The 56195-nt window shown below is 69.8% G+C and carries 55 protein-coding genes, 2 tRNA genes and 2 pseudogenes (1 of these 59 running past the window's edge); 34 read left to right on the top strand and 25 right to left on the bottom strand.

Annotated elements, in window-relative coordinates; all coding sequences use genetic code 11:
- Positions 1-478, bottom strand: partial view of a zinc-dependent alcohol dehydrogenase family protein gene (locus ABZ312_RS01675; RefSeq protein ID WP_500436158.1) — the 5' portion only. The gene continues 383 nt to the left of window position 1, outside the view; only the first 478 of its 861 coding nucleotides appear in the window; its start codon is at positions 476-478; the stop codon falls past the left edge of the window.
- Between the two features lie 237 nt (positions 479-715).
- Between ABZ312_RS01675 and ABZ312_RS01670 the strand changes: the two genes are divergently transcribed.
- From ABZ312_RS01670 to ABZ312_RS01660, 3 genes are all read left to right on the top strand, one after another.
- On the top strand, positions 716-1339 hold the full coding sequence (locus ABZ312_RS01670; protein ID WP_500436156.1) for a hypothetical protein: 624 nt from the start codon (positions 716-718) through the stop codon (positions 1337-1339).
- Positions 1340-1582: 243 nt separating this feature from the next.
- Complete coding sequence (locus ABZ312_RS01665; RefSeq protein ID WP_500360255.1) at positions 1583-2104, top strand: SigE family RNA polymerase sigma factor; 522 nt, start codon at positions 1583-1585, stop codon at positions 2102-2104.
- Positions 2104-3174, top strand: coding sequence for a hypothetical protein (locus ABZ312_RS01660; RefSeq protein ID WP_500436154.1), 1071 nt, complete (start codon positions 2104-2106; stop codon positions 3172-3174). Before ABZ312_RS01665 ends, ABZ312_RS01660 begins: the two co-directional genes overlap by 1 nt.
- Here the strand turns inward: ABZ312_RS01660 and ABZ312_RS01655 are convergent.
- A complete protein-coding gene (locus tag ABZ312_RS01655; RefSeq protein ID WP_500436152.1) occupies positions 3081-3695 on the bottom strand; it encodes a transposase in 615 nt (204 codons plus the stop codon). The genes ABZ312_RS01660 and ABZ312_RS01655 overlap by 94 nt on opposite strands.
- Before the next feature lie 502 nt (positions 3696-4197).
- Positions 4198-4443 (bottom strand): hypothetical protein, encoded by a 246-nt coding sequence (locus ABZ312_RS01650; protein ID WP_500332309.1) that lies wholly within the window; start codon positions 4441-4443, stop codon positions 4198-4200.
- A gap of 859 nt (positions 4444-5302) precedes the next feature.
- Here ABZ312_RS01650 and ABZ312_RS01645 point away from each other — a divergent pair.
- Positions 5303-5713 (top strand): tyrosine-type recombinase/integrase, encoded by a 411-nt coding sequence (locus ABZ312_RS01645; RefSeq protein WP_500436150.1) that lies wholly within the window; start codon positions 5303-5305, stop codon positions 5711-5713.
- A gap of 613 nt (positions 5714-6326) precedes the next feature.
- Positions 6327-6848 carry an SMI1/KNR4 family protein gene (locus ABZ312_RS01640; protein WP_500436148.1) on the top strand — a complete coding sequence of 174 codons (522 nt, stop codon included), beginning with the start codon at positions 6327-6329 and terminating at the stop codon, positions 6846-6848.
- A 111-nt stretch (positions 6849-6959) separates the two neighbouring features.
- On the opposite strand, the gene ABZ312_RS01635 is transcribed toward ABZ312_RS01640, so the two are convergent.
- Positions 6960-7280, bottom strand: a complete 321-nt coding sequence (locus tag ABZ312_RS01635) for a hypothetical protein (RefSeq protein ID WP_500436146.1) — start codon at positions 7278-7280, stop codon at positions 6960-6962.
- A 272-nt stretch (positions 7281-7552) separates the two neighbouring features.
- Between ABZ312_RS01635 and ABZ312_RS01630 the strand changes: the two genes are divergently transcribed.
- The 3 genes and pseudogenes from ABZ312_RS01630 to ABZ312_RS01620 form a co-directional block, all read left to right on the top strand.
- Complete coding sequence (locus tag ABZ312_RS01630; RefSeq protein WP_500436144.1) at positions 7553-7720, top strand: tyrosine-type recombinase/integrase; 168 nt, start codon at positions 7553-7555, stop codon at positions 7718-7720.
- Between the two features lie 540 nt (positions 7721-8260).
- Positions 8261-8974 carry a VWA domain-containing protein gene (locus ABZ312_RS01625; RefSeq protein ID WP_500332302.1) on the top strand — a complete coding sequence of 238 codons (714 nt, stop codon included), beginning with the start codon at positions 8261-8263 and terminating at the stop codon, positions 8972-8974.
- A gap of 1022 nt (positions 8975-9996) precedes the next feature.
- Positions 9997-11064, top strand: a pseudogene (locus ABZ312_RS01620) (tyrosine-type recombinase/integrase); the annotation flags it as partial.
- A 69-nt stretch (positions 11065-11133) separates the two neighbouring features.
- On the opposite strand, the gene ABZ312_RS01615 reads toward ABZ312_RS01620, so the two are convergent.
- Positions 11134-11206 (bottom strand) — tRNA-Arg (locus tag ABZ312_RS01615).
- Between the two features lie 90 nt (positions 11207-11296).
- The gene (locus ABZ312_RS01610; protein ID WP_500360117.1) at positions 11297-11779 is read right to left on the bottom strand and encodes a MarR family winged helix-turn-helix transcriptional regulator; all 483 of its coding nucleotides are present in this window, start codon (positions 11777-11779) and stop codon (positions 11297-11299) included.
- 103 nt (positions 11780-11882) lie between these two features.
- Here ABZ312_RS01610 and ABZ312_RS01605 point away from each other — a divergent pair, with 103 nt between their 5' ends.
- The 3 genes from ABZ312_RS01605 (at position 11883) to ABZ312_RS01595 (ending at position 14811) form a co-directional block, all read left to right on the top strand.
- Positions 11883-12293 (top strand): organic hydroperoxide resistance protein, encoded by a 411-nt coding sequence (locus ABZ312_RS01605; protein WP_499512347.1) that lies wholly within the window; start codon positions 11883-11885, stop codon positions 12291-12293.
- A gap of 255 nt (positions 12294-12548) precedes the next feature.
- Positions 12549-13178 (top strand): TetR/AcrR family transcriptional regulator, encoded by a 630-nt coding sequence (locus tag ABZ312_RS01600; RefSeq protein ID WP_499512346.1) that lies wholly within the window; start codon positions 12549-12551, stop codon positions 13176-13178.
- Between the two features lie 121 nt (positions 13179-13299).
- The gene (locus tag ABZ312_RS01595; RefSeq protein WP_500332300.1) at positions 13300-14811 is read left to right on the top strand and encodes an MFS transporter; all 1512 of its coding nucleotides are present in this window, start codon (positions 13300-13302) and stop codon (positions 14809-14811) included.
- A 94-nt stretch (positions 14812-14905) separates the two neighbouring features.
- Here ABZ312_RS01595 and ABZ312_RS01590 read toward each other — a convergent pair whose 3' ends face one another.
- Together ABZ312_RS01590 and ABZ312_RS01585 are read right to left on the bottom strand one after the other, a co-directional pair.
- Complete coding sequence (locus tag ABZ312_RS01590) at positions 14906-15673, bottom strand: dioxygenase family protein (RefSeq protein ID WP_500332299.1); 768 nt, start codon at positions 15671-15673, stop codon at positions 14906-14908.
- Positions 15674-15682: 9 nt separating this feature from the next.
- On the bottom strand, positions 15683-16330 hold the full coding sequence (locus tag ABZ312_RS01585; protein WP_500332298.1) for a GTP cyclohydrolase II: 648 nt from the start codon (positions 16328-16330) through the stop codon (positions 15683-15685).
- A gap of 102 nt (positions 16331-16432) precedes the next feature.
- On the opposite strand from ABZ312_RS01585, the gene ABZ312_RS01580 reads away from it, so the two are divergent.
- Positions 16433-16933, top strand: coding sequence for a MarR family winged helix-turn-helix transcriptional regulator (locus tag ABZ312_RS01580; protein ID WP_499512342.1), 501 nt, complete (start codon positions 16433-16435; stop codon positions 16931-16933).
- 12 nt (positions 16934-16945) lie between these two features.
- Here ABZ312_RS01580 and ABZ312_RS01575 read toward each other — a convergent pair whose 3' ends face one another.
- Positions 16946-17473: a GNAT family N-acetyltransferase gene (locus ABZ312_RS01575; RefSeq protein ID WP_500332297.1), complete on the bottom strand. Its 528-nt coding sequence runs from the start codon at positions 17471-17473 to the stop codon at positions 16946-16948.
- Positions 17474-17662: 189 nt separating this feature from the next.
- Here ABZ312_RS01575 and ABZ312_RS01570 point away from each other — a divergent pair, with 189 nt between their 5' ends.
- Positions 17663-18649 (top strand): sigma-70 family RNA polymerase sigma factor, encoded by a 987-nt coding sequence (locus tag ABZ312_RS01570; protein WP_499512340.1) that lies wholly within the window; start codon positions 17663-17665, stop codon positions 18647-18649.
- 176 nt (positions 18650-18825) lie between these two features.
- Positions 18826-19035: a hypothetical protein gene (locus tag ABZ312_RS01565; protein ID WP_500436142.1), complete on the top strand. Its 210-nt coding sequence runs from the start codon at positions 18826-18828 to the stop codon at positions 19033-19035.
- Between the two features lie 12 nt (positions 19036-19047).
- Here the strand turns inward: ABZ312_RS01565 and mscL are convergent, their stop codons facing one another.
- Positions 19048-19527, bottom strand: coding sequence for a large conductance mechanosensitive channel protein MscL (gene mscL, locus ABZ312_RS01560; protein ID WP_500332295.1), 480 nt, complete (start codon positions 19525-19527; stop codon positions 19048-19050).
- Between the two features lie 187 nt (positions 19528-19714).
- Complete coding sequence (locus ABZ312_RS01555; protein WP_500436140.1) at positions 19715-20326, bottom strand: hypothetical protein; 612 nt, start codon at positions 20324-20326, stop codon at positions 19715-19717.
- Between the two features lie 202 nt (positions 20327-20528).
- Between ABZ312_RS01555 and ABZ312_RS01550 the strand changes: the two genes are divergently transcribed.
- Positions 20529-21212 (top strand): helix-turn-helix domain-containing protein, encoded by a 684-nt coding sequence (locus tag ABZ312_RS01550; protein ID WP_500328915.1) that lies wholly within the window; start codon positions 20529-20531, stop codon positions 21210-21212.
- Between the two features lie 45 nt (positions 21213-21257).
- On the opposite strand, the gene ABZ312_RS01545 is transcribed toward ABZ312_RS01550, so the two are convergent.
- The 6 genes from ABZ312_RS01545 to ABZ312_RS01520 all read right to left on the bottom strand — a co-directional run bounded on the left by ABZ312_RS01545 (position 21258) and on the right by ABZ312_RS01520 (position 26808).
- Positions 21258-22118: a universal stress protein gene (locus tag ABZ312_RS01545; RefSeq protein WP_500436138.1), complete on the bottom strand. Its 861-nt coding sequence runs from the start codon at positions 22116-22118 to the stop codon at positions 21258-21260.
- Between the two features lie 125 nt (positions 22119-22243).
- On the bottom strand, positions 22244-23257 hold the full coding sequence (locus ABZ312_RS01540; protein WP_500436136.1) for a zinc-dependent alcohol dehydrogenase family protein: 1014 nt from the start codon (positions 23255-23257) through the stop codon (positions 22244-22246).
- A 121-nt stretch (positions 23258-23378) separates the two neighbouring features.
- On the bottom strand, positions 23379-23696 hold the full coding sequence (locus ABZ312_RS01535; protein ID WP_500328918.1) for an FmdB family zinc ribbon protein: 318 nt from the start codon (positions 23694-23696) through the stop codon (positions 23379-23381).
- Between the two features lie 66 nt (positions 23697-23762).
- Positions 23763-25016 carry an MFS transporter gene (locus ABZ312_RS01530; RefSeq protein ID WP_500436254.1) on the bottom strand — a complete coding sequence of 418 codons (1254 nt, stop codon included), beginning with the start codon at positions 25014-25016 and terminating at the stop codon, positions 23763-23765.
- A 25-nt stretch (positions 25017-25041) separates the two neighbouring features.
- Positions 25042-25218, bottom strand: coding sequence for a hypothetical protein (locus ABZ312_RS01525; RefSeq protein ID WP_500436258.1), 177 nt, complete (start codon positions 25216-25218; stop codon positions 25042-25044).
- 90 nt (positions 25219-25308) lie between these two features.
- A complete protein-coding gene (locus ABZ312_RS01520; protein ID WP_500329011.1) occupies positions 25309-26808 on the bottom strand; it encodes a potassium/proton antiporter in 1500 nt (499 codons plus the stop codon).
- 166 nt (positions 26809-26974) lie between these two features.
- On the opposite strand from ABZ312_RS01520, the gene ABZ312_RS01515 reads away from it, so the two are divergent.
- Positions 26975-29803 carry a penicillin acylase family protein gene (locus ABZ312_RS01515; RefSeq protein WP_500436134.1) on the top strand — a complete coding sequence of 943 codons (2829 nt, stop codon included), beginning with the start codon at positions 26975-26977 and terminating at the stop codon, positions 29801-29803.
- 94 nt (positions 29804-29897) lie between these two features.
- Here ABZ312_RS01515 and ABZ312_RS01510 read toward each other — a convergent pair whose 3' ends face one another.
- Positions 29898-30494, bottom strand: a complete 597-nt coding sequence (locus ABZ312_RS01510) for a 5-formyltetrahydrofolate cyclo-ligase (protein ID WP_500436133.1) — start codon at positions 30492-30494, stop codon at positions 29898-29900.
- Between the two features lie 80 nt (positions 30495-30574).
- Between ABZ312_RS01510 and ABZ312_RS01505 the strand changes: the two genes are divergently transcribed.
- From ABZ312_RS01505 to ABZ312_RS01475, 7 genes are all read left to right on the top strand, one after another.
- Positions 30575-31483 (top strand): UTP--glucose-1-phosphate uridylyltransferase, encoded by a 909-nt coding sequence (locus ABZ312_RS01505; protein WP_500436131.1) that lies wholly within the window; start codon positions 30575-30577, stop codon positions 31481-31483.
- Complete coding sequence (locus tag ABZ312_RS01500) at positions 31480-32823, top strand: molybdopterin molybdotransferase MoeA (protein ID WP_500328922.1); 1344 nt, start codon at positions 31480-31482, stop codon at positions 32821-32823. Before ABZ312_RS01505 ends, ABZ312_RS01500 begins: the two co-directional genes overlap by 4 nt.
- Before the next feature lie 56 nt (positions 32824-32879).
- On the top strand, positions 32880-33362 hold the full coding sequence (gene moaC / locus ABZ312_RS01495) for a cyclic pyranopterin monophosphate synthase MoaC (protein WP_500328923.1): 483 nt from the start codon (positions 32880-32882) through the stop codon (positions 33360-33362).
- Positions 33359-33847: a MogA/MoaB family molybdenum cofactor biosynthesis protein gene (locus tag ABZ312_RS01490; protein ID WP_499512326.1), complete on the top strand. Its 489-nt coding sequence runs from the start codon at positions 33359-33361 to the stop codon at positions 33845-33847. The genes moaC and ABZ312_RS01490 overlap by 4 nt, the downstream gene beginning before the upstream one ends.
- The gene (locus ABZ312_RS01485; protein ID WP_500329012.1) at positions 33844-34464 is read left to right on the top strand and encodes a GNAT family N-acetyltransferase; all 621 of its coding nucleotides are present in this window, start codon (positions 33844-33846) and stop codon (positions 34462-34464) included. The genes ABZ312_RS01490 and ABZ312_RS01485 overlap by 4 nt, the downstream gene beginning before the upstream one ends.
- Positions 34465-34604: 140 nt before the next feature.
- Positions 34605-35486: a divisome protein SepX/GlpR gene (gene sepX, locus ABZ312_RS01480; RefSeq protein ID WP_500328924.1), complete on the top strand. Its 882-nt coding sequence runs from the start codon at positions 34605-34607 to the stop codon at positions 35484-35486.
- 62 nt (positions 35487-35548) lie between these two features.
- Positions 35549-35622: transfer RNA gene (locus ABZ312_RS01475), tRNA-Ala, on the top strand.
- 73 nt (positions 35623-35695) lie between these two features.
- Here the strand turns inward: ABZ312_RS01475 and ABZ312_RS01470 are convergent.
- Positions 35696-35872 carry a tyrosine-type recombinase/integrase gene (locus tag ABZ312_RS01470; RefSeq protein WP_500328925.1) on the bottom strand — a complete coding sequence of 59 codons (177 nt, stop codon included), beginning with the start codon at positions 35870-35872 and terminating at the stop codon, positions 35696-35698.
- A 62-nt stretch (positions 35873-35934) separates the two neighbouring features.
- Here ABZ312_RS01470 and ABZ312_RS01465 point away from each other — a divergent pair, with 62 nt between their 5' ends.
- A complete protein-coding gene (locus tag ABZ312_RS01465) occupies positions 35935-36369 on the top strand; it encodes a DUF3592 domain-containing protein (RefSeq protein ID WP_500328926.1) in 435 nt (144 codons plus the stop codon).
- A 54-nt stretch (positions 36370-36423) separates the two neighbouring features.
- On the opposite strand, the gene ABZ312_RS01460 is transcribed toward ABZ312_RS01465, so the two are convergent.
- A complete protein-coding gene (locus tag ABZ312_RS01460) occupies positions 36424-39381 on the bottom strand; it encodes an FAD-binding and (Fe-S)-binding domain-containing protein (protein WP_500436129.1) in 2958 nt (985 codons plus the stop codon).
- 725 nt (positions 39382-40106) lie between these two features.
- Between ABZ312_RS01460 and ABZ312_RS01455 the strand changes: the two genes are divergently transcribed.
- The 3 genes from ABZ312_RS01455 to ABZ312_RS01445 all read left to right on the top strand — a co-directional run bounded on the left by ABZ312_RS01455 (position 40107) and on the right by ABZ312_RS01445 (position 42842).
- Positions 40107-41312: a cytochrome P450 gene (locus tag ABZ312_RS01455; RefSeq protein ID WP_500328928.1), complete on the top strand. Its 1206-nt coding sequence runs from the start codon at positions 40107-40109 to the stop codon at positions 41310-41312.
- Between the two features lie 260 nt (positions 41313-41572).
- The gene (locus ABZ312_RS01450) at positions 41573-42361 is read left to right on the top strand and encodes an acetoacetate decarboxylase family protein (protein WP_500328929.1); all 789 of its coding nucleotides are present in this window, start codon (positions 41573-41575) and stop codon (positions 42359-42361) included.
- A gap of 79 nt (positions 42362-42440) precedes the next feature.
- Positions 42441-42842: a tautomerase family protein gene (locus tag ABZ312_RS01445; protein WP_500328930.1), complete on the top strand. Its 402-nt coding sequence runs from the start codon at positions 42441-42443 to the stop codon at positions 42840-42842.
- A gap of 53 nt (positions 42843-42895) precedes the next feature.
- On the opposite strand, the gene ABZ312_RS01440 is transcribed toward ABZ312_RS01445, so the two are convergent.
- Entirely contained in the window at positions 42896-43678 is a 783-nt protein-coding gene (locus ABZ312_RS01440) for a DUF3152 domain-containing protein (protein WP_500436127.1), read from the bottom strand.
- Positions 43679-44065: 387 nt separating this feature from the next.
- On the opposite strand from ABZ312_RS01440, the gene ABZ312_RS01435 reads away from it, so the two are divergent.
- Both ABZ312_RS01435 and ABZ312_RS01430 read left to right on the top strand, forming a co-directional pair.
- Positions 44066-44722, top strand: a complete 657-nt coding sequence (locus ABZ312_RS01435; RefSeq protein WP_500328932.1) for a response regulator transcription factor — start codon at positions 44066-44068, stop codon at positions 44720-44722.
- Positions 44723-44982: 260 nt separating this feature from the next.
- Positions 44983-46986, top strand: coding sequence for a SpoIIE family protein phosphatase (locus ABZ312_RS01430; RefSeq protein ID WP_500360139.1), 2004 nt, complete (start codon positions 44983-44985; stop codon positions 46984-46986).
- A 34-nt stretch (positions 46987-47020) separates the two neighbouring features.
- Here the strand turns inward: ABZ312_RS01430 and ABZ312_RS01425 are convergent, their stop codons facing one another.
- On the bottom strand, positions 47021-48163 hold the full coding sequence (locus ABZ312_RS01425; protein ID WP_500328934.1) for a sensor histidine kinase: 1143 nt from the start codon (positions 48161-48163) through the stop codon (positions 47021-47023).
- 142 nt (positions 48164-48305) lie between these two features.
- Here ABZ312_RS01425 and ABZ312_RS01420 point away from each other — a divergent pair, with 142 nt between their 5' ends.
- The 4 genes from ABZ312_RS01420 to ABZ312_RS01405 are packed head-to-tail and all read left to right on the top strand — an operon-like array spanning position 48306 to position 52025.
- A complete protein-coding gene (locus ABZ312_RS01420; protein WP_500436125.1) occupies positions 48306-48926 on the top strand; it encodes a hypothetical protein in 621 nt (206 codons plus the stop codon).
- Positions 48923-49999, top strand: coding sequence for a peptidoglycan-binding protein (locus tag ABZ312_RS01415; protein ID WP_500328936.1), 1077 nt, complete (start codon positions 48923-48925; stop codon positions 49997-49999). Before ABZ312_RS01420 ends, ABZ312_RS01415 begins: the two co-directional genes overlap by 4 nt.
- Entirely contained in the window at positions 49996-50787 is a 792-nt protein-coding gene (locus ABZ312_RS01410; RefSeq protein WP_500328937.1) for an ABC transporter ATP-binding protein, read from the top strand. The genes ABZ312_RS01415 and ABZ312_RS01410 overlap by 4 nt, the downstream gene beginning before the upstream one ends.
- Positions 50787-52025 carry an ABC transporter permease gene (locus tag ABZ312_RS01405; RefSeq protein WP_500328938.1) on the top strand — a complete coding sequence of 413 codons (1239 nt, stop codon included), beginning with the start codon at positions 50787-50789 and terminating at the stop codon, positions 52023-52025. Before ABZ312_RS01410 ends, ABZ312_RS01405 begins: the two co-directional genes overlap by 1 nt.
- A gap of 198 nt (positions 52026-52223) precedes the next feature.
- On the opposite strand, the gene ABZ312_RS01400 is transcribed toward ABZ312_RS01405, so the two are convergent.
- On the bottom strand, positions 52224-53423 hold the full coding sequence (locus ABZ312_RS01400; RefSeq protein ID WP_500436123.1) for a sensor histidine kinase: 1200 nt from the start codon (positions 53421-53423) through the stop codon (positions 52224-52226).
- Positions 53424-53725: 302 nt separating this feature from the next.
- The gene (locus ABZ312_RS01395; protein WP_500328940.1) at positions 53726-54340 is read right to left on the bottom strand and encodes a TetR/AcrR family transcriptional regulator; all 615 of its coding nucleotides are present in this window, start codon (positions 54338-54340) and stop codon (positions 53726-53728) included.
- Between the two features lie 277 nt (positions 54341-54617).
- On the opposite strand from ABZ312_RS01395, the gene ABZ312_RS01390 reads away from it, so the two are divergent.
- The gene (locus tag ABZ312_RS01390) at positions 54618-55805 is read left to right on the top strand and encodes a PucR family transcriptional regulator (RefSeq protein ID WP_500328941.1); all 1188 of its coding nucleotides are present in this window, start codon (positions 54618-54620) and stop codon (positions 55803-55805) included.
- 282 nt (positions 55806-56087) lie between these two features.
- Here ABZ312_RS01390 and ABZ312_RS01385 read toward each other — a convergent pair.
- Positions 56088-56195, bottom strand: a pseudogene (locus ABZ312_RS01385) (ABC transporter ATP-binding protein); the annotation flags it as partial.

The raw sequence follows: 56195 nt of genomic DNA, 5'->3' as shown, positions 1-56195 counted from the left end.
CGACGCAGTCGATGGCCTTGCGCACGCCGTCCGGCCCCGCGATCTCGGCCACGCCGTGCACCAGGTCCTCGTCCTCCGTGCAGATGACCTCGTCGCCGCCGAGTGCCCTGATCTCCTCGACGGCATCGCGTCGCCGCACGACGTTGATCGTGCGCATACCCAGATGCCCGGCCAGCTGAATGACGAGCCGGCCGACGGTGGAGCCCGCGGCCGTCTGCAACAACCATTCACCCGGCTGTACGTCGAGTTCGCGAGTCACCAGGAGCAGCGGGGTCAACGGGTTGACGGCGAGCTGACAGGCGTCGGAGTCGCTCATCTGGTCGGGGACCGGCAGGAGCCTTCGTGCATCGGCGACGAGGTATTCCTGCCACGTGCCGGCCACGCGCGGCCCGGGTACCGCCGGGACCGCGACGGTCACCACGCGCTCGCCGATCGTCAGTCCCCCGGCATCCGGGCCCAGGGCCTCGATGCGGCCCACGCATTCCATGTGCCCCCCCGACGGTGGGAAACTCCGGGGAGAATCCGTAGCGGCCGCGCCCGCCTGCACGACCTCGCCGTCACCGGGCAACTCCCACCCCGTACGGGGACAACCTTTAGGCTGTGCGGATCTGTCATCCGTCTCGTGGGGGCTGATTTCGTGCGCGCCGTCCGATCCATCCGCCGGTCCGGCACCCGGAGGCCCCGCAGATCCAGATGCGCCGCGGGGGTCGTCGCGTTGGGTCTCCTCGGGGGGCCGGCGCTCTCCGGTTGTGCGAGCGAGGGCAACCCCGACAACGCCAACGGCGGGCACGGGCCGATCCTGAGGAAGCTCTGGGACGTGCCGACGGGGTACGCGGGGGACTACGACTACGTGCGTGCCGTCTGGGTGATGGACGACCGGATCGTCCGCGTCTCGAACATGTCGCTCGAGGCCATCCGGTTGTCGGACGGCCACAGCATGTACTACCGGCAGCTGGACTACCCGGCAAGTGCGTCAAGGGCACTGGACTCACAGGACCGGGGCCTCGTCGACGGGTCCACGTACGACGCGCGTACCGGCACGGATCTGAACCCCATGGGAGGCGGTGACGGTCAGAAGTTCGTGGCGAGAGAACCGGGCGTGACGCGGCAACCGATCCAGGAATGGCGGAAGAAGGGGCACAAGTACAACTCCTTCACCGTTCAGGATCCCGCGACGGGGAAGATCGTTGGCCGGTACTCCGTGCCGGAGCTGAACTTCATCGCGAAGGGCGAAGTGGACAAGTGCTTCGGGATACGGCTGAAGGACGGGCGGATCGTCTTGGTCGCCTCGGACAACGTCGGCGACTACCTGGCCGCCGCCTATCGCGCACCGGAGTAGGCCGTGCCTGGAGCAGCCGCTGTCCGACCTCTCCGGGAGCGAGGGTACCGGGGCACCTGGTGCTTCTGCCCGGCTGGTGACAGGCCCCTCTCCGGTGACCCCCGTGCACGGTGACGATCCTGCCGCACCACGACGGGAGAACTGATCGCCGCAGGCACGATGGGCCGTGCAACCTTTCGCCTCGCTTCTTGCATCAGGGTGTCGGGCTTCACCTGGAGTGCGGCCTGGAAAGGAGTGCCGTCCATGGCGGAGCGCGGGCGTGATGAGGAGTTCAGGGAGTTCGCCGAGTCCAGAGCGGACTGGCTGCGCAGAGTGGCCTTTTTGTTGTGTTCGGACTGGCATCGGGCTGATGACCTGGTGCAGGAGACCTTCACGAAGTTGTACGTCCACTGGCGGCGGATGCGGCGTGCGGAGAACCCGGACGGTTATGCCCGGGCGGTGCTGGTGAACACGTTTTTGGCGGAGCAGCGTTCGCCGCGGCTGCGGTGGGCGGCTCGGTGGCAGGGCCGGCCGGTGGAGGACCATCCGGCGCCGCCGGCCGATCCGGATGCCTCCCTTGATCTGCGGCGGGCGTTGGCGGCGATTCCGCCCCGGCAACGCGCGACTTTGGTGCTCCGCTATTACCACGATCTGAGTGTCGAGCAGACCGCCGATGCGCTGGGTTGTTCTCCGGGGAACGTCAAGAGCCAGACGGCGCGTGGTCTTCAGGCTCTGCGTGGGGTGCTCGCCGCCCGTTCCGCCACTACTGCTGGGAGGACTGTGTGATGCGTGACGGGACCGATGAGTTGACCCGGGAACTGGGTGAGTTGGCCGGCACGGCTGCGCCCGCGAGTGGTGTCGATGTCGGCAGGGCGGTGCGGGAGGGCAGGGTCCGGGTGCGGCGCAGGCGGTTCGCGGCGCTCGGTGCGGTGGCGGCTGCGGTGGCGGCGACCGCGGTGGTGTCGTTCCTGCCGCCCGGTGTCGACCGGGCCGAGCGGCCGACGCCGGCCGCGAGCCGGGTCTGGACCGCTCCCACCCCCGCCCCGGACACAGGCCACGCCCCCTTGACCCTGGAGGCGTCCTTCGGCTGGCTCCCGAAGAACATCGACGCCCTCGGCTACCTGCCGGAGAAGGGCAAAACCGTCGTGCGGGCCCAAGGCAAGGTCCCCGAAGGCGGTTCGGTCGCACCCATCCTCTGGCTCAAGGTCTACCCCGAGGGGACCACGCCCTCGACCGGGCGGCCCTTCTACCCGGGAGGCCCGCGGCAGCACCGGGTCGAGGCGCCGTCGGTCAACGGCCGCCCCGCGTACTGGGTGGGGAAGAGTGCGACGGCCGCCTGGGGGCCCGCCGGCGGGTGGACTCTGCGCTGGCAGACAGCGGACGGCCGCTGGGCCGAACTGAGCGCCGAGTACATGGCAGGTACCGGCGCACAGGAGATCCTGCACCGGATCGCGGAAGGGGTCGTCGTGGCTCACCGGGCGATTCCGTTGCCGTTCCGGATCAGCGATGTGCCCGCGGGACTCACGCTTTCCTCGGCCTACTTCCAGGAGGATCCGACCCCTTGGGCAAGGCATGTGCCCTGGACGACCACCATCAGCTTCCTGGTCGGGGGGAGGTACATCACGACCACGGTCCAGCCGGACCTGCCCGAGCCCGCAAAAAGCTCGCCCCCGGTAGGCTCCCAGCACGTCCCGCCCAAGCCGACCTGCGTCCGGGAGCGCGGCCTCAAACTCTGCACCGAGTCGATGTACGGCGTGGACGCCTACCGCACGGTGGGCGGCCCGAAGGCGTGGCTGAAGCGGTTCACCCTGCTCGGGACGGACCAGCACGACTGGACGACGAACGTGCTGGGCTGACCCGCACGGATCAGCCGTCGGGAGCACCTCTCGCTTCCCCGAGTGCCGCCAGGACGTGCTGTGTTCCGTCGAATCCACGCCTTCCGCGTGACCAGTACCGACCGGCCCCCTGACCACCCACAGCGGTCAGGGGGCCGACTGCCCACGGGGTGCAGCGACAGGGGGAAAGCCGTGGCCCGCTTGAGGACCTCCACGTCCTCCCGCAGCCGCCGGTTCTCCTGCCGCAGCGCGGCCAGCTCCTCACGTTCGCTGCTGGTCAGGCCGTCACGCTCGCCGGCGCCGACCTCGGCCTGCTTCACCCCGTCGCGCACCGCGGTCTCGGTGAGATCGAAGTCCTTGGCGACCTGGCCGACCGAGCGGTCCCCGCGTCGGCACAGCTCGACGATCTCGGCCCTGAACTCCGGCGTGAACGAGCGGCGAGGCGTGGCGTCTTCTTCCCCATGCTCTCCATGATGGACATCCTCCCGGGGCTGAACCCCAGATCTCGGATGTCCGCCACAGCGGATCAGGCCCAACAGCACCAACTCGGCTATGGGGCACGATCGGATCAGAAGGCTTCTCGCCACCAACAATGTGTCGGCTCGCCGTATGGCAGGCCATCGGGTCTTTCGAGGATTTTCAGGTCGAGAGTCTGCACGATGCTGCGCAACTCTCGGGCTGTCTTTTTTGGGAGAGCACAGATCGCCAGCTCCAGTAGATCTCGCTCGTCTGAGGGCTCAGGGCAGCAGTCTGGGACGCCGCACCGGTCACTGAACGGTGAGGGAAGCTGGTCCTTCGGCGCTTGTGCGATGGCTGCCCAACGGGAGAGAGCTTGCCCTACCAGGCCGGGCTGGAGCCGGGTTCGTTCCAACTCGATGACTCGTGCTTGAGCGGGGCCCGAGAGTCGGCTGATCTTTGAGTAACTGCCGTGATTGGCAGCAAAGCGTCTGTTGTTCGCCCGGAGGCGTGAGGGGCGCCTACGCGGCATGGCCCTTTCGGCTGTGCGTCATGGACGGCAGTCTGTCATGCGGCCAGCCCGATGCGTCAGCGTGCGTCTGGTCCTGATTCAGGCCCTATGTAGATCTCTATGCCTTCGGAGTCCCAGGCCCTGTTGTAGCCACCGCTCGGCGCGTGCACAACGAAGTCCTCAGCTTCAAAGGAGACCATGCCGTCATCGCCGTCTCCGAACCACTCCACGACGACGTCCTTGTCCGGCTCCATCACGTACTCGGCCGCGGCCGGCTCGAAGACCACCACCATGCGCCGGTCCGCATTGATCAGGAAACGCATCCGTACCCTGCCGAAGGTAGTCGGATCGGTTCTCCTGGAAGTGATTCTCCGGTCACCTGACCTGGGAGACGTTCTTGGTCGGTACTCTGACCTGCGGTTGGGCTGTCAGCGGTTGTCAGCTTGGTTGTCATTGAGCACCGCCGGACGGCCCGGAGACGGCCCGGAGACGGCCCGGTCGGACCGTGGCCTAGAGCCCCCCCAGGCCGAGGTTGGCGCCATCGCGAAGATCTGGGAAGCCTTGAGCGATGAGGGCCGCAGGCTCAAGGCAGGCGTGACGGGTCGATGCGCTGGTCGGGTTGTTGGCGCAGCCAAGCTGTTGGTACCTAGCGACAGCGGTCCGGAGCTTGTTGGCGACAGAACGCAGCGTCGCAAAGCCTTCGTGGTGCTCGATCTGCTCCAGAGCGAACGATGCATCGGCCCCTGTGGCTTCCGCTGCAGAGCGGCACTCGGCAGTGAACATCCGCGCTGACGAGGTTGAGCAGGGCGACCCTGTGCCTGAACCGAACCGCGACTCATTGGGAGTGAGGCGGTGCTCCAGGACCGTCTTGACGTGAACGGCAATTGCTGCCTTGGGCGACTGGGGAGCCTCCTCCTGGCCTGTGGACGCAGCCGGCGAGGCGGCTCGGTCAGGGTTCGGCTCAGCGTGGGAATTGCTGCAACCTGCCAGCAGCACCAGAGCCGCCGTTCCACCGCAAGCGATCGAAACTAGTTGCCGCTTCACCTAGGTCCCGCCCCCAACCTCGTACGTGTCGGGCGTGATCTTATCCAGGCCTTGATCACGTCCAGTCAAGGTTGCAGGTCGGTAAGTGCGGGCAGCTGAGGCGCGAGGTCGGCGGCGCGGCTGTGGGCGGGAGCTGGCATGAGTGGCCCTCCCGAGCGAACTGCTTCCGGACGTTCAGCGGCACCTCGACACCTACGCCGGGCACGGCCGGGACGGTCACGTCTCCCTCGGTCCCCGGGGGTGGGGCAGGTGCGGCGGAGCAACATCCGCGACGACTGGATCCGCGCGCGGTCCAGGTCGGGCACGGCGGACGTGCACTTTCACGATCTTCGACACACGGGGAACACCCTGGCCGCCTCCGGCGTGAGCCTGCGGGAGCTGATGACCAGGATGGGCCACAGCACTCCGCCTGCGCTGATCTATCAGCATGGTCAACGGCCGAGACCGAGAGATCACCGACCGACGCCGATCACTGCTGCGATGGGCTACTGGGCGCCGCACTCTGAGCTTGGGAATCGCAAGGTTGGACGAACACCAAACAGATCCTGACCCGCCAGGTCTGGTGGCTCAAGATGCCGTTGCGGGGGTTCGCGGTGGCCCCTGATCGACTGTCGGTTACCGCCCCGATCGGGCACGCATTGGGCACGGCAGAACGCGCTGAACGCGCGTCGGTAAGGACGGATTGGGCGCGCTGTTCGCGATCAACGCGCGGTCGTTCCGCCTCGGCCTCAAAGATGCAATCGAGTCGACTTGTGGATTACATCCCGAACCTCCCGCGGGATGGAGGCTCTGCTTCCCGCGACTCGGGCAGTCTCTGGACCTGCCCGCAATAGCCCGATGTGGGCCCCGATCCTCGAGCTCGCCCCATGGTGGCTGCCTAAAGCATCGGAGCGCCGGCCGACCCGGTCACCGCGGTTCTGACCTCATGCCCCCGGCCTACCTACCTCTGCGGGCGCGCGGCGGCGGACGGCGCGCCGAGTGGGACGGAGGCAGGAGCGTGGGCGGCGGCCGGACGCGGGCCGCGCGCCCGGCGGAGCGTGAGCGACGCTGGGTGCCTTGATGAGGTAGAGAAATCGGTAACAAGTACTGTGGTCTGACCCGCCTCCCGTCGCCCCACTGGCAAGATCGCGATCTACGGCTGGAGTGCCAGAAGGGTATGGCGATGGCAACGCTTGCAGAGATCGAAGCCCTGTTGGGTGAGTCCCGGTTCAACTGGTCGGATCCGGCTCCGTGGACGGACTTGGAGCAGGAACTTGGTATCGAGTTTCCTGCGGACTTCCGTGAGATCGTCGACGCCTACGGTTCAATCGAGATCAACGGGCAGTTGTATCTGAAGCATCCCGCCGCTCACCTTCTGCACAGTCTGGGCGAAAAGATCAGGGGGGATCTCGAGTTCTGGCGTGAGGAGGACATGGCGGAGTTCCTGCCCAGTCCGGTGGGGGCGAGCCCCGGTGAGTTGATGCCGGTGGCGACGGCCACGACGGGCGAGGCGGTTTTCCTTCGCGTTCCCGACGACCCCTCGTCGCCCTGGCGCGTCGTGGTCCAGGAGTTTGACGGCCCGGCCTGGACTCTCTACGTGATGACGTTCGGGGAGTGGCTGTTGGCTTACCTCAGGGGTGAGGACGTGACCGTGTGTTCTCGCAACCGTGCGCCTGGCCGCCCGTTCTACGAATTCCTGCCCTGACAATGGCACGGTCCCGCTGGCAGGTGTGGAGCTAACGGGCCCGCTCCGCGACCTCAAGGTCGTGAGACCGGGCAGCGCCGCAAGACCGAGCGTGTAGTAGACCGGCGACGCTCACTTGGCCATGGGAGACGGGCCCACACCGAGCAGCTCGACAACCCAGAAGTCGCCGTACGTGAGTGAGAGGCTACGGATGTTGGCGCTGCCGACCCTGCCGGTTGGCAGGCGTACCTCCAGCGGTCCCGGCTTCAGCGCCCACTCTGGGCTGATGCCAGGTACCTCGCTGCGGGCGGCCTCAACGGTCCCCTTCCAGCCCGTACGGGACTCGCGACTTTCGGTGCTGGCGTGCTCCCTGAGGTGGACCTCGGCGAAGTCGATGCCGCCAACCGTGGCAGGTCCGTCGTAGCGGCTCAGGCTGAGTGAAGTCTCGGACATATCTCCAGCTTGACGCAGGTTGCGCCGGCGGCCGTGGCTGACGCCGCGGTGCCTGCGGCACCGATCCGCTGACCCTGGTCGACGCGCTGCGGGTCGCCAACGGCCCCGGGTTCGAGCGCTTGCACGAACAGGTGCAGCGCACTGGGGGCTGCGCCGAACCGATCCACCTGGCTTCCCGAGCGAAGTGCTGCCGGACGCTAAGCGGCACCTCGACACCTACGCCGGGCCCGGCCGGGACGGTCACGTCTTTCTCGGCCCCCCGGGGTGGGCAGTTGCGGCGGAGCAACTTCCGGGACGACTGGATCCGCGCGCGCTCCAAGGCGGGCATCACGGCAGACGTGCACTTCCACGATCTTCGACACACGGGGAACACCGTGGCCGCCTCCGGCGCGAGCCTGCGGGACCTGATGACCAGGATGGGCCACAGCACTCCGCGCTGATCTATCAGCACGTGGCAACGGCCGAGATCGCCGATCGGCTCGGGTCGCTGATCCGCAAGGCGCGAGGTGACGTGGACTCGTAGTGGACGTCGTGGCACGGATGTGGCATCGCCATGGTCACGAGAAAGGGTCAGTTCCGGGGATCAAGCCCCTGAACTGGCTCTTCGTCATGTGCCCCAGGCAGGATTCGAACCTGCGACACCCGTTTCAGGAGTTCGTTCACAGCCACAGGCGCGCCCGTGTGGGCACTGCTCCAGCTCAGGGCAAGCCTCCCGAAACCGCCGGGGTCCGCGTTTGTACGGCTCTGTTGCCGTCATCTTCTGCCGTCAGGATCTACGGAGCCAGTGCCCCGACAACGGCTGGAACCTGAGCTTTGAAGATGCGGGCACAGTCCGCTGGCAGGGCCGGCTCGACGTGAATCACGGCCGTGGCAGGCTACGGGGTACTGCGACCGTCTGTCCCCGTTGCCGTCACTGCCGTCTGCGCCTTGCTCCAGCAGACGCTGTTCTTGCCGTCGGAGCGGTCGAATAGGGTGCGCGGGTGACCCGCAAAGGGATTTACTCAGCGTCCATAGCCGTCCGGATCAGCGGGACGAAGCGACATTCGACTCGCGTCGTGCTAGCCCTACCTGGGGCACACCGTTATCCGTTCGAGGCCGGAGTCATCGCCGACATGGCCCGCAGAGTCGCCACCTTGGGCGACTTCCTGGCTCCAGGGGCAGGCGTCGATGCCTGGATGTACACATCACGGCCGCATCGCCTTCCTGAGCTCCGGTTGCCTCAAGCCGCGGGGTGGATCGAGGACTGGGCGGTCCTCCCACGCGAACCTCTGCTCTCTCACGATGCTGCGCGGGGCAACCTGCTCACCCAGCGCACGGCCCGCTATGAGCTCTTCGGCCCCGAGGACGCAGCTGAGGCGATCAGGGGAATCGCGCGAAGCATCCGTGCGGAGGAGGTACCGACCCTCGTGTTGTTCTTCGTGTGGGGACTCCACTCGGAGGGTCCCGGGTTGGCCGATGAGCTCGAAGAGGCATCCGGCGAGCACGTCTTCTGGCAGTTCGTCGGCGACACGAGTATGGGGTCTTCCGTTCTCGATCACCTGGACAGCCTGCGGGCCGAAGCGCCGCACATCTCCAACGTAAACCTTTACCAAGGATGGGACTCGATTCAGGAGACGCCCGATTACCTGTTTTTCCGTGGCGTGCTCAAACCTTTCGTCCGCTGGCGGAAGGCGCTTCCTCAGATGAATAGCTAGGACTTGTCCGGTGGGTCATCTGACTGCTTCGTGTCCGAGTCTTAGATACGGGTATGGGGCGGGGTGATCTGAGTGATGCGGAGTGGGAGAGGCGACCTGGGCAGATGGCCCGCTGTTGCCCGTGTAAGAGGGTCATGCGATGCCCGGCGTTGGCCATGGTTCGCCGCTCGATCTGGCACGCATCCGGCAGGACAGCAGTCAGACGAGACGCCAAGACCAGCACCACGGAGTCCAGTGGCCGGCGGGCCTCTCTTCGCGCCCGCCGACGTGCTCGACGACTATGTGCTGGTGATCTTCGCACTCTTCGTGAGCTCGGAGATCTGTGGACTGTTGGTCATGTGCTCCCCACCTCGTGAGAGGGCAAGTATGGCGACACTTCATGCCGTTGGTCATCTTCCCGGGATTACTCGCGTTGACGGGGACGAGGAAGGCGGAGCGGTATGGCCGGTGGCCTCCCTGGGCTGGGGCTGCGCATGATCAGGGGGCCGTACGCTTGCGGGCAACTCGGGCGGGCTTGTCCCTGCCCAGACGGCCCGGGGCGAATGAGACGACGCCGGGCCGACAGCATCGCGCTGCCGGCCCGGATTGCGTTACACGAGGAAAACCTCTTGTAGCTACAGGTTCGGAGGTTCGTGCGGAGCTCGAACGCCGTGACCTCGGAGCGGTAGTCCTCCCATTCCCAATCTTGTTGCGCAGGAAGTGAATCGGGCTTCCGTTGACCTGGGATTGCCTGGGCGAGCACCCCCGTGGCCTGCGATCGCCCCGCCAATGCTTGTCAGCGTTGGCCACCCCTGGGCGCCCTCGTACGGCCCACAGACGGCCCCGCGACGATGTTCGCCTCGCGGGACGACGCCGCACAGCCCTCTGCGGCGTACGGTCACCGAAGTCTCCGGGCCGTGGTCCGGGGGGCGCTTGCGACGGTCGACGGGGAGATGAGGCCCAGCGCGGGGTTGTCCTTACCGTCCCGCATGTGGTTGAGCCAGCGTTCGTACCAGCTCAGGAAGTCCTGGGCCGAGGAGACGTTCGCGTGCCAGACGGACGGCACCCGTAAGCGCAAGACCGTCTACGGCAACACGTGGGAGGGGTGCGACACCAAGCGTCAGGAGCTGGTCCGGCGTGATCGCCAGGGCATCCCGACACCCACGCGCTCCGCGAAGCTCTCCGAGTGGCTGCCCTACTGGCTGGAGCAGTTCGTCCAGGCGCGCCGCAAGCTCAGCACGTACGACAAGTACGAGGCGCACGTGCGTCTGTACCTGATCCCTCTGCTGGGCACGAAGCGGCTGGACTCGCTGAGCGTCGCTGACGTCCGCCGCTTCATCACCCGAGTGCAGAACGCGCAGACCGCAGCCACCGCGAAAGAGGCACACCGGGTGCTGCGCATCGCGCTGACAGCAGCAGCGCGGGAGGAGCTGATCGTGCGGAACGTGGCGGCCCTGGTGGAGGCGCCCCGCATGAAGCAACGGGAGATCCGCCCGTGGTCGCTGCAGGAAACGCTGACGTTCCTGGAAGCCGCGCGCACGGACCCGCTGTACGCCGCATTCGTGCTGGCCATCTGCATGGGGCTGCGCCGCGGGGAGCTGGTGGGCCTGCGCTGGTCGGACGTGAACCTGGACAACCGCGTGCTCCACGTGCGCCAGCAGACCCAGCGCCGCCGGGGAACGCTGTACGACGACGACCCCAAGAGCCGCCGCAGCCGGGTCGTCCCGATGCCGGCCCTGTGCATCGCGCCGCTGCGCTGGCACCGTCTCCGGCAGCGCGAGGCGTTCACGCGCACGGGCGTCGCCTGGTCCGAGGCCAGGCACATCTTCGCGACGAGGAACGGCCGCCCGGTGGAGCCGCGTAACGTCTACCGGTCCTTCACCCGAGTTGCCGCCTAAGCAGGGCTGCGGGTGGTCCGGCTGCACGATGACCGGCACGGCTGCTGACGGCTGACGGCTGACGGCGTCGCGCCCCGGGTCATCATGGAGATCCTGGGGCACAGCCAGATCAGCATCACGATGGACGTCCATACCCACGTCGTGCACGACACCCAGCGCGAAGCCATCAGCCACATGGACCGCCTGCTCAAGCGCCGACTGCCGGGCGCCTGAGACCCGGTTGCGGTCTAGGCCTGCCGTCAAAAAGGCCCGCACCATGATCGGTGCGGGCCTTTTCCCTTGTGCCCCAGGCAGGATTCGAACCTGCGACACCCGCTTTAGGAGAGCGGTGCTCTATCCCCTGAGCTACTGAGGCGGAGGCGTGGGACAGCCTAGCGGATGAGGGTCAGGGGTGTGCCGGCGATTGCGCCGGGTGCCGGGGGTGTGTGGCGCTGCGCGAGGGGCGTCAGCCGCAGGGCGGGCCGTCGTCGAGGTCGGCGGCGGTGAGGGCGGCGGTGAGGCGGTCGACGCGGGCGCGGAGGTCGTTGATCTCCTCCAGGTCGAGGCCGGTGGCGGCGGAGATGCGGCGCGGGATCTGGAGGGCCTTGGCGTGCAGCGCGGTGCCGGCGTCGGTGAGGTGGACGGTGACGGAGCGCTCGTCGTCGGTGGAGCGCTCGCGGCGTACGAGGCCGGTGGCCTCGAGGCGCTTGAGGAGGGGGGAGAGGGTGCCGGAGTCGAGGCGCAGGTGCTCGCCGATCTTCTTGACCGGCAGGGCGCCGTGTTCCCAGAGCACGAGCATCACCAGGTACTGGGGGTAGGTGAGGCCGAGGTCCTTGAGTACGACGCGGTAGACGCCGCCGAAGGCGCGCGAGGCGGCGTGCAGGGAGAAGCAGATCTGGTTCTCGAGCCGGAGGTGGTCCCCGGCACGGGCGGGCGCGGTGGCGGTCATGGGTCCAGGGTAGCCCGACCGTCCACGTTTTAGTTGTGTGCAACTCAGTTGTGTGCTCTACTTGTCGTCAACGAGATCGCAACCGATCGAAAGAGGACGTTCCATGGACGCGCTGTACACCGCTGTCGCCACCGCCAACGGCCGTGACGGGCGCGCCGTCAGCTCCGACGGCCAGCTCGACCTGGCGCTGGCCATGCCGCCGGCGCTCGGCGGCAACGGACAGGGCACCAACCCCGAGCAGCTCTTCGCCGCCGGCTACGCCGCGTGCTTCGCCAGCGCCCTCGCCCTGGTCGGGCGGCAGGCGAAGGTGGACACCAGCGAGATCTCCGTGACCGCCGAGGTGACCATCGGCAAGGACGACACGAGCTTCGGTCTGGCGGTCGTGCTCCGCGCCGAGCTGCCGTCGGAGCTGGAGAACGAGACCGGCCGCACCCTGATCGAGCAGGCCCACCAGGTCTGCCCCTACTCCAAGGCGACCCGGGGCAACATCCCGGTCGAGCTCGTCGTGGAGTAAGCGGAGCAGGCATCGGCAGGAGCGGAAGGGCCCCGGACGCGCGGTAGCGTCCGGGGCCCTTCCCGTGCGTGCGGGGACCGGACGGCCCGGGAGGCCCCTCAAGGGCTGCCGGAGCCACCCGCATTGATTGTGACTCAGCTCACAAGCGGCCCTGAAATATCCGGGGAACGGCTCCCCGTTTACACCTACGTCGCACAAACGGGGACTCGCTCCCCGGAACCGAGCGCCACCGAGAGACAGAGAGGAGTACCCGTTATGGCAGTCGTCGCCACGAAGCTCCGCGCGGACGCCACGCGCAACCGCGAGCGGATCATCGTCGCCGCCCGCGAGGTGCTCCTCGAGCACGGTACCGACGCCCCGCTCGACGAGATAGCCAAGCGGGCAGGTGTGGGCAACGCCACCGTCTACCGGCACTTCGCGGACCGCCAGGAGCTCGCGCTCCAGGTGGCCCTGTCGGTGACGGACAGGATCACCCGGCGGGCCGAGGAGGCACTGGCGCAGGAGCCGGACGCCTTCGACGCGCTGCGCCGCTTCGTGCACGAGGCGGCCGACGAGCGCGTGGGCGCGCTGTGCCCGATGCTCTCCACCGGATTCGGCAAGGGGGACCCGCGGCTCGAGGAGAGCCGCATACGCTTGGAGCACGCGATCGAGGAGCTGATGGCCGCCGGGCGGCGGTCCGGACGGCTCCGCGCCGACATCGACGTCGGCGACGTGATGGTGGCCGTCAGCCAGCTGACGCGGCCGCTGCCCGGTAAGCACTGCGGCAGCATGGAGCGCTTCATCCGCCGTCATCTGCAGTTGTTCGTGGACGGCCTGGAGGCGCCGGCGCGCTCCGAACTCCCGGGTGACTCCGCCACTTTCGAGGACCTTCGGCAATGTCGCTGAGTTCCGCCTGCCGAACGGGCGCCCCCGCGTAATTCACTCGCCCACAACATTTCCGTTACGTACCGTATGTCCTCTTCGTCTTCAATGTCGTCATCTCTTCGTCCCGTTAGTGAGTTCATCCATGCCTGATCTGGCACACGCCCAGCGCTGGAAGGCGCTGGCCTTCATCGCGATAGCCCAGCTGATGGTCGTCCTCGACGGCACCATCGTGAACATCGCCCTGCCCTCCGCCCAGACCGACCTGGGCATCTCCGACGCCAACAAGCAGTGGGTCATCACGGCCTACGCGCTGGTCTTCGGCGGCCTGCTGCTCTTCGGCGGACGCATCGCCGACCTGTGGGGCCGCCGCCGCACCTTCGTCACCGGCCTGATCGGCTTCGCGGCCGCCTCCGCGATCGGCGGCGCCGCGGCCAACGAGGGGGTGCTCTTCGGTGCCCGCGCGCTGCAGGGTGCCTTCGGCGCGCTGCTCGCGCCGGCCGCGCTGTCGCTCCTCGCGGTGATGTTCACCGAGGCCAAGGAGCGCGCCAAGGCGTTCGGCATCTACGGCGCCATCGCCGGTGGTGGCGGTGCCGTCGGCCTGATCCTCGGTGGTGTGCTCACCGAGTACCTGGACTGGCGCTGGACGTTCTTCGTCAACATCCCCTTCGCCGCCGTCGCCGCGTTCGGTGCCATGCGCTTCGTCCACGAGCCCGTCGGCAGCCGCAACAGCAGCGGCCTGGACATCCCCGGCGTCGTGCTGGCCACCGCCGGTCTTGTCTCGCTCGTCTACGGCTTCACCCGCGCCGAGACCCACGGCTGGAGCGAGGGCACCACGATCGGCCTGTTCGTGGCCTCGGTCGTGCTGCTGGTCGCGTTCGTGGTCGTCGAGGCCCGCGTGAAGGCCCCGCTGCTGCCGCTGCGCGTGGTGACCGACCGCAACCGCGGTGGCGTCTACCTCTCGCTGGGTCTGGCCATCATCGCGATGTTCGGCCTGTTCCTCTTCCTCACCTACTACCTGCAGGTCGTCCAGGGCTACTCCGCGCTGAAGACCGGCTTCGCCTTCCTCCCGATGATCGCGGGCATGATCGCCGGTTCCACGCAGATCGGCGCGCGTCTGATGACCCGCGTGCGTCCGCGCCTGCTGATGACCCCGGGCTTCCTGGTGGCGGGTCTGGGCATGCTGCTGCTGACCCAGCTGTCGGTCGACAGCTCGTACGCGGGCCTGGTCCTGCCGGCCGAGATCCTGCTCGGCCTCGGCATGGGTACGGCCTTCATGCCGGCCATGAGCCTGGCCACGCACGGTGTCGAGCCGCGTGACGCGGGTGTCGCCTCCGCCATGGTCAACACCTCGCAGCAGGTCGGCGGTGCCATCGGCACGGCGCTGCTGAACACCATCGCGGCCAGCGCCACCACCACGTGGGTCGCCGCACACGCTGCCGAGGCCCGTACGCTCGGCAAGCAGGGCTTCGTCAACGCCGCGGCCGTGCACGGCTACTCCACCGCCATCTGGTGGGCGGTCGGCATCCTGGCCCTGTCCGCGATCATCGCCTTCACCTTCATCACCACCAGCGGTGGCGGCGGTGTGGTGGCGGCGTCCGGCAGCAAGGACGCCGAGGGCGCCGAGGAGGTCGCCGTCCCGGTGATCGCCCACTGACGGACGCGTCGACGACGACGGCACGCCGGAGACGGCGAGTACGGCGAAGGGCCCCGCTTCATGGGAGGAAGCGGGGCCCTTCGCGTTGCGGAGACTACCGGCCGAACTGCACGGACCGTTTGGCCAGGCCCATCCAGAAGCCGTCGATGACGCTGCGCTGGGTGCCGAGGTCGTCCTCGGCCGCGCCCATCGTGACGAAGAGCGGTGCGAAGTGCTCGGTCCTGGGGTGGGCGAGCCGCCCGGCGGGGGACTTGTGCTCGAAGTCCAGCAGGGCGTCCACGTCCTGCCCGTCCAGCGCGCGGTGCCCCCAGTCGTCGAACTCCGCCGACCAGCCCGGCACCCCGCCGGCGTGCCGCAGCGCGGCCAGGTTGTGGGTGAAGAAGCCGCTGCCGACGATCAGCACGCCCTCGTCGCGCAGCGGGGCGAGCCTGCGCCCGATGTCCATGAGCTCCCGCGGGTCGAGGGTGGGCATCGAGACCTGCAGCACGGGGACGTCGGCGTCCGGGTACATCTCCACGAGCGGGACGTACGCCCCGTGGTCCAGGCCGCGGTCGGGGATGTCCTGGACGGGAGTGCCCGCGCCGCGCAGCAGCTTGCGCACGGAGTCGGCCAGCGCGGGCGCGCCCGGGGCCGCGTACCGCACCTCGTAGTAGTGGCGGGGGAAGCCCCAGAAGTCGTACACGAGCGGGACCGTGGTGGTGGCGCCGAGGGCGAGCGGGGCCTCCTCCCAGTGCGCGGAGACCATGAGGACCGCCGTGGGGCGGGGGAGCCCGGCGGACCAGGCGGCCAGTTCGCCGGGCCACACCGGGTCGTCGGCGAGCGGCGGGGCGCCGTGCGAGAGGTACAGGGCGGGCATGCGCATAGGGCCTCCTCAGGCCGGGAGGTCGAGGGTGTGGTGGGTGTGCTCGGCCTTGGCGCGCAGGTAGCGCACGTTGTCTTCGGACAGGTGGACCCCGGTCGGAACCCGCTCGGTGATCGTGACGCCCAGCGCGGACAGCTGCGCCGCCTTGTCGGGGTTGTTGCTGAGCAGGCGGACGGCGTCGACGCCGAGGGCGCCGAGCATCTGGGCGGCGGCGGTGTAGTCGCGTTCGTCGTCGAGGCGGCCGAGGGCGCGGTTGGCGGCGTAGGTGTCCAGGCCCTCGTCCTGGAGGGCGTACGCATCGAGCTTGGCGTACAGGCCGATGCCGCGGCCTTCCTGGCGCAGGTAGAGCAGGTAGCCGCCGGTCTCGGCGATGCGCTGCACGGCCTCGCGCAGCTGGGGGCCGCAGTCGCAGCGCGCGGAGCCGAAGACGTCGCCCGTCAGGCACTCGGAGTGGGGGCGGACCAGTGGGGACGTCACGCCCTCGTGAGGGCCGAGGCCGAGCGCGAGGTGCTCCTTGCCGTCGGCGAGGCCGGTGAAGGTGAAGACGTCGGCCGGGGTCGTCCAGCCGTCGGGGAAGGTCAGGGGGATCCGCACCCGGGTGCGGATGGCCGCGCGCGATGGGGCGGGGGCTGCGTCCGGTGCGGTCGGGGTCGTCATACGGCTCCCTCGCCTGAAGAGTTCCTTGAAGTTTCAAGCTGGCAAGGGGGAACGTACCGGCGATTGCTTGAAAGTTCAAGGTCGAATTCGTAGGCTGGGAGGATGACGACGAGAGCCCCCGAACCCCGCTGGCTGAGCGAGGAGGAGCAGCGCGCCTGGCGCGCGTACATGGCGTCCACCCAGTTGATCTCGGACGCACTCGACCGGCAGCTCCAGCGCGACGCGCGGATGCCCCACGCGTACTACTCGCTGCTGGTGTGGCTCTCGGAGACCCCCGACCGCCGGATGCGCATGACGGAGCTGGCCGAACGCTCGAAGATTACGCGCAGCCGGCTCTCCCACGCCATCTCCCGCCTGGAGGAGAACGGCTGGGTCCGTCGCGAGAACTGCCCCTCCGACCGGCGCGGCCAGCTCGCGGTCCTCACCGACGAGGGCTTCGCCGCGCTCGCGGCGGCCGCTCCGGGCCATGTGGAGGCGGTGCGCGGGGCGATCTTCGACCGGCTCTCGGAGGAGCAGGTGCGCCAGCTCGGCGAGATCTGCCGGGTCATCGCCGAGGGGCTGCAGCCGCAGAATGGAGCGGTGGACCTTCCCTGGCTGCGCTGAGCGCGCGCCGGTTCAGGTCAGGTCCTTCTCGTACCAGGCGACGTCCCAGTAGCGGCCGAACTTCCGGCCGACCTCGCGGTAGACGCCCAGCGGACGGAAGCCGAAGCGGGTGTGCAGGCGGACGGACGCCTCGTTGGGCTGCGCGATCCCGGCGTACGCGCGGTGCAGGTCCTCGCCCAGCAGGGCCTCGAAGAGCGCCGTGTAGAGCAGGGTGCCGACGCCGCGGCCCCCGGCCTCCGGGGCGCAGTACACGGAGGTCTCCACGGAGGTGGAGTACGCGGCCTTCGGGCGGAACGGGCTGCTCGTGGCGTATCCGAGCAGTGCGTTCGTACCGTCCTGTTGCGTCCCGTGGGCAACCAAAAGGCGGTGCGGTCCGTCTTCCGGGTGGGAGAGCAGCCAAGGGCGGCGCTGTTCCGGGGAGAAAGGCTCCAGGTCGAATGTGACCGGTGTCTCACGGACGTAGTGGTTGTAGAGGTCGGTGAGGGCCTGCAGGTCCTCTTCCCCACCCGGCCTGACCTGCACTTCGACGGACTCGGGCAATGATCCACCTCCGGCTGTGGCCGGACAGGGTACTGCAAGATCGTAAAAAACGGGGCGGCGCTTGGGAATTGTGTCCGGATTCCAGTCGTTATCTCTTTTCGAGTGGGCAGCCGAAAGGCACGCGTGAAGCTGCTGGAGGGGCAGCTCACTCGATCCGACACCCGACCGAACCTTCGCAAGGGAGCACGCATGGCAACCCGTGCCGTCGCCCGCAGCACCACCGGCGGGAACAGCAGCGCTCGCGCAGGCCACGGCGAGATGGCCGACCGCGACCTCGTCGGCATGTACCTCGACGAGATCGCGCGCACGCCGCTGCTCGACGCCGCGCAGGAAGTCGAGCTTTCCAGGGCGATCGAGGCCGGCGTCTACGCCGAGCAGCTCCTCGCGGGCGAGGAGCTGGGTCAGGGAGCGGACGCCGACCGAGAGGAACTGGAGACGATAGCCGCCGCGGGTGCGCGGGCCAAGGACGTCTTCATCCGTTCCAACCTGCGCCTGGTCGTCGCCGTCGCGCGACGCTATCCGCGCAGCGGCCTGCCGCTGCTCGACCTCATCCAGGAAGGCAACGCAGGCCTGGTACGCGCCGTCGAGAAGTTCGACTACACCAAGGGCTTCAAGTTCTCCACGTACGCGACGTGGTGGATCCGTCAGGCGATCACCCGGTCCATCGCGGACCAGTCGCGCACCATCCGGCTCCCCGTCCACCTGGTGGAGGAGCTGGGGCGGGTGCGCCGGGTGCAGCGCGAGTTCAACCGCGAGCACGGGCGCGACCCGGAGCCCGCGGAGATCGCGGCCGAGCTCGGCTCCACCCCGGAACGGATCTCCGACGTCCTGGACTGGGCGCGCGACCCCGTGAGCCTGAACATGTCGGTGGATGACGAGGGCGAGACCCAGTTCGGCGATCTCGTCGAGGACACGTCGGCGGCTTCGCCAGAGGACTCCGTACTCGTCATGCTGCGGCGTGAGGAACTGGAGGATCTGATCGACCGGCTCGACGACCGGACGGCGTCCATCATCCGGGCGCGGTACGGGATCGTGGACGGCCGTGAGCGCACGCTGACCGAGGTCGGCAAGCAGCACGGGCTGACGCGTGAGCGGATCCGGCAGATCGAGAAGCACGCGCTGGCGGACCTCAAGCGCATGGCGCGCGCAACCGGGCTGTCCATCGAGGCGGCCTGACGTCAGGCGGGCGCCGCCGCAGGCGCCCGCTCCACCACAGACTCGAGCCCCGGCGCCACCCCCCTGTGCCGGGGCTCGACCCTTTCCCCGGCCGGCCCGGTCGTGCGTCGCCCGCGTGCGTACGGCCGGGCCTTCGTCGCGGCCGGGCGTGTGGACGGCCCCGTACCCTTGACGGCATGAGCAGCACCTCCGACCCCGCTACGGGGCCCGCCGCGGCCCCGGCCCCGCAAGCGCCGCGCGAGCACGTGCCGGCGCTGGTCTTCGACGACCCGCTGGACCGGCAGTCGTCCGATGACACCGACACCGGGTGGGGCGAGCGCCCCGGCCAGGGTGGTGCGGGAGATCTCGCGCGCTTCCTCGACGAGAAGCCCCCGCACCACATCTGAGGCGGACGGTCGCTACGGATGCGTCCGGTTGGTACCGCTGTGGCCGTAGGGGGAGGGGATGCCGGGGCCGCCGCCGTGGCCCTGCTGCTGGCGGGCCAGCAGGTCGCGTATCTCGGTCAGCAGCTCCAGCTCCGTCGGGCCGGCCACCGCTGCTTCCTTGCCCTCCTTGCGCCGCTCGTTGAGCTTGTTCATCGGCAGGATCAGCAGGAAGTACACGACCGCAGCCGTGATGAGGAACGTCAGTGCCGCGCCGGCGACCGCGCCCCAGAGGAGGCCCACACCCTTTGTGAGCTCGCCGTTGACGACGGTGCAGGGCGACTCGATGCAGAGGGTGTAGCCGTCGAGGTTCTTGGTGCCGATGGCACCGATCACCGGATTGATGAGGCCCTTCACGAACGCGTCGACGATCTTGCTGAACGCGGCGCCGACGACGACCGCCACAGCGAGCTCGACGACGTTGCCACGCAGCAGGAAGGCTTTGAAGCCCTTCAAGGGACGATTTCCTTTCGAAGAACGACCGTGCAGTTCGGCCCGGGGGACCCGTGGGGCCTGGTGGTGTCCGCCGGGCGCCGCCGGCGTGGGGGCCGGCGGTGACGGAGGTGGGTGAGCGGTTCGGCCTCCGAGAGTAAGGGGTGGCGCCACGGGCCTCCCCGCCGGTTGCCTTTCTCACGGAGTGCGGCTAGCGCAGTGCCACCGCCAGGGGCGAGGTGGCCGCGGCGCCGGACAACGCGGCCGCCGTCCGGCGCGGGACCGACAGCACGATGAGCGCACCGCCCCCGAACCCGCCCCCGTCCACGCTCGTCGCCCCGCCACCCGGGACGCCGTCGGCGGGGGAGGGCACGGCCACCACGGGCGCCCCGCGGGCCACCACGCGTGCCGCCGCGAGGATGTCCACCCGGTCACCGGGCCGCACCAGCCCGGCCGCCGCAACGTCCGCGATGCGTACCGGCGCCCGCACCATGTCCCGCGCCGCCGCGGCGGGCGCCGGAGGGGGGACCTCCCGCCCGGCCCGGCCGTGCTGCGGATCCGTGCGGGGCGCCGCGGCGGCCAGCGCGGCCGCGGTCATCGCCAGGCCCGCGGCCATCATCCGCCGCCGGCGGCGCAGCGCGCGCCGCAACCGGTGCCGCCCGCCACCCGCCCTGATCGGTGCGAACACCGGAACCGCGCACGTGGCGGGCGCGCCCGCCCCCGCCCCCGCCGGCGGCTCCGGCACCTCGCCGCCGTCTGTCCACAGCGCGCAGCCACCGCTGTCCACCATCTCGACCACCCCCGTCATAGGGCCCTCGTCCACCGGCGCATCCGGCCTGGCAGGACCACCATGACGCATCGCGGCGCGGCCCCTCGGCGGCCTGTGGAGTACCGACCGGTTGTGGATAACTCGGTCACCCGTTCGAGGGGATGGGCCGGGCGGGTCTGGCGGCGCGGCGCCCGCGGTGGTGTGCTTGCTGGTAACGAACCGAAGCGTCCGAGCCCGAGAGCGGGAGGTGGTCGACGTGCCCAGGCAGTCATTGCGCGACGGCCCGTCCGAGAGGTCGAGAGCCCATCCGGGGGACGTCAGCCGTCGCGTCGCGCAGCGGCGGGAACAACTGGGGCTCAGCCGCGAGGAAGTGGCCGCCAAGGCCGGTATGACGCCGAGCTACGTGCGGTACGTGGAGGAGCAGTGCCATCACACCATCGGGACCAACGCCCTGCTCCGGCTCGCGGGGGCGCTGCGGACCACCGCCAGCCACCTCCTGGGGGGCGACGCCGAGCACGTCCCCGGGGAGACGGAGGCCGCGGGCCCGCCGGTGATGGAGGAACTGCTGTCGCAGGAGTGCTGGACCCGGCTGTCCGGCCATGACGTCGGCAGGATCGCGCTCACCACCGGCGGCGGCCACCCCGCGGTCGTCCCGGTGAACTACGCGGTCGTCGACGGGGCGATCGTCTACCGCACGGCCGCGGGCGCACCCCCGTCCCTCGCCCAGGGCAGCGAGGTCGCCTTCGAGGTCGATCAGCTCGACGCCTGCCTCAGCGCGGGATGGAGCGTGCTCGTCCTCGGGGTCGCCGAGCACGTCGTCGATCCTGAGGATGCTCGCGTCCTGGAGGCCCACCCCGGCCCGTGGTCCGGGGGTGAGGACGATCTGTGGATACGCATCGTCCCCACCCACATCACGGGCAGCCTCATACGCACCGTGTAGCGCGCGGAGAGACCTTCGCGGCCCGCCTGCCCAGGGGAGCCGAGGTCAAGGGTGGTGGAAGACGGCCACGGGACAGTGTGCGTGGTGCAGCACGGCGTGGGTCACATGGGCCAGCCGGCCGCTGGAGCGCTGATGCCGTCGGGCACCAGCGACGAGCAGATCGGCATGGGCCGAGGCATCCACCAGGGCACCGCTCGCGGAGGAGGCCTTGACCAGGTCCACGGTCACGGTGATGTCCGGATACTCCTCGCGGATCGTGTCGGCGACATGCTGCTCCGCCGCTGCCTCCCGGTCACCGACCGACGTGGCGTCGTCCAGCCCCGGCACCATCTCGCCCACGGCCCCGAGCAGGCTCCATGCGGTCAGCAGGCGCAGGGTGGCCTTCCGTAGCCGGGCCTCGTCGGCGGCGAAGCGCACGGTGGCCAGATCGGTCTCGTCCCGGATCCCGACCAGGACGACACCGGTGGACGGCTGCTCGCTACCCCGCACGACGACCACGGGCCCGCGAGCCTGGGTCGCCACCCGCAGCCCGACCGAGCCCAGCAGCAGTGCGTGGAAGCCACCGCGTCCACGGCAGCCGACGACGGTCAGACCCTCCGCCAGGGATTGGGCCAGCAGGCTTTCGGCGGGCTTGCCCTTGCCGAGTGAGGTGGAGACCGCCAGGTCGGGATAGCGGCCGGTGGCCGAAGCCGCCGCTTCGTCCAGCAGGGCGCGGCCGCCGTCGAGGACCAGCTGTGCGGTCTCGGGGGACAGGTTCCTGCCGGAACGGGTCTCGATGCCGGCCGCGTGCAGGATGTGCAGCGGGCGATCGCGCAGCACGGCCTCACCGGCGGCCCACATCACCGCAGCGGTGGCACGGGGCGAGCCGTCCGTGCCGACCACGACCGGTCCGTGGGTGGTGTCCATGGCGGTGCCTCCTTCTCGCTGTCGCCCGGCTCCGTCCCCACCCGTCCCCACCCGTCCCGTTCGGCACCGCCCACGGCACCGCCCACGGCACCGCCCACGGCACCGTCCACGGCGCCGTCCACCTCTCAGCCCGGCACCAGGACCGCCGCACCGTTGACGCGGTCGGCGGCCAGGTCGGACAGCGCCCGGTCCGCGTGGTCCAGGGGATAGGGAGTGGCGGTCACCCGGATCCCGATCCTGGCGGCCAGGGCCAGGAATTCCTGTCCGTCGTGTCGTGTGTTGGAGGTGACGCTGCGCAGACTGCGTTCCTGGAACAGATGGCGCTGGTAGTTCAGTGCCGGGATGTCGCTGAGGTGGATGCCCGCGATCGCCAGCGTGCCGCCCCGGGCCAGGGCCTCCAGGGCGGGCGGCACCAGGTCGCCGACCGGGGCGAAGAGGATGGCGGCGTCCAACGGCTCCGGTGGCCGGTCCGCTGCCGCGCCCGCGGAGGCGGCACCGAGCTCCAGCGCGAGCTCCCGCGCCGGCTCCGAGCGGGTCAGTACGTGCACGGTCGCCCCTTCGGCCAGCGCGACCTGGGCGGCGATGTGCGCGGACGCGCCGAAGCCGTAGATGCCCAGCCGCCCGCCGGCCGGCAGGTCGCTGCGGCGCAGGGCGCGGTAGCCGATGATGCCCGCGCACAGCAGGGGCGCCAGGTGCACGGCGTCACGGCCGTCGGCGTCCTCGGGCAGCGCGTAGGCGTAGTCCTCGGGCACGGTGGTGAAGTCGGCGAAGCCGCCGTCGGCGTCCCAGCCGGTGTAGAGCGAGTACGGGCACAGGTTCTCGCGGCCGGTCAGGCAGTAGGCGCAGTTCCCGCACGTGCCGCGGAGCCAGGCGACGCCCACCCGGTCGCCCTCGGCGAAGCGGCCGGCCCGCTCGCCGGTGCCGATGACCCGCCCCACCACCTCGTGTCCGGGGACGGTCTCCCGGCGGTGCGGCGGCAGGTCCCCCTCGGCCAGGTGCAGGTCGGTGCGGCACACGCCGCACGCCTCCACGCGCAGCAGCAGCTCACGCGGTCCGGGCACCGGCTTGGGGCGTCCGACGCGCACCAGCGGCTCCGTGACCATGGGTCCGGGCCGGTCGACGACCCAACCACTCAGCATGTCTCCAGTCTGCGACCGAAGGCCTCGGCGCTGCAGCACGAAACCGGTCGGGCGGGCACGCAGAAGGCCCCCGTCGCCCGCGACGGGGGCCTTCACCAGACGAGGGTGCCGTGGGCTCCGCTCAGGCGGCCGAGGTGCTCGCCGAGCTGGTGGAGCCGCTGGAGGAGCCGGTTGAGCCGGCCGAGCCGCTGCTCTTGGAGTCCGAAGAGGACTTCGACTCCGAGCCGCTGCTCTTGGCGGCCGGCGTGCTGCTGGACGACGAGCCGCGGCTGTCGGTCCGGTAGAAGCCGGATCCCTTGAAGACGACGCCGACGGCGGAGAAGACCTTGCGCAGCCGGCCGTTGCAAGCCGGGCACTCGGTCAGCGGGTCGTCGGTGAACTTCTGCACCGCCTCGAGGCCCTCGCCGCAGGCGGTGCACTGGTACTGGTACGTCGGCACTTGCTCCTCCTGGCACTCTGACTCATTGAGTGCTAACGACGGTCAATAGTGCAGCATTCCGCGGCCTCAGTCCACCGTGACCGGCTCTCGGTGACCGATGCCACTGCCGTGGCCGGTTCCTGCGCCGCGTGCCGCGACCACTTCGGACCGCCTCGGCGCGAGCCGATCACGCAGCACGAGCAGCGTGACGAGTGCCAGGCCGGTGCCCACCAGCGGCACGGTGAACCCGGCGCTCGCCCCGAGCCCGTCGGCCAGCCGCCCGGCGGCGGTGGCGGCCGCCGCCTGGCCCAGCGCCACCGCGCCGGTCAGCCAGGTGAAGGCCTCCGTACGGATCCCCGTCGGCACGAGTGCGTCGACCAGGGTGTAGCCGGTGATCAGGGCCGGGGCGATGGTGAGTCCGACCAGCAGCCCGAGCCCGCCCAGCAGCGGCACGGCGTGCGCCGCCCACAGCATCGAGGTGGCCAGGGTCAGTGCCGTGTAGCCGACCACCATGCGCCGCTTGGGTCCGGACTTCCAGGCGACGGCGCCGCACGCGATGCCCGCGAGCATGTTGCCGGCCGCGAACGTCCCGTAGAGCAGGCCGTTGATCCCGGGCCGCCCGATCTCCTCGGTGAAGGCCGTCATGGAGACCTGCATGCCGCCGAAGACGGCGCCGATCCCGAGGAAGGCCACGGCCAGCACCCGCACGCCGGGCACGGTCAGCGCCGAGGCCTCCCGCTTCCGGGCCCCGGGGACGGACCGGGACGGTGCGGGCGCGGTCCGCCGCTGCGCGGCGAAGAGCAGTCCGCCGGCCAGCGTCAGCACGGCCTCGGACAGCAGCCCGGCCGCCGGGTGCACCCCGGTGGCCAGCGCCGTGGCCAGCACCGGCCCGATGACGAAGGTGAACTCGTCCGTGACCGACTCGAAGGCCGCCGCCGTCTGCAGCAGCGGCGACCCGGCCGGCAGCGTGGACGCCCAGCGGGCCCGCACCATGGGTCCGACCTGCGGCACCGAGGCGCCGGTGGGCACCGCCACCGCCAGCAGCGCCCACAGCGGCGCGTGCGCCAGCGCCAGCACGGCGAGCAGCGTCCCGGACGCCGCGTGGACGAGCACCCCGGGTAGCAGCACGGCGCCCTGGCCGAAGCGGTCGGAGAACTTGCCGCTCAGCGGGGCGAACAGCGCCATGGCGACGCCGGTGACGGCCGAGACGGCACCGGCGGTGCCGTAGGAGCCGGTGGTGTGCTGCACCAGCAGCACGATGCCGATGGTGAGCATCGCGAAGGGCTGGCGCGCGGCGAACCCGGGCAGTAGGAAGGCCCACGCACCCGGCGTGCGCAGCAGCTGCCCGTATCCCGGGCGCGCCGCGCTACGGGAAGGACGGGAGGAACCCGACGGACGGGAGGAACCCGACGGACGGGAGGATCGGGACGAACGGGACGTACGCGTGACCGTGGATGCCACGGCCGGGCCTTTCCGCCGCCTGGTAGCGCACCCTGGACGCCTGGTCGCGTTCCTGTGCGCCGAGAGCTGTCCTCTCGCGCATGACCGAGGTAGATACCGGGTCTCTCCGGCCGCCGGGCGGTCGCGCCAGCTCTGCGTCAGGCAGAGTTGGTGGTGACTGTCGACAGCCATGTTAACGGCCGGCCCCACCGCCCGATTCCAGCCATCCGGCCAGCTTGCCGCCGCGTCCCACCGCCCGCAGCCGGGCCTCCGCCTTGTCCCGCACCGGGTCGGTGGCGACGACGAGGAGTTCGTCACCATGCCGCAGCACCGTCGTGGGCAGCGGGACGAAGCTCCTGTCCTCGCGGACGACCAGGGTGACCGCCGCGCCCGGGGGCAGGCGCAGTTCGCCGACCTCCACGCCGTGCATGCGCGAGTGCTCCGGGATCCGTACCGACAGCAGGTGTCCGCGCAGCCGCTCCAGGGGCGCCGACTCGATCCCCAGGTCCTCCGCGGCCCCCGGGTCCCCGAGCCGGAGCCTGCGGGCGACCCACGGCAGGGTCGGGCCCTGCACGAGGGTGTAGACGATCACCAGGACGAAGACGATGTTGAAGATGCGCTCGCTCTGCCGGACGCCCGCCACCATCGGGATCGTCGCCAGGACGATGGGCACCGCCCCGCGCAGCCCGGCCCAGGACAGCAGCACCTGGTCGCGGAAGGGCGTGCGGAACGGCAGCAGGCTCGCCGTCACCGACACCGGCCGCGCCACCACCGTCAGGACCAGGCCGACCACCAGCGCAGGCACGATGTCGTCGCCGAGTTCGTGCGGGGTCACCAGCAGGCCCAGCAGCACGAACAGGCCGATCTGCGCCAGCCAGGCCAGCCCCTCCGCGAAGCCCCGGGTGGCCGGGCGGTGCGGGAGCTTGGCGTTGCCCAGCACGACGGAGGCCACGTACACGGCGAGGAAGCCCGAGCCGTGCGCGAGCGCCCCGCCCGCGTAGGCGAGGACGGCGATCGCCAGGACCGCGATCGGGTAGAGGCCGGAGGCGGGCAGCGCGACGTGGCGCATCGCGAACGCGCCGAGCATGCCGACGGCCAGGCCGACCGCGGCGCCGATCGCCAGTTCCAGGGCGATCTCGCCCAGCAGCAGGCCCCAGTTGTGCACGGGCCAGTGCTCGGAGAAGGCGACCACCAAGATGACCACCGGGGCGTCGTTGAAGCCGGACTCCGCCTCGAGCACACCGGTCACCCGGCTCGGCAGCGGCACCCTGCGCAGCACCGAGAAGACGGCCGCCGCGTCGGTGGACGAGACGACCGCGCCGATCAGGAGCGCATGCCGCCAGTCCAACCCGACGAGGTAGTGCCCCGCCGAGGCCGTGATGCCGACGCTGACCGCGATGCCCAAGGTCGCCAGGACCGCCGCCGCCGGGACCGCCGGTTTGATCTCCCGCCACTGGGTGCCGAGACCACCCTCGGCCAGAATCACCACAAGTGCGGCATATCCCAGCACTTGCGTCAATTCGGCGTTGTCGAAGGCGACTCCCAGTCCGTCCTGTCCTATTGCGACCCCAATGCCCAGATAGAGGAGCAGGCTGGGCAGGCCGCTGCGCGAGGAGAGGCGCACGGCAACCACCGCTATGAGCAGCACGAGGGCGCACACCAGCAGGAGTTCATTGAGGCGGTCGACAGTCAGGAGCCGGTCCTTCCAACGAAGTTCATTGCCTTACCTAATATTTTACCTGTGCTTGGCGTTGTGGCGATCTCCATCCACAGGTAAGGACACCGCCTGGGGACCTACGGGCCGGTACGCCTAAGGTGGCCCCTAGCAATCGGTCCACCCTGCCGTTCGAAGGACATCGATGCCCGCCAAGAAGAAGTCCCGCCGCACGCGCCTCATCGTGATCGGGGTCGTGCTCGTGCTCGTGGCGGGCATCGTCTACGGGTCGTACTGGAGCGTCGCGACCGTCCGCGCCTCCCTCCCGCAGACCACCGGAACCCTGCAGCTCAAGGGCCTGACCGGCGCCGTCCAAGTGAAGCGGGACGGCAACGGCATCCCGCAGATCTACGCCGACACCGCCGAGGACCTGTTCCGCGCCCAGGGCTACGTCCAGGCCCAGGACCGCTTCTACGAGATGGACGTGCGCCGGCACCTGACCGCCGGCCGGCTGTCCGAGATGTTCGGCAGCGGCCAGGTCGAGACCGACGCCTTCCTGCGCACGCTCGGCTGGCGCCGGGTGGCGCAGCAGGAGTACGACAAGAAGCTGTCGGCCACCACGAAGGCGTACCTCCAGGCTTACTCCGACGGGGTCAACGCCTACCTGGACGGCCACTCCGGCGCCGACCTGTCGGTCGAGTACGCGGCGCTGAAGTTCAGCAACGACTACGTGCCGCAGAAGTGGACCCCGGTCGACTCGGTCGCCTGGCTCAAGGCCATGGCCTGGGACCTGCGCGGCAACATGCAGGACGAGATCGACCGCTCGCTGCTGTCGAGCCGGCTGAGCCGCAAGCAGATCGAACAGCTCTACCCCGACTACCCGTACGACCGGAACCACCCGATCGTCGAGGGCGGGAAGGTCAACGACCTCACGGACGAGTACGAACCGCGGGGAACCACCACGGAATCGGGCACGAACTCCGGAACCGGTACGGAAACCGGCACGGGTACGGGTTCCGGCGACGGCGCTGGCGATGGCACGGGCACGGGGACCGGCACCGACGCCGCCTCCACCTCCGACGCGACGCAGAACGTCCAGTCCCAGCTGGCCTCGCTCTCCGACACCCTCGACCAGATCCCCGCGCTGCTGGGCCCCAACGGCAACGGCATCGGCTCCAACTCCTGGGTGGTCTCCGGCGAACACACCACCACCGGCAAGCCGCTGCTGGCCAACGATCCGCACCTCGCCCCGCAGATGCCCTCGCTCTGGTACCAGATGGGCCTGCACTGCAACAGCGTCGGCAAGGCCTGCCCCTTCGACGTGGCCGGCTACACGTTCTCCGGCATGCCCGGTGTGATCATCGGGCACAACCAGTCGATCGCCTGGGGCATGACCAACCTCGGTGCCGACGTGACCGACCTCTACCTGGAGAAGGTCACCGCCGACACCTACCTCTACGACGGCAAGCAGCAGCCCTTCAAGACCCGCAAGGAGACCATCAAGGTCGCCGGCGGTGACGACCGCACGATCACGGTGCGCAGCACCAGGAACGGCCCGGTCATCTCCGACCGCAGTGCCGAGCTGCGCACCGTCGGCGACCGCGCCCCGGTACCGAACTCCGCGCCCGACCGCGGCGAGGGTTACGCGGTCTCCCTGCGCTGGACGGCGCTGGACGCGTCCAACACCATGGACGCGGTCTTCGAGCTCGACACGGCGACCGACTGGGCCCAGTTCCGGGCCGCCGCCCGCGACTTCGCCGTCCCGTCCCAGAACCTGATCTACGCCGACAACAAGGGCGCCCACGGCCACATCGGCTACCAGGCCCCCGGCCGGATCCCGGTCCGCGCCAGCGGCTACGACGGCACCTACCCGGCCCCCGGCTGGGACCCGCGGTACCAGTGGAAGAAGTGGATCTCCTTCTCCGCGATGCCGTACGAGCGCGACCCGACGCGCGGCTACATCGTCACCGCCAACCAGGCCGTGGTCGACCAGGACGAGTACCCCTACCTGCTCACCCGGGACTGGGGCTACGGCACCCGCAGCCAGCGGATCAACGACCTGGTCCAGTCCAAGATCAAGGACGGCGGCCTGGTCTCCATGGACGACATGCAGGAGATGCAGGGCGACAACAGCAGTGAGATCGCCAAGCTCCTGGTGCCGTACCTGCTCAAGATCGACATCAAGGACGACAAGGACGACTACGTCCGCAACGCCCAGAAGCTGCTGGAGGGCTGGGACTACAACCAGGACTCCGACTCCGCCCCCGCGGCCTACTTCAACGCCGTCTGGCGCAACGTCCTCAAGCTGGCCTTCGGCAACAAGCTGCCCAAGGAGCTGCGCCCCGAGGGCCAGTGCCTGACCGTCCCGGCCGCCGACCGGTCCGGCCCGGTCGACGACCTCGACGGCACGTCCAAGCTGGTGCGCGAGTGCGGCCGGCGCGCCGCGGACCAGGCGCAGCCGGACGGCGGCGACCGCTGGTTCGAGGTCGTGCGCTCGATCCTGGACGACGAGGACAACCCGTGGTGGACGACCTCCCCCACGGCCTTCTACGACAAGGACAGCGGCCGGACCCGCACCACCCGTGACGAGCTGCTCGCCCAGGCCATGAAGGACGCCCGCTACGAGCTGACCGCGAAGCTCGGCAAGAACATCGACACCTGGAGCTGGGGCCGCCTCCACACGCTGGACCTGCGCAACCAGACCCTGGGCACCGGCGGTCCCGCGGTCGTCCGGTGGCTGCTCAACCGCGGCCCGTGGCAGCTCGGCGGCGGTGAGGCCGCGGTCAACGCGACCGGCTGGAACGCGGCCGGCGGCTACGAGGTCGTCTGGGTGCCGTCGATGCGGATGGTGGTCTCGCTCGACGACTTCGACAAGTCCCGGTGGATCAACCTGACCGGAGCCTCGGGCCACGCCTACAGCTCGCACTACACCGACCAGACCACCAAGTGGGCCAAGGGCGAGCTGCTGCCGTGGGTCTTCACCAAGCAGCGGGTCGACGGGGCCACGGAGGACACCCTCGCGCTGACCCCGTAGCCCGCACGGGCGGCGTGCGAGGACCAGCACGGGAGGGGGGCGGGCCGTCGGGCCCGCCCCCCTCGGCCGTCCGCCGCTCCCTCGTCCGCCTCCCTCAGCCGTCCCCGAAGCGCCGTACGCCCTCCGGGGTGACCACCGCGTCGACCGGCCGGTCGTGCGGCTCGTCGGGCACCCGGTCCAGCACCTCGTGCGCGTACAGCAGCACCACCAGAGCGGGCGTCACCCCCGCCGTGTCCAGCCGGGCCAGGACCCGGTCGTACGAGCCCCCGCCGCGGCCCAGCCGCAGCCCCCGGCCGTCGACGGCCAGCCCCGGGAGCAGGACCGCGTCCGCCCCGGTCACCGCGGCCGGGCCGAGCCGGGGGCCGGTGGGCTCGTACAGTCCGCGGGCGGTCCGCACCAGGCCGCCGGAGCCCTCGTACGGGGCCCAGTCCAGGTCGTTGTCCGGCAGCAGGACCGGCAGCAGCACCCGCTCCCCGCGCTCGCGCAGCACGTCGAGCAGCGTGCGGGTGCCGGGCTCGCCGCCCATCGACACATAGGCCGCCACCGTCCGGGCGCCTGACAATTCAGGCAGATCCAGGGCGTGTTGCGCGATCGCCCGCTCGGCCACTGTGCGTTCACGAGCCGTCAACCCGCGTCTCACCTGGAGGAGGTGCTCCCGCAACTCCCTCTTGCTAACGTTTTTGTCACTCATTTGACGCGCAACCGCCGCCTATCCCCATCAAGCAACCGCAACTTCATCTTCACCTCATATACAGCGGTTATCGTTGTCCCATGACGCACGCACGTACCCGGATTAGCAAGGCTGTGATCCCTGCCGCCGGTCTCGGCACCCGGTTCCTGCCCGCCACGAAGGCGACTCCCAAGGAAATGCTGCCGGTGGTGGACAAGCCCGCCATCCAGTACGTCGTGGAGGAGGCCGTCGCCGCGAACCTCTCCGACGTCCTCATGATCACAGGCCGGAACAAGCGTCCGCTCGAGGATCACTTCGACCGCAACTACGAGCTCGAGTCGGCGCTGACCGCCAAGGGCGACGAGGCCCGCCTGGCGAGGGTCCAGGAGTCCAGCGACCTCGCCACCATGCACTACGTCCGCCAGGGCGACCCGCGCGGCCTCGGCCACGCCGTGCTCTGCGCCGAGCCGCACGTCGGCGACCAGCCCTTCGCGGTGCTGCTCGGCGACGACCTGATCGACCCCCGGGACCCGCTGCTCGGCCGCATGATCGAGGTGCAGGAGCAGCACGGCGGCAGCGTCGTCGCGCTGATGGAGGTCGACGCGAGCCAGATCCACCTCTACGGCTCCGCCGCCGTGGCCCCCACCTCCGACGGCGATGTGGTCCGCGTGACCGACCTCGTCGAGAAGCCCGCGCCGGGCGAGGCCCCCTCCGCCTACGCCGTCATCGGGCGCTACGTGCTGGACCCGGCGGTCTTCGCGGTGCTCGGCAAGACCCAGCCGGGCCGCGGCGGTGAGATCCAGCTGACCGACGCGCTGCGCGAACTGGCCCAGCAGGACGGCCCGGACGGCCCCGTGCACGGTGTCATCTTCACCGGCCGGCGCTACGACACCGGAGACCGTGGCGACTACCTGCGTGCGATTGTCCGACTGGCATGCGAACGTGATGACCTGGGCCCGGACTTCCGGTCCTGGCTGCGCACGTATGTCAGCGAGGAGATGCAAGCTTGAGCAGTGGCACGGCCGACCGCGTCTGGTCCGTCTCGGAGCACCTCGACAACATCCTGCGGCAGCTGAAGCCGCTGGAACCCATCGAGCTGCAACTCCTCGACGCACAGGGGTGCGTCCTCGTCGAGGACGTGATGGTGCCGGTCGCGTTGCCGCCCTTCGCGAACAGCTCGATGGACGGCTACGCGGTCCGCACCACCGACACCCAGGGCGCCGACGCATCACATCCGGCCGTGCTCACCGTCATCGGTGACGTGGCGGCCGGCAGCGGCGAACTGCCCACCGTGGGGCCCGGGCAGACCGCCCGGATCATGACCGGCGCCCCGCTGCCCCCCGGTGCCGAGGCAGTCGTCCCCGTCGAGTGGACCGACGGCGGCACCGGCGGTGCTCCGGTCGTCGGCATGCCGGCCGCGAGCCGGAGCCCCGACGCCGTGGGCGGCGAGGTCAGGGTCTACCGGCCCGTGGGGCCGGGCGACCACGTCCGCGCCCGGGGCAGCGACGTCGCCGCGGGTGAGCTGGCGCTCAGCGCCGGCACGGTGCTGGGCCCGCCGCAGATCGCCCTGCTCGCCGCAGTCGGCCGGGCCACCGTACGGGTGCGGCCCCGGCCGCGGGTGGTCGTGGTCTCCACCGGCAGTGAGCTGGTCCCGCCCGGCGAGGAGCTGGGCCCGGGCCGTATCCACGACTCCAACAGCTTCATGCTCACGGCCGCCGCCCGCGAGGCCGGCGCCCAGTCCTACCGGGTGGGCGCGGTCGCGGACGACGCCGAGACCTTCCGGGCCACCGTCGAGGACCAGCTGATCCGGGCGGACCTCGTGGTCACCAGCGGAGGCGTCAGCGTCGGCGCGTACGACGTGGTGAAGGAGGCCCTCGGCGAGGAGATCGAGTTCCGCAAGCTGGCGATGCAGCCCGGCAAGCCGCAGGGCTTCGGCTTCATCGACGTCGGCGCGCGCAGCGAGGCGGAGGGCGGCGGTGAGGACGCGGACGCCGCGCCGCCGGAGCCCGAGCGCACCCCGCTGCTCGCCCTGCCCGGCAACCCGGTCAGCGCCTACGTCTCCTTCGAGCTGTTCGTCCGGCCCGCGATCCGCACCCTCATGGGCGTGGAGCCGGTCTTCCGGACGACCGTGCAGGCCGTCTGCGAGGGCGGACTGACCTCCTCGCCCAAGGGCAGGCGGCAGTTCCTGCGCGGCCGCTACCACCCCTCCACCGGCCGGGTCACCCCCGTGGGCGGGGCCGGATCGCACCTGGTCAAGGCGCTCGCCCACGCGAACGCGCTGATCGTGGTGCCCGAGGACACGACGGAGGTCGCGGCGGGCTCGGAGGTCGAGGTCGTGCTGCTCGACTGAGCGGGTACCGTTACTGCCCACGCGAGCACGCGGCGAGCAGTGGGAGTGCCGTACCGATGACAGAACAGCAGCATCTGACGCACATCGACGAGGCGGGGGCGGCCCGCATGGTCGACGTCTCGGAGAAGGACGTCACCGCCCGTACCGCCCGCGCCACCGGCCGGGTCCTGGTGTCGCCCCGCGTCATCGAGCTGCTGCGCGGCGAGGGGGTGCCCAAGGGCGACGCCCTCGCCACCGCGCGCATCGCCGGGATCATGGGCGCCAAGCGCACCCCCGACCTCATCCCGCTCTGCCACCCGCTGGCGGTCTCCGGGGTGAAGGTCGACCTGGTCGTGGGCGACTCCTCCGTGGACATCACGGCCACCGTGAGGACGACCGACCGCACCGGCGTCGAGATGGAGGCCCTCACGGCGGTGAGCGTCGCCGCGCTCACGGTCGTCGACATGGTCAAGGCCGTCGACAAGGCCGCGGTCATCACGGACGTACGGGTCGAGGAGAAGACCGGCGGCAAGTCCGGGGACTGGAGCCGCAGCCGATGAGGGCGCTCGCGATCACCGCGTCCAACCGCGCGGCCGCCGGGGTCTACGAGGACCGGGGCGGCCCGCTGATCGTCGCCGGGCTGCGGGACATGGGCTTCACGGTCGACGGCCCGCGCGTCGTCCCGGACGGCGAGCCGGTCGGCAGCGCGCTGCGGGAAGCCGTGGCCGGGGGGTACGACGTCGTCGTCACCACCGGCGGCACCGGGATCTCGCCCACCGACCGCACCCCGGAGGTCACCCGCGCCGTCCTGGACTACGAGGTCCCCGGTGTCGCCGAGGCCATCCGGGCCGCGGGCCGCGAGAAGGTGCCCACCGCCGCCCTGTCCCGTGGCGTCTGCGGTGTCGCCGGGCGCACCCTGGTGGTGAACCTCCCGGGGTCGACCGGGGGCGTCAAGGACGGCCTGGCCGTCCTGGCCCCGATCCTCGTCCATGCCGTCGAGCAGATCCACGGCGGCGACCACCCTACGTCTGGGAGACCGAGCTGAACGGGTCCTGGCCGACCGAGCTGGCGGACGGGGACGTCCTCCTCCGCCCGATAAGGATGCGCGACCAGCGGGCCTGGCGCGAGGTGAACCGGCGCAACCGCGAATGGCTACGCCCATGGGAGGCCACCGTCCCCCCGGCGCCCCCCGGTCACCTCACCCAGCGGCCCACCTACCGGCAGATGGTCCGCCATCTGCGCCACGAGGCCGCCGCGGGCCGGATGATGCCGTTCGTCATCGACTACCAGGGACGGCTCGCCGGACAACTCACCGTCGCCGGCATCACCTGGGGCTCCATGTGCAGCGCCCACGTCGGCTACTGGGTCGACGAGGCCGTGGCCGGCCGCGGGGTCATGCCCACCGCGGTCGCGCTCGCCGCCGACCACTGCTTCCGCGCGGTGGGACTGCACCGCATCGAGGTCTGCATCCGGCCGGAGAACATGCCGAGCCGGCGGGTGGTGGAGAAACTCGGCTTCCGCGAGGAAGGCCTGCGCCCCCGCTATCTCCATATCGACGGAGCCTGGCGTGACCATCTGGTCTTCGCGTTGACGGCGGAGGAGGTGCCGGAGGGAATGCTCCACCGCTGGCACCAGGCCCGACCTGGCACGGCTCACAAATAAAATATCTGTTCGAAAATAGCCGCGGATCCGACTCCGACTTGAACGCAATCAGAAAAAAATTTCGGAGTATCAGCCAGATCGTGCGACACACCGCGCCAAATTGCGTATGCCCTGTCGCGAACCCCCCTACCGTGTGATGCGTGAGCAGCAGCGGCCTCATCTACGCAGTCATCGTCGGGGCCTGGGCTGCCTACTTGGTGCCGATGTGGCTCCGTAGGCAGGACGAGCTCAACGAAGCGCGCCCGACGGAACGCTTCAGCACCGCCATCCGGCTGTTGTCCGGACGTGCGGCACTGGAGCGCAGGTACGCCAAGACGGAGGACCCGGAATCGGAGGCCGAGGCGGAGCCCGCGGTCGACGTCCGGGCCCTTGCCGTGCCCGCGACGGAAGTGAAGCCGACGTCCCGGCAGAGCGGGCAGGCGGGCGCGTCGGGGAAGAAGGCGAAGCAGGCGAAGCAGGGCGGTCAGGCGAAGTCCGGGACGTCGAAGAAGCCCAATCCGCGGGCCAAGGTGCTCGCCGCCCGTCGCCGCACCATCACGCTGCTCTTCCTGGGCTTCACCGCGGGCATGATCGTCGCCGCCGTCGGCGGCGTCGCCTTCCTCTGGGCCCCGGCCGCGCCCGCCGTGCTGCTCACGTTCTACATCGCCTACCTGCGCGCCCAGGAACGCCGCCGGTTCGTGGTCAAGCTCGACCAGCGCCGCGCCGCCGACGCCGCCAAGCGGCTGCGTGAGGCCCGTACGACCCGCGAGCCCGCCCCTCTCGACGCGCACGACGTGGTGGAGCCCGCACCGCCCGCCGAGGAGCCCGCGACGGCCGACCGGCGCGCCCTCGTGGAGCAGACCGACCACGCCGAGTGGGTCGACCAGCAGCGCGTCCCCACCGAGGACACCTGGGAAGTCCCGGCCCCGCGGCCGACCTTCTCCACCGCCCCGGTCACCCCGCGCCGCTCCCGCGACCGCTCCCGCACCCCCCTGTTCGACCAGCACGCCGACCGCGACCGCCCCCGCGCCGCCAACGAGTGACCTCCCCGCGCCGGGGGGCGCGGAGCACCCCCGCCGGGATGCTAGAGTTTTCCTCGTTGCAAGGGCCTGTGGCGCAGTCCGGTAGCGCACCTCGTTCGCATCGAGGGGGTCAGGGGTTCGAATCCCCTCAGGTCCACAGCAGCTCAAAGCCCCTGACGGAGAGATCCGGCAGGGGCTTTGTCGTGCCGCACAGCAGCGAAGTACAGCAACTACGGTTGATCTTGCGTGTCGAGGTGCTTGCCGAGCCTGCGCAGCGCCTTGCGTGTCGCCTCGGACGGGACATGCGTGTAGATCTCCATCGTTACCGCGATCTTGCTGTGCCGGAGGATCTGCATCGCGATCCGGGGGTGCACATCCCGCAGCGCACCGTCGTCCGGTTGATCCACACGTTCCTTGCCTGGCGAATCATCGGCACTGTGGTCTGAGGTTTCAAGGAGGGGGGTGCGCGGTGGGGGAGCCCGGTGGCCTGATCGATCTCATGGGCGTATTTTTCGTGTTTCTGGGCACATGCGGTGTGCTCATTCAGTTGCACAGCTTTTGGGTCTACCGACGCCTGTGGAAACTGGAGCGGCATGGGGTCGAGGGTGCGGCGACCATCGTCCGTACGGAGCCCGCGCGGGGCCTGCTCCGGTTCTTCTTCGAAATCAAGCTGCCTGAGGGTGAGTCCGGTGGCGAGTTCTCCGAAGTGCTCTTGGAGCCGATCGGTTCGCCGGGCGACGTGGTTCCGGCCATCTACGATCCCAGCAAGCCACAGCGTGCAAAGACCGGAACGCGCGGGGACATCGAGTACAAGGGCGAACGCCTTGCCGTATACCTCCTGGGCGGCGGCGGGACGCTCTTCATCGCCGGGTCCGTGATGATCCTTCTAGTGCGCGGCTGGTGAGACCCAGGTGGTCGGCTGTACGGCCCGAGGACGGCGCCGAGCCGGGCTGAGTGTCTAAATGGGAACCCGTTGCCCTACGCGCCAGTTGGGGGGGCGGGTCAGTTCTTCCAGGAGGAAGACGAAGGACTCGTACGGGCGGCCGGTGGAGTGGCGCAGTCCCATCTCGCAGGTGCGGTTGGCCGACAGGTAGGCATCCGCGGGGGTCTTGTCCAGGACGGCTTTCTCGTCCCGCGTCGCGGACAGGACCAGCTCCGGGTGGAGGAGCCCTCGGTCGCCGGCCGTGCCGCAACAGGTGGTGCCGACCGGTACGAGGACCTCGGCAGCGAGTTGTCCTGCGATGGCTTGCAGGGTCTTGCTCAGCCCCAGATGTGCCGTTGAGCAGGTGGGGTGCACCGCCACGCGGTCCACCCGCCTGGTGATGGTCAAGTGCGGGAGCAGGCCGGCGCACCAGGCGATCGAGTCGAGGAGCGTGATGTGTTCCAGCCGGGCGCGGTGTTCGTCGTCGAGGTGGTTCTTGACGTCGTCGAGCAGGCCGTTGGTGCATGACGCGGCGTCGATGACCACGGGCAGGGTGCCCTGCCCACTCCAGGACCACAGGGCGTCGCACGTGGTCGCGGCCATCCATTCGTGCCCGCTCGTGTAGCCCTTGCTGCTCCATGGCGTGGAGCAGCACTTGCCCGCCACGTCGTCGGGGATCCACAGTGGCTTGGCGGCTCGCGCCGAAACCTCGACCAATGCCTGCTGCAGGGAAGGATGCCGTGGCATCCCCGGGTCGCGGCCGAAGATGCGGTTGACACAGGCGGGGAAGTAGACGGCCGCCGCACCGTCGCGGGAGGTCCGTGGCGGCTTGCTCACCGCGCTGCGGGGCATCGGTCCCGGTACCGCCGGCATGAGGTCGTTGCTGATGGCGAGCCGTGCGCCGGCCGTCAGTCCGGTGAGTGCCTTCGGGCCGACGGTTCGTTGGACGATGTCGGTGGCGCCCATGGCGGTGCGGGCGAGTTTCTCCACGGTCGCCCATCGCCTGGCGATCTCCAGCGCGACCTTCTCGCGCTGGTCCGTTGCCTCGGCCCGCCGGAATCCCTTGATCAGCGCACCGGTGTTGATGTGGACCGGGCACGGGATGGCGCAGGTGCCGTCGACGGCGCAGGTCTCGATGCCGTCGTACTCGTATTCCGCCTGCAACTGGGCCAGCAGCGGCGATCCTTCCGGCTGCCGTGCCATCTCCCGGCGCAGCACGATGCGCTGCCGGGGGGTCGTCGTGACGTTGCGGCTCGGACAGACGGCCTCGCAGTACCCGCACTCGATGCAATGGGTCGCGACGTCCTCGATGTCAGGCGTCGACTTGAAGGATTTCAGGTGGATGTCGTCGTCGCGGGTGAGGATGACGTCGGGGGCGAGAACGCCGTGCGGGTCGGCGAGCTCCTTGATCCGCCACATGATCTCGGTGGCCTTGTCGCCCCACTCGTGGCGGACGAAAGGCGCCATGTTGATCCCGGTGCCGTGCTCGGCCTTGAGCGACCCGTCGTACTTGTCGACGACGAGTGCCACGAGGTCGGACATGAACGCGGCGTACCTGTCGCGGTCGGCGGAATCGGCCAGTTTGGGCGTCAGGGTGAAGTGCAGATTGCCGTACGCGGCGTGACCGGCGACGCCCGGCAGGAAGCCGTGCTCGGCCAGGAGGGCATGCAGGTCACCGGCACCTTCGGCGATCCGGGCGGGCGGGAAGCAGACGTCCTCGTTGACCACGGCGGTGCCCGGCGGGCGTAGTTCGCCGACGATGCCGAGCAGGCCCTCGCGTATGCGCCAGTCCAGTTCGATGAGCTCCTGGTCCCGGGTGAAGTCCAGCGGGTGCAGCAGGTTCGCGTCCCCGACCAGCTCCGCGACACGGGCTTCGACCTCGTCGAGGCCGGCCGGGTCCTCGGCGGCGAACTCGACGAGAAGTGCCGCTGCGCCCGGATCGAGGGTCTTCCAGTAGTCGGGTGTGTTGGGGAACGCCTGGGCGGCGGCGGTGAGGGCGGGTGCGACCATCAGCTCGACGGCTTCGGCGCCGAGACCGACCAAGCCGGGGACGAGGGCGACCGCTTCGTCGACCGACGGGAGCACGATCCAGGTGACCGTGGTCGCCGTGGGGGCCGGAAGGGTGTCGATCACCGCCTCGGCGATGAAGGCGAGTGTGCCTTCGGAACCGATGAGCAGGCGCCGGAACATCTCGAGCGGGGTGTCGGTATCGAGCAGTGCCGCAAGGGTGTATCCGGTGGTGTTGCGGATGGTGAACTTGTGGCGCACGCGCGCGGTGAGCTCGCTGTCGGCGAGCAGGTGCTCCCGCAACTCGGCAAGGCCGGCTGCCAGCTCCGGTTCCGCGGTGGCGAATCGTTCCTCGGCGTCGGCTGCGGCGGTGTCGATGACGGTTCCCGATGGCAGTACGAAGGTCATTGACGCCACGGTGTGGTACGCGTTGCGCTCCAGGGTGCAACGCATCCCGCCCGCGTTGTTGGCGAGGACTCCGCCGATGGTGGCGACGTCGGAGGAGGCCGGATCCGGTCCCAGGCGTCGACCGTGCCGGCGGAGCACCGCCGCGGCGTGGCCGAGGATCGTGCCGGGCCGCACTCGCAAGCGCGCGCCGTCGTTCTCGACGGCCATCCCGTTCCAGTGCCGGCGCACGTCGATGAGGATGTCGTCGGACTGGGCTTGGCCGTTGAGGCTGGTCCCGCCGGCACGGAACGTTGCGTGCCGCCCGCTCCGGCGGCAGTAGGCCAGCAACTTCTGGACGTCGCGAACGTCGCGTGGCAGGACGACGACCTGGGGCAGGTAGCGATAGGGGCTGGCGTCGGAGGCGTACCGGACGAGGTCCGAGATGCGGTGCAGCACCTGGTCCCCGCCCAGCAGGGCGATGAGGTCGCTCTTGAGTTCGTGAGGTGTCCCGCCTGCGTGTGCGGTGTCGATGGCATCCGCCTCCGGCAGACGGGAGGGGCGACCGATGGCGGGGACGCTGGGGCTGAGCAGCTTCTTCACGTTGCCGGCCTCTCCGCCAACGCACCGGTCGTCGGTGCACACGGCTTCCCGCGGAACGGTGATGGTCGGCCATGTCCATGGTCTCTGGAACGTGCCCTGCGAACCCGAAAGACCATGAGCGGGTCGACCGAACTCGGTGCCCGCACGTCTCACCCTGGGCGCCCGGAGGAAACCCCAGACCCTGGTGATCGCGCCCCTGGTCACACAGTGAAAAGGCGTAGCCAACTGCTGAGGATTCTACCGGGGACATGCGGCGCGTGCCCGGTGACCGTTGCGTGGCTCGCGCTCGCGGTTCCTCCGTGAGGGGCGGCGGTTCGGCGGCCGCGTTGGCGTGCATGGGCCCGGCTTTCGGACGCCGATGCATCGAGCGCCCTTTCGCCTGAGGCCTGGTCTTCCGGCTCGTCCTCGCCTTGCGGGACCCGGGCGGTGGATTGAAGCTGAAATTGAGGTGTGGCTACGGACCGCATGGCGCAGCGCTGACGGCTGCTGGGGCTCGGCCACAGCGGCCCGTACAGGGAGCGGATTCGCGTGAGGCTGTCGCCGACAGCAGATCGCGGCAAATCTGCCGCCGGTCGACCCGGCCTTTCCGGAGCCCCGTCTGCCCACCCATGGGGCCACGGTCAAGCTGACGGGCCACATCACCGAGCGAACGGCGTGTCCAGTTCTTCGTTCCGTCACACGCCCTGCCACCCGCCATGCGCGGCCCGGAGTTTTCAGGAGACGTCATGACGCCCGGCCCCATCTCCGCGCAGATCACCGACTACGCCAATCGGGCCGATCCGTACCCGCTCTACGCGGAACTGCGCAAGCAACCGGTCAGGCGGGAGGACGACGGCACCTATCTGGTCAGCACCTATGACGAGGTGCGGGGCCTGGCCAACGATCCGCGGCTGAGCAATGACACGAGCAACCGTTCACCTGGCTTCGCCCGCATCGGGCAACCGGTGGAGTCCGGCCTGCCGCCCAGCTTCATCTTCACCGACCCGCCCTTGCACGACCGGCTGCGCAGCACGATCAACCGGCCGTTCGGCCCGCCGCACAGCCCCAGATTCCTCGACGGCCTGCGCGGAGAACTGGCCAAGGTCGTCACGGAGCTGCTCGATGCCTTCGCCGGCAAGGGTCAGGTCGACATTGTCGAGGACTTCGCCTACCCCCTTCCCGTCACCGCCATCTGCAAGGTCCTCGGCGTGCCGCGCGAGGACGAACCACGCTTCCACGTCTGGGCGGACGCCCTGGCGTCGTCACTCGATCCCCGCTCCGGCGACGACGGCGGCGCGGACAGGGCACAGCGGGCACGCCAGGACATCGGCGCCTATCTGACCGATCTGATCGAGAGCAAACGCCGCCACCCCGGCCCCGGAATGCTCAGCGCGCTCGCCCCCGAGATGACACCGGCAGACCTGGAGGCCACCGCGGTGCTGCTCTTGGTCGCCGGCCACGAGACCACCGTCAACGCGATCACCAACACAACCCTCACCCTGCTGCGCCACCCCGACGTCCTCGATCGGCTCCAGAGGGAGCCGAACCTGGCCGTCCCGCTCGTCGAGGAGGTGCTGCGGTACGAGCCTCCGGTCCAGTTCGTCCCGTGGACCACCGCCCTGGCCGACATCGACGTCGCCGGCACCACGATCCCCAAGGGCTCGCCGGTCTGGCTCATGCTGGCTGCGGCCAATCGCGATCCCCGGCGCTTCGAGGACCCCGATCGGTTCGACCCCGACCGCAAGGACAACGAGCACTTGGGCTTCTACACCGGCATCCACTACTGCTTCGGCGCCCCTCTCGCCCGCATGGAACTCCATGCGGCCGTGCCCGAACTCTTCCGCCGGGTCCAGTTCTCCCGGCTGATCGAGGACCCGCCGCCGTACCGCGCCAACGCGGTGCTGCGCGGCCCGCGCCGTCTTCCCGTGGCCATTGAGGGCTTGACAGCTTGAGCACCGCCGACGCAGGGCCGACACCCGCGGTTCGATGGGCAGTGGCTGGTGAACCTGTGCCGACAGGACGTCCCGTGCCGCGTCGAGGGTCTTCGGTGCAGAACCGGCCCACCGCACTGGCCACCGAACCGGAAGTGACGACCAACTCACGAGTGCAACGATACGTATCGTTTCGCTATTCGGTAGGCGCCTGCTAAGGTCGTCATCGGCGAAACGATACGTATCGTTTCAACTGGTTCTCTCGTGAAGGAGTGCGCGTCATGAAGGGCTACACCGTCCCCCTCTCGCCCCGCGGCATCGCGAACCTGGCGCCGGCCCCGCCGTGGCACTACGCCGGCACCGTCGTCGCCGTCGAGTTCTTCACCGACCCCGACACGGCCGCGACGACCCTGCCCGAGGGGCTGACCCCCGACCCGGACTCCGCCGGCCGCGGCGTCGCGATGTTCATCGACTGGCAGTACTCCTCCACCCACCTGGAGTACCTCGACCCCGCGCGCTCCCAGTACCGCGAGTTCTTCATCACCCTGGACGCCCACCACGACGGCACCCCCGTCTCCTGGTGCCCCTACATCTACGTCGACAACGACTCCGCCATGGCCCGCGGCTGGGTCCAGGGCTTCCCCAAGAAGCTCGGCGCCGTCCACCAGACCCGCGCCTACTCCGTCGGCGGCCCCGGCACCCCCGTCCTCGGCCCCGGCGGACAATTCGCCGCCACCGCCTCCTCCGCCGGACAGCGCATCGCCGAAGCCACCATCACCCTCCGGCAGCCCGTCCCCGACCCCACCGCGCTCATGGGCCGCCCCCTGATCAACCTCCGCCACTTCCCCAACCTGACCGCCGGACAACACGACAAGCCCGCCGTCCACGAACTCGTCATGGCCGTCCTGGACAATCCCGCCGTGAGTGACGCCTGGGCCGGCACCGCCGACCTCACCTTCCTCCCCGCCCACGGCGAGGAACTCGCCGATCTCCCCATCCACCGCGTCGGCAAAGGCTTCCACTTCGACCTCGCCTACACCGTCACCGACCTCATCACCCTCACCAACTAGCCCCCACCCGAACCCGACGACCCCGGCGCGCCCCTCGCGTCGAGGGGCACGCCCGCAGCCTCAGATGTCAGGAGCTGACGTGCCCATCTACACCTGCACCACTGCTCAGGGGACGCTGGAAGTCGCAACCAAGGGGGAACTGGCCGGAGAGATCACCCGGATTCACTCGGAGATCAACCACGTGCCGCCCGCCTACGTCAACGTGACCTTCACCGAACTGCCCCCGGACAGCGTCTACGTCGGCGGAGAACCCGGAGCGCCGTTGCTGATCACCGGGTGGGCCCGGCGAGGCCACCCGCAAGAGGAGACCACCCGCCTGGCGCTTGAACTGTCGGCGGCCGCCTCCCGCGTCACCGGGATCGCCGAGGGCCGCGTTCTGGTGGTGATCCAGGACAGCCCCGCGCGGTCCGCGGTCGAAGGCGGCCATGTCCTGCCGGACCCCGGCCGTGAGCAGGAATGGTCGGGTCGGCACGAGGGGTAGCGGCACACGCTGCGCGAGTCGGGAGGTCCACCGTGCGGTTCGACGGGCGCATGTCAGGGGGACACGGGCGGCCCGGTGATCAGGTTGCCCTGGCCGTCGTAAGGCCAAGGGTTCGCGACGCACCCGTGCAGCCCCTTGATCTGCTGCATCATCACGGGGGCCGGCATGCCCGGTCCAGGACATCCCCGGTGTCCACGCCCGAGGAAGTGACCCACCTCATGGTTGATGATCATCGCGTGATAGTCGGCGGGCCGGCCCTCGTACTGGGGGCTGAGCAGGATCCAGCGCTTGATGTTCACCACGACGGTCTGGGCGACGTTGCAGTTCAGCTCACCCTGGGTGTCCAAGCCGTAGCTGGCGCACAGGGCATCCGCGGTGTCCGGGGTCGCCGCACGGACCCGGAAGTCGTACGGCGGCCCCTCCACACGCCGGAATGCCACACCGCTCGTCGTCCAGCCCCGGCCGTCGGCCAGTATGCGTTCGACCTCGGCGGCCACGGATGCCGCGGTCAGTTCACTGCCGTCCTCGGTCTGCACGACGTACCGCAGGGTCCTGCCGTGCCCGACGGCCTCCGATGAGCCGGCGGCCGCGGTGAACGTGCCGGCCCCGTGCTGCGGTATGCGCGGAGGCGGTGGCGGCGACGGACTGCGCCGGGGACTCGGCGGCGCCGTTGAAGGGCGTGAGTCATGCGGAGGCGCCGAGGCGGGCGTGGTCGGCGAGGGACGGCTCTTGTGCGCCGCGGGCGCGGCCCGCCCAGGTGTGACCCGCCCGGCGATGGCGAAGACCCCCGCGAGGCACACTCCCAGGATCGCGAGGCAGGGAATGACGAGAACCATGCGCCGCCTCCTTGCCCGGCGGTGTCTGCTGCGACGGTGCTTCATGCTTCGAACTACACAACGCCTCCGGTGAAACGGAGGTGAGCACCAGGACTCACGCTGTCCTCACGTGGCGCGATGCATAGTGGCAAGAGAGCGTCGGAACCGCTGCCGGCCCCCACGCCACCTTCCCGGTCCGGGACAAGGGGCGGAGCGGCGGCGAACCTGAATGCATCGCAGAGGCCCGAGAACGCCCTGGCGGCACGGTCGTCCGGTCGCGATCCAGCGGAGGACGGGCCCGCCTCGTGCCGTCGCCGGTGAGGCCGGACAGGCGCCGTCGGGGCAGAGACCAAGAGATGACCGCTGCCTTGCAGACGGCGCAGAAACGGCTGAAGGGAGAGACGCAAGGTGCGGGTGCTGGTCGTGGAGGACGAAGAACTGCTCGCGGGTGCCATAGCCGAAGGTCTGCGGCAGGAGGCGTTCGCGGTGGACGTCGTCCATGACGGTGAGGCGGCTCTGGAGCGGCTGGCGATCAACGACTACGACGTGATGGTGCTCGACCGGGACCTTCCGAAGCTGCACGGCGATGAGGTGTGCCGACGCACCGCCTCCCAAGGGGCCGAGATCAAGATTCTCATGCTGACCGTCTCGACGACGGTCGCCGAACGCGTCGCCGGGCTACGCCTGGGGGCGGACGACTACCTGGTCAAGCCCTTCGCGTTCGCCGAACTGGTGGCCCGGATCAGGACGCTGGGCCGCAGGGTGCGGCCACCGGCCCCGCTGGTTCTGGAGCGCGCGGGAATCCGCCTCGACCCGCACCTGCGCGAGACCTCCCGTGACGGCCGCTTCGTACCGCTGTCGAGGAAGGAGTTCGCGGTCCTGGAGGAACTGCTCCGGGCGCAGGGCGGGCCGGTCTCGGCCGAGCAGCTGCTGGAACGGGTGTGGGACGAGAACATCGACCCCTTCACCACGATCGTGCGGGTCACCATCCGCAGCCTGCGGCGCAAGCTCGGCGAGCCGGGCGTCGTGGAGACCATCACCGGGGTGGGGTACCGGATCCGCTGAGTCGGGGGGCACTGGTGCACCGCCATGCCTCCGCACCCGTCGAGAACCGGGAACGAGCGCACCCTCCGGGCACCTTCGCCCCCACGGGACGCCATGCGCCACCGCGCCCGGTTGGCCCATCGGTCCGGAGCCAGGTTTACTGGCGATGTCGAGGAAAGATGAGGTCGGCCATGCCTCGTGGACACCGACACGCCGAACCGGGTTCCCCGGAGGTGCCTCCGGAGGAGGAAGCGGAGACCTTCGAGAAGGAACTTTTCAGGATGGCCCAAGCAGGCCTCGAGGTGTACGGTCCGGATCTGCGCGTCCTGCGCTCCAATGCCGCCATCCTCGCCTTGCGGGGCATGCCTGAGGCGCAAGTGGTCGGAGCCAGCCTGGGTGACCTGGACACCCGGATCGCACTGTCGCCGATCATGCGTGAGGTTCTGGACACCCATGAAGTGGTCCGGGAACGCACGATCGCCGCGGTCCCGGCCGACGACCCGCAGAATCAGCACCTGTACTCCGTCACCGGTTACCCACTGCGATGCGACGGCCGGGTGCCGGGTGCCGTTGCGGCGATGGTTCGCGATGTCACCGAGCAGGTCCGCAAGCAGAAGGCGACGGACCTGATGGCCGTGGCCCGGTCCAGGATCGGCACCACGCTCGACGCACCTCGTACCGCCCAGGAACTCGCCGACATGGCGGTGCCGGCCTTCGCCGACGCCGTCGCCGTCGACCTGGTGGAGTCCGTGTTCGACGGCGACGCCCCCATAGGGCCCGTCACGGCACACCTCCCGATGCGGCGTGCCGCCTTCGCATCTGATGAGGAGCAGTACGGGGCCTATCCGGTGGGCGGCAGCAGCCAGTTCGCGTCCCACACCCCGTATACGCGGGCCTTGGCAGACCTACGGCCGCGGCTCGTCGACTTGGCGACGAAGTCGGGCGCCTGGCTGGTACATGACCGCATGCGGGCCGAGTTCATCGTCCGGTCCGGGGCGCACTCGATGATCGTGACACCGCTCACCGTGCACGGCCTGGTCCTGGGCCTGGCCAGCTTCTACCGGACCCGCTCCCACCCCGAGCCTTTCGGCGACGACGATCTGTCGCTGGCGGCGCAACTGGCGTCCTGCACCGCGGTATGCATCGACAACGCACGTCGCTTCACCCGCGAGCACGTGATCGCCACGGCTCTGCAGCGCACCCTGCTGCCCCGCGAGACGCCACAGCTCTCCGCGGTCGAAGCCTCCCATTGCTACCGGGTCGGCCGTTACGGCGCTCACTGGTTCGAGGTGCTCCCGCTGTCGAGCTGCCGTGTGGGCCTGATCATCGGGTACGTGCCGGGAGAGGACCTGCAGGCGTCCGTCGCCATGGCGAGGCTGCGGACGGCCGCCTCCACCCTGGCCGCGATGGACCTGCCGGCGAACGAGTTGCTGGCTCATCTTGACGATGTCGCCCAGCGACTTGCAGGTGAGCAGGAAGCGGACCCGGCCACCCTCCACCGTGCACGGCCGCCGTTCACCGCGTCCTGCCTGTACATGACGTACGACCCGGTCACCCTCCGTTGCACGGCTGCGTCCGCCGGTCACGACAGCCCACTCGTCACCAGTCCCGAGGGCGCGGTAGGCACGCTCGGCGTACCCCGTGGTGCGGCCCTCGGCAAGGGGGAGCCGCACGAGGTCGTCAGCGTGGAGCTGGCACCGGGCAGCCTCCTGTCGCTCTATTCGGACGGCAGCGCCGATCGCCACCCGTCGGAGGCCAGGGACCGCGTCGACCGGCTACGCGCCGCGGTGGCCCACCCCCTCGAGACCCCTGACGACATCTGCGACCAGGTGTCGTACCAGGTCCTCCGTGGCAGCACTCCCCAGGACGGTGCGGCGCTGCTGGTGGCCAGAACCCGATCCGTCGGCGCCGACAGCGTCGCTTCCTGGACCCTCCCCGCCCGGGCGATCTCCGTGCGCGAGGCGCGTCGGGCCGCGCGGGACCGGTTGGCGCAGTGGGGACTGGAGGAGTGCTCCCCTGTCACGGAACTGATCGTCAGCGAACTCGCCACCAATGTGATCGAGCACGCCGAAGGGCCCATCAGGCTCCGCCTCATACGCGACCGTGTGCTGACCGTGGAGGTCGCGGACGACGCCGAGACGACCCCGCGCCTGCGTCATGCCCGCCTGCAGGACGAGGACGGGCGCGGTGTGTTCCTCGTCGCCTCCCTCGCCGACCGCTGGGGCATGCGCTACGAGGACGTGGGCAAGACGATCTGGGCCGAGCAGACGCTGACGGCTGCGTGACGACGGCGTTCACACCCCTGCCGATGCCGGGTGCTCATGCCTGCTTGCCCGGGTCCTGGAATCGATGGGGGAGCGTGACGGTGATGGTCAGGCCGCCCTCCGGGCGTGGGGTGGCGTTGGCTTCGCCGCTGTGGGTGTGGGCGATCGCCTGGACGATGGACAAGCCCAAGCCGCTCCCCTTGGCGGAACCGACGCGGTCGGTGAGCCTGCGGAAGGGCTGGAAGAGAGCGGGCACCTCGTGCGGAGCGATCGAGGGCCCGGTGTTGGTGACGGTCAGCACCGCTGCTTCGGGGCTGGAGCGGGTGATGACGCGGACGGCGCCGCCGTGATGGTTGTAGCGGACGGCGTTGTCGACGAGGTTCCGCGCGAGCTGCTCCAGCAAGGTGGGGTCCCCCTGTAGCGGCGCGACACCGAGGTCGCCGGACAGGGCGATGCCGGCTTCTCGTGCCGATGCCGCGGCGGCATCGAGGACCGTTTCGGCGACGAGGCGAAGGTCGGTGGGCAGGCGCTCCACGGTGCCGCCGTCCGAGCGGGCGAGCGCGAGGAGCGCGTCGATGAGACGCTCTTGGCGAGCGTTGACCTTCAACAGGTCCTCACCGAGGTGGCGCAGGGACGCCGTGGCGTTGCGGCGGTTCATGGCCACTTCGACGAGCGTGCGGTTGAGCGCGAGCGGCGTCTTCAACTCGTGCGCGGCATTGGCGATGAAGCGGCCCTGACCGGCGAACGACTCGTCCAGACGTTCGAGCATGCGGTCGAAGGAGTCGGCGAGAGTCTTGACCTCGCCGGGCGGTGCTTCGAGGCAGATGCGCTGGTGCAACGTGCGCCCGGCGACCCGCTCGGCGGTGTGCGTGATGTGGGTGAGCGGCTGCAGCAGCCGTCCGGCCACCACCCAGCCCACGGCGGTGGCCGAGACACCTACGAAAGTGACGACCAGCGATCCCCATTTCAGCATCCACAGCATGTCCGCGTTCATGTCGTGCGGATCCACCTGCGGCGACGGATTGGCGAAGTTGAAGTGCCAGTAGCGGACGACCAGTAGCACCGTGGCCGCCAGTACCACGGAACCGGCGATGAAGAACATCGAACCGAACACTGCCGTCAGCTGCAGGCGCAGGCTGCCGCGGTGAGCGGCGATCCACAGGAACGGGGAGGCCGGCGCTCGGACGAACTTCCGCACTGCGGCCCGAGGACGCATCCCGTCCACCTTCCTTCGCTCGGCAATGCTGCTGCTCCTCAGTACCGGATCGGGCGTGAGCTGGGGGTGAGCTCGAGGGCTCACGAGCCGTTCACCGGGGTTCTGCTGGGATATCGGCAGCAGCGTGACCAGGGACTTTCTTGAAAGTGGCCTTGAAGGACGCTTCCGCCCGGCCATGGAAGGACGAGAAATGCAATCAGTGTCAGCGCTCACGAGACTCTTCGGTCCCCCGGCGCTTGTCATCGCCGCCGTGGCGACACTGGCGGGATGCGGCGGTGGGGGTGCGAACGGCGCGCAGGTGGCGAGTGTGCCGGACGGCACGTCGAGCGCCGCCTCGGCATCACCCGGCGCGGATCCCGACTTCATGCCCTTCGTACGGTGCCTGCGCGAACACGGTCTCGATGTGAAGGATCCCGACCCGGACACCGAACAGGGGCTCGTCGTCGCCATGGCCGACGGAAGTCCCGTGGTCGCCACGGACCCTGCCTACAAGGCGTGCCAGTCCAAGTGGCCGACATATGATCCTGGTCCTCTCTGGAAGCCGGCGGACATCGAGAAGCTGAAGCGGTACGCCGTGTGCATGCGGGAGAACGGGGCCTCGGACTATCCCGATCCCGACCCGGAGACCGGCGAGCAGCCCGACGACTCGACGTACAACTCCAAGCTTGATCCGAATGCTCCGAAGGCCTCGGCGGCCTGCGACCATCTCTACCCGCAGTCCGAGAACGACGGCGTCGCCGGATGAGCCGGCGCAAGAGCTCCGGCAAGGGACGCCGCACGCTTCTCATTCTCGGCGGGACGGCGGCCGTTGCCGTGGTGGTACTGGCCGGTGCGGCCTCCTCCGGCGTTCTCGGTGGCCACACCAAGACCGCTGCGCCCAGCGCGTCCCCTCCGGCCACCGCAGAGGTGACGCGGAAGACCATGGAGCGCTGGATCACCGTGCCAGGCGCCGTGACGTACGGCTCCGCACGGCCTTTGACCGGACACGCCCAAGGCACCGTCACGTGGCTACCCGCATCGGGCACGGTACTTCGCCGGGGCGACGAGCTGGCCCGCATCGACGATCGCCCCGTCGTCCTGCTCTACGGCAAGCTCCCCGCGTACAGGGAGCTGGCGCTGGATACGAAAGGGGAGGACGTCAAGGTGTTCACGACCAACCTCAGCGCCCTGGGCTACGGTGGCTTCACGCCCGGTGATACGTACACCGCCGGAGTGGAAGCCGCCGTCAAGCGCTGGCAGAAAGCCCTGGGCGCTGCGGAGACCGGCAAGATCGCCCTCGGCGACGTGGTGTACGCCGATGGTGCGCGCAGGGTCGCCCAGCGCGGTGCGGCGATCGGTGCCGCCGCGGTACCCGAGTTGCTGACGGTGACCGGAACCACACCGCGGGCGAAGCTCACCGTTCCCGTCGAGGACTCCGAGCTGGCGGTCAAGGGCGTGCGGCTGAAGGTGTCCACCACCGGTGGCAAGAGCACGGACGCCACGGTCATCTCGGTCGGCGCCCCGCACACCGGTGACAGCGGCGAGAACGTCCAGGACGTCACCGTCTCCCTGGTCGACCCGTCGGCCGTGAGCAGGGGGACCGGCCGCGGTTCCGGCACCCTCACCGGTCGTTACCTCGCCGGTCGGCACGAGAACGTTCTGACGGTTCCTGTGTCGGCGCTTCTCGCGTTGTCCGGCGGAGGTTACGGCGTGGAAGTGCTGGACGGCCACGGGCGCGGTCATGTCGTCGCCGTACGTATCGGGCTGTTCGTCGACGGACGCGTCGAGGTGACCGGTGAGGGGCTGGCCCCCGGTGCCAAGGTGGGAACCGCGCGATGAGCGCCGACCCCGTCGTGGTCCTGGACCGTGTGAGCCGTAGCTACGGAGGCGGTGTCGCCGCCGTGCGCGATGTCAGCCTGACGGTGAGGCCGGGTGAGGCAGTTGCCGTCGTCGGCCCGTCCGGCTCGGGGAAATCCACGATGCTCAACCTCATCGGCACACTGGACCGGCCGACCTCGGGCCTGGTTACCGTCGCCGGACACGAAGTGTCCCAGCTGAGCGATCGCCGCCTGTCCGCCCTACGTGCCATGTACATCGGTTTCATCTTCCAGCAGTTCCACCTCCCGGCCGGATTCCCGATCGTCGAGGCGGTGGCCGACGGCCTGCTGTACAGCGGCGTGGCTCGGCGGGAACGGACACGCCGTTCCCTGGCCGCTCTGTCCCGGGTCGGCCTCGGACATCGGACCGACCACCGGCCGCATGAACTCTCGGGCGGCGAGCGGCAACGAGCCGCGATCGCCCGCGCCATCGTCGGCGAGCCGCCACTGCTGCTCGCCGATGAACCCACCGGCAACCTCGACACTGCCTCCGGCACGGCCGTCATGGAGTTCCTCGGGGAGTTGCACACCGCCGGCACGGCCCTGGTCCTGATCACCCACGACGCCGAGGTGGCGGCTCGGCTGCCGCGCCGGATCGAGTTCCGGGACGGCGCCGTGGTCGGCGATCGAGCCACCGATGCGGCAGACGGCGCCGGAAGGGGTTCGACGACGGCCGGATTCGCCGGCGAGGTCGCCGCCCTCCCGGGCAGCGGCCTCGGCCACCACACTGCGACGGAGGCGCCCCACTGATGCAGACGACCAGTCCGCCCCTGACCCCGTTCAGACTGCGGCCACGTGACGTACTACGGGTCGGCAGCACCGGATTGCGGTACCGGCCCCTCCGGGCAGTGCTGTCGGCGCTCGGCATCGCCATCGGCATCGCGGCGATGACCGCCGTCGTCGGGATCTCCAGTTCCAGTCGCACAGCACTCGACCAGGAACTGGCCGCCTTGGGAACCAACCTGCTCACCGTGGGCCCGGGCAAGGACCACAGCACCGGGGAGAGAGTCGCGCTCCCGGAGACGGCCCCAGCCATGATCCGCCGGGTCGGCCCGGTACAGTCGGTCGCCGCGGTCTCCCGGCTTCCTCGCGCCAACGTCTACCGCAACGAGCACATCCCCACGGCACTCAGCGGCAGCATCGCCGTCTACGCGGCGACGCAGGGCCTGCCGGAGGCACTGCGGGTGTCCCTGGCCGACGGAGACTGGCCCAATGCCGCTCAGGCGAAGCTGCCCGTGGTGGTCATCGGCGCCGGCACCGCGAACAGCCTGGGCATTCACGACCTTCGTGGCGCATCGCCGGCGGAAGGCCCGAACGGCGTTCAGGTGGTGCTGGGCGGCAGCCGCTTCACCGTCGTCGGAATCCTCGCCCCGGCCCCCCTCGCGCCCGAACTGGATCGGGCCGCGCTCGTCGGTTGGGAAGCCGCCCGTGCAGAGCTGGGCTTCGACGGACACCCGACGACCGTCTACGCCCGTGTCCGGGACGACGCAGTCACCGATGTGCATGGCGTCCTGGCCCCTACGGCCAACCCTGAGCACCCCGAACTGGTGTCGGTCTCCAGGCCCTCCGACGCCCTCGTCGCGAAGAACGCCTCGGAGCGGGCCTTCACCGGGCTGTTGCTGGGCCTTGGTTCGGTCGCTCTGCTGGTGGGCGGGATCGGAGTCGCCAACACCATGGTCATCTCGGTGCTGGAGCGCCGCGCCGAGATCGGCCTGCGCCGCGCTCTGGGCGCCACACAGGGGCAGATCCGGCTGCAGTTCCTCGCGGAGTCGCTCCTGCTGTCCGCGCTCGGTGGAGCGGCGGGTGTACTCCTCGGGATCCTCGTGACCGGTGTGTACGCCACGACGCAGGGGTGGCCGACCACCGTGCCGGCCTGGGCCTCCGCAGGAGGCACCGCCGCCACGTTGGCCATCGGCGGTCTGGCCGGCTTGTACCCGTCGGTCCGCGCCGCGCGAATGTCTCCGACGGAGGCGCTGGCAGGCACATGAACGGGCGAGCCCTGTGGTCATGGCCGGGTGGCCGGGACCACGGCCGGGCGCCCGTCCAGCGGCGTCATGCCGATGGGGTCCGCGTCAGGAGTCTCGCCGATGGTCCGGAACTCGAACGCCGCTCCCCGGCGCCACAGCCCAGTTGCAGGAAGACCACCCGCTGTGAAGCGGGTGGTCATGCATCAGGGTGGGCACTCCTCACGCGTGCGGTCGTGCGCTGGTCGGGACCCGGGTGGGCAAGGTGACGGTCACGGTGACGCCGCCGCCCGAACGGGGTACGGCATCGACGTCTCCGCCGTGGGCGTGGGCGACCGCTCGGACGATCGACAGGCCCAGGCCGCTGCCCTTGGCCGTGCCGACCCGGTCGGTCAGTCGGCGGAAGGGCTGGAAGAGAACGGGCACCTCATGCGCGGCGACGACGGGGCCCGTGTTGGTGACGGTGAGCCGCACTCCGTTGGCAACCTGTGCCGTGAGGACGCCGACTGTGCCGCCGTGAACGTTGTAGCGGATGGCGTTGTCAACAAGGTTCCGGGCCACTTGCTCCAGCAGCAGCGGATCTCCGTGGAGTGGCGCGGGACGCAGATCCGTTTGGACCGTTACTGCGGCCCGTTCGGCCGCCTGCGCCGAGGCCTCCATGGCCGAGGCGGCCGCCTCGGCCAGGTCGGTGGGCAGGCGTTCCACGGTGCCGTTCTCGGAGCGGGCAAGAGCCAGCAAGGCGTCGATCAGCCGCTCGTGGCGAGCGTTGACCGCGAGCAGGTCCTCGGCCAGGTGACGTATTTCCACAGGGGCGTTGCGCCGGTTCATGGCGACTTCAACGAGGGTGCGGTTGATGACGAGCGGGGTCTTGAGTTCATGTGCCGCGTTGGCGATGAAGCGGCCCTGGCCGGCGAAGGACTCGTCGAGTCTCGCCAGCATCCGGTCGAGGGAGTCCGCCAGCTTCTTGACCTCGCCGGGCGCGGCCTTCAGCGCGATCCTCTGGTGCAGGGTGCGTTCGGCGACGCGCTCGGCCGTTCCGGTGATCTGCGTCAGCGGCCGCAGCAGCCGACCGGCCGCCACCCAGCCCGCCGCAGTGGCCGCGCCTCCCACGGCTGTGGCTAGGAGCGATCCCCATTTCAGCATCCACAACATGTCCGCACGTGTGTCCGTCCCCTGGGCTGCTGCGTGCCACCCGGCCTGTTCCTGGAACTGTGCTTGCTGCTGCGGGGTGAGAGGTGGACGCATCTTCACGTAGGGAGGGAAGGATGCGCCGGGGTGGGCCTGCCGGAAGCGGTAGACCAGCAGCACGGTGACACCCAGCACCACGGCGACGGCCAGGAAGAACATCACGCCGAAGATGCAGGTCAGCCGGAGGCGCAAGCTCCCCTTGTGTTCGGCGAGCCAGCAGGTGACCAAGCTCATGATTTCCGGCCCGGGACGTTGGCCTTCAGGCTACGGAGCAGGGGCGGCATTCGCTGGCTCCCGGTTCGGCTTCTCTGGCGTGCCCATCCGGATTCGATTTCATCCGCGGATCGAGGGCCCCGGCTGAAAGCGCAATGCGGTCACTTTCAGTCGGGAAGGAAAAGGCTTCCATCTCATCTTTTCGCATCTTCCGTTCCGGGGGTAGAGGGAAGATCGAAGAATTCAGGCGGACATCCTTGTGGAAATCACAGGAGCCCGCCCCGACTGCGTGATCGCCGCGGTCGGGGCGTCCGGTGCCGGGTTCACGCGGAGGGCCTGCCCGCGCGGAGCGCGAAGTGGGAGCCGTTTTCGGTGACGAGCCGGGTGAGCTGCTCGGCCAGGGCGTTGTCGGTGGGCGTGTCGGTCATGAGGCGTCGGTAGAGGATGGTGCCGGCCCAGATGTCCTGGACGAGGTCCGTGTCGAGGTCGTGGGGGAGGTCGCCGCGTTGCATGCCGCGGCGCAGCGCGGTGGCGATGTTCTGGCGTTTGCGGTGGAGGAAGGTCTCGCGGAAACGGGTCATGAGCTCGGGGTGGGGCAGGAGACCCGCGGCGAGGGCGGGCAATGAGGCCGCGATGTCCTCGTTGGTGTAGTTGTCGATGGTCATGTCGACGGCGTGGCGCAGCTCGGCGTGGGTGTCGCCGAGGTCGGGGATTTCCTCGGCGCGGAAGATCTCGGCGAGGGCGTCGGCGATGAGGGCTTCCTTGTTCGGCCACCAGCGGTAGATGGTCGACTTGCCGACGCCCGCGGCGGCCGCGACGGCTTCGATGGTCAGTGCCGGGTAGCCCTGTGCCGACAGGACACCCCGCGCCGCGTCGAGGATCTTTGCAGCGGACCGCGGCCCACCGGTCGGCGGGCCCGAGGAGAATTCCAGCACCATTGCAAAAACGATACGTATCGTTTCGTTTGATGTCAAGGACATGCTGCCGCGCTGCCGAGGCACGTGCGGCAGCGGGTCAGGGCCCAGGCCGGGCGGAAGGCTTCGTCTTGCCGCCCGAAGAATTTTCCGGATATGAAATCCGCTGCATGGAGAAGGCTTGGCCGAATGAATTCAGGTGCGGAATCGGAGGTCGATCACTCGTCTCGGCTCCGGGGATGCAACGTGGGGTGCTGAGGTACCGTGGAAATCGCCGTCCGTTCGAAGGGCCAGGATTCTCGTGAGCGCACAACAAGCGGATCTCTCGAGCACTGATGATGCCGTTGCCGCGGAGCTCTCCGCGCTCTACCGGTGGGCAACTCAGGAGGTAGGGGATCTGGTGCCTGCCATCGTGGACGACATCCGCGGCCAGGTCGGATCGTTCGAAGCGATGCCGCGCGCCGAGCACGAGGAGGCGGTGCTGGAGCAGTACCAGGCGTTCCTCGCCTCGCTCCAGGAGAGGCGAGCACCCACCGGCCGCGAGATCGAGGCTGCTCGAGAACTCGGCCGGAGGCGAGCCCGGCAGTTCGTTCCCATGGAATCGGTCATCACGGGCTTCCACATCGGTTACCGGCATCTGTGGAGCATGCTGCGCCAGGAGGCCGGCAACAGGCAGACGGCGGCCCTGCTCGCCCTGCTGGAACTGGTGGACCAGACCTGGGCGTGGGTGCAGCACATGTGCGGCGCCGTGGCCGACGGCTACTCCGAGACGAGCCGAGGCAGGGAAACGGCCCTGGTCGAACTTCGGCACCGATTCGTCGAAGCCCTCTACGCCGACGGCGCGCAGGGCGAGGACGGGTTGTGCATGGCCCGCGCCCTGGACTTCGATCCCTACGCTTCCTTCCAGGCCGCGTGCGCGCCCGTCGAAGCCTGGTCCGACACCCATTTCGACCTCTTGCGGCGGAAGCTGCACGCGAACGGCGGCACGCTGCACGCGGTGATCCACGGCGAGCGCGTCGTCATCCTGGCGCAAGGCATGATCATCGCGGACGCCGGCGAATTGCTGCCTGCGGGAGTTGATCCGGTTGCCGGGATCGGCATGCCCAGGGCCGGACTGGCGGGTGCCGCGGAGAGCATCGGCGACGCGGAACGGGCACTTGTGGTCGCCCGTGAACGGGGGTGCACGGTGTCCTTCGATGACAAGTGGCTCATCGCCACCCTCCTGCCCCAGCGTGATCGGCTGGCTCCTCTCGTGCGCTCCACGGTGCCGCGCAGTCACCCACGCCTCGCCGAGGCCGTTCTGGCTTTCGCGCACAACGGCTTCTCGATCAGCGCGAGTGCGGCGGTCCTGCATCTGCACCCCAACACCGTTTCCTACCGGCTGGATCGCTGGCACCACCACACGGGCTGGGACCCTCGCAGCTGGGACGGGTTGGCCCGCTCCCTTGCCGCCATCGTGCTGTACCCGCCGGAGAACCCTGGGCGCTGATCCAGGCGCGTACACCGCCCTGAGCTGGGCATGTCGAGCGTCGCTCACGTCCTGCTCACATACGTCGTGCTTGGGTACGGGCGAAAGTGCGCCGGGAAACGCGCGCACTCGCGGAGGGTGCACGCGTCGGGAATCCCGGCGGTCGGTCCGCCATTCGCGGTCCCGCTGCCCTCGGAAGGCCCGACCTTGCTCTCAGTCAACGTCGGGCGGCGCGTGAAACGCGCCGCCCCTCAGCCTCGCGACCATGCCGTCGACGCTGCACGTTTCATGGCGGGCCCATGGTCAGTCGGTGGGCGTGATGTGGCCGTCGCGGAGTTCCAGGACGCGGTCGGCGAGGGCGAGGAGCTGGGGGTCGTGGGTGGCGACGAGGGCGGTGACGCCTTCGCTGTG

The sequence above is a fragment of the Streptomyces sp. NPDC006207 genome (genome assembly GCF_040613835.1).
Taxonomy (GTDB): domain Bacteria; phylum Actinomycetota; class Actinomycetes; order Streptomycetales; family Streptomycetaceae; genus Actinacidiphila.
Note: the sequence above shows the minus strand (reverse complement) of the source record. Positions and strands in the feature narration are given on the sequence as shown.

Coding starts and splice junctions, on each gene's coding strand:
- ABZ312_RS01515 (WP_500436134.1), top strand. CDS start 26,975: ATGCCCGCCAAGAAGAAGTCCCGCCGCACGCGCCTCATCGTGATCGGG.
- ABZ312_RS01645 (WP_500436150.1), top strand. CDS start 5,303: ATGAGTGGCCCTCCCGAGCGAACTGCTTCCGGACGTTCAGCGGCACCT.
- ABZ312_RS01665 (WP_500360255.1), top strand. CDS start 1,583: ATGGCGGAGCGCGGGCGTGATGAGGAGTTCAGGGAGTTCGCCGAGTCC.
- ABZ312_RS01430 (WP_500360139.1), top strand. CDS start 44,983: ATGGCCCAAGCAGGCCTCGAGGTGTACGGTCCGGATCTGCGCGTCCTG.
- ABZ312_RS01610 (WP_500360117.1), bottom strand. CDS start 11,779: ATGACCGCCACCGCGCCCGCCCGTGCCGGGGACCACCTCCGGCTCGAG.
- ABZ312_RS01545 (WP_500436138.1), bottom strand. CDS start 22,118: ATGGACACCACCCACGGACCGGTCGTGGTCGGCACGGACGGCTCGCCC.
- ABZ312_RS01455 (WP_500328928.1), top strand. CDS start 40,107: ATGACGCCCGGCCCCATCTCCGCGCAGATCACCGACTACGCCAATCGG.
- ABZ312_RS01635 (WP_500436146.1), bottom strand. CDS start 7,280: ATGTCCGAGACTTCACTCAGCCTGAGCCGCTACGACGGACCTGCCACG.
- ABZ312_RS01510 (WP_500436133.1), bottom strand. CDS start 30,494: ATGAGTGACAAAAACGTTAGCAAGAGGGAGTTGCGGGAGCACCTCCTC.
- ABZ312_RS01585 (WP_500332298.1), bottom strand. CDS start 16,330: ATGACGACCCCGACCGCACCGGACGCAGCCCCCGCCCCATCGCGCGCG.
- ABZ312_RS01570 (WP_499512340.1), top strand. CDS start 17,663: ATGGCAACCCGTGCCGTCGCCCGCAGCACCACCGGCGGGAACAGCAGC.
- ABZ312_RS01525 (WP_500436258.1), bottom strand. CDS start 25,218: ATGCGCGAGAGGACAGCTCTCGGCGCACAGGAACGCGACCAGGCGTCC.
- ABZ312_RS01595 (WP_500332300.1), top strand. CDS start 13,300: ATGCCTGATCTGGCACACGCCCAGCGCTGGAAGGCGCTGGCCTTCATC.
- ABZ312_RS01640 (WP_500436148.1), top strand. CDS start 6,327: ATGGCAACGCTTGCAGAGATCGAAGCCCTGTTGGGTGAGTCCCGGTTC.
- ABZ312_RS01590 (WP_500332299.1), bottom strand. CDS start 15,673: ATGCGCATGCCCGCCCTGTACCTCTCGCACGGCGCCCCGCCGCTCGCC.
- ABZ312_RS01600 (WP_499512346.1), top strand. CDS start 12,549: ATGGCAGTCGTCGCCACGAAGCTCCGCGCGGACGCCACGCGCAACCGC.
- ABZ312_RS01450 (WP_500328929.1), top strand. CDS start 41,573: ATGAAGGGCTACACCGTCCCCCTCTCGCCCCGCGGCATCGCGAACCTG.
- moaC (WP_500328923.1), top strand. CDS start 32,880: ATGACAGAACAGCAGCATCTGACGCACATCGACGAGGCGGGGGCGGCC.
- ABZ312_RS01395 (WP_500328940.1), bottom strand. CDS start 54,340: ATGGTGCTGGAATTCTCCTCGGGCCCGCCGACCGGTGGGCCGCGGTCC.
- ABZ312_RS01400 (WP_500436123.1), bottom strand. CDS start 53,423: ATGAGCTTGGTCACCTGCTGGCTCGCCGAACACAAGGGGAGCTTGCGC.
- ABZ312_RS01580 (WP_499512342.1), top strand. CDS start 16,433: ATGACGACGAGAGCCCCCGAACCCCGCTGGCTGAGCGAGGAGGAGCAG.
- ABZ312_RS01605 (WP_499512347.1), top strand. CDS start 11,883: ATGGACGCGCTGTACACCGCTGTCGCCACCGCCAACGGCCGTGACGGG.
- ABZ312_RS01440 (WP_500436127.1), bottom strand. CDS start 43,678: ATGGTTCTCGTCATTCCCTGCCTCGCGATCCTGGGAGTGTGCCTCGCG.
- ABZ312_RS01660 (WP_500436154.1), top strand. CDS start 2,104: ATGCGTGACGGGACCGATGAGTTGACCCGGGAACTGGGTGAGTTGGCC.
- ABZ312_RS01540 (WP_500436136.1), bottom strand. CDS start 23,257: ATGCTGAGTGGTTGGGTCGTCGACCGGCCCGGACCCATGGTCACGGAG.
- ABZ312_RS01565 (WP_500436142.1), top strand. CDS start 18,826: ATGAGCAGCACCTCCGACCCCGCTACGGGGCCCGCCGCGGCCCCGGCC.
- ABZ312_RS01415 (WP_500328936.1), top strand. CDS start 48,923: ATGAGCCGGCGCAAGAGCTCCGGCAAGGGACGCCGCACGCTTCTCATT.
- ABZ312_RS01490 (WP_499512326.1), top strand. CDS start 33,359: ATGAGGGCGCTCGCGATCACCGCGTCCAACCGCGCGGCCGCCGGGGTC.
- ABZ312_RS01650 (WP_500332309.1), bottom strand. CDS start 4,443: ATGCGTTTCCTGATCAATGCGGACCGGCGCATGGTGGTGGTCTTCGAG.
- ABZ312_RS01405 (WP_500328938.1), top strand. CDS start 50,787: ATGCAGACGACCAGTCCGCCCCTGACCCCGTTCAGACTGCGGCCACGT.
- ABZ312_RS01505 (WP_500436131.1), top strand. CDS start 30,575: ATGACGCACGCACGTACCCGGATTAGCAAGGCTGTGATCCCTGCCGCC.
- ABZ312_RS01410 (WP_500328937.1), top strand. CDS start 49,996: ATGAGCGCCGACCCCGTCGTGGTCCTGGACCGTGTGAGCCGTAGCTAC.